This window comes from Sphingomonas lacusdianchii (genome assembly GCF_022664395.1).
GTDB lineage: Bacteria > Pseudomonadota > Alphaproteobacteria > Sphingomonadales > Sphingomonadaceae > Sphingomonas > Sphingomonas lacusdianchii.
Genome location: NZ_JAKRET010000014.1, coordinates 1 through 57,671, shown reverse-complemented (window position 1 = coordinate 57,671; position 57,671 = coordinate 1). Strand labels below are relative to the sequence as shown.

Genomic DNA, 57,671 nt, shown 5'->3' with positions numbered 1-57,671 from the left:
GATCGTGCTGGCCAGCTTCGGCGGCGGCAGCGAGGTCGCGGTCAGGGCGATCGTCGGCGGCGGCGCGTTCGCGGCGTTCATGATCCTGCTGGGGCCAAGGGTGCTCGCGCCGCTGACCCGCTGGGCCGATCGCGAGGGGCGGGTGACGCAGCCGATGCTGGCGGTCGTCGTGATGCTGTTCGGCCTCAGCGCTTGGGCGATGGACGCGGCGGGGATGCATTCGGTGTTCGGCGGCTTCCTGCTCGGCTGCGTCATGCCGCGCGGGGTGCTGACGCGCGAGGTGCGCAAGCAGGTCGAACCGTTCACGACAGCTTTGCTGGTGCCGATGTTCTTCGCCTATTCGGGGCTGAACACCCAACTGACCATGGTCAACAGCGTCGACCTGATCGCGGTCGCGTCCGTGATCCTGATCGGATCGGTCGCGGCGAAGGGCGTGGCGTGCTGGGCGGCGGCGCGCGCGACCGGACAGGACAATGCGACGGCGATGGCGGTCGGCACGCTGATGAACGCGCGTGGGCTGATGGAACTCATCATCATCAACATCGGCCTGCAAAAGGGCATTATCGGCCCGGCGCTGTTCTCGATGCTGGTCGTCATGGCGATCGTGACGACGCTGATGGCCTCTCCGCTGTTCGAGATCGTCTATGGCCGCAAGGCGCGGGCGGCAGGCGCGCTGGGCCAACTGAACGAGGAGGAAGCGACGGAAGGCGCCGCGCGACCGTCGCCGGTCTGACGGGCGGCGCCTCCAGGTCGTTACGGCTTCCGAAGTTGCGGGGAGCGCTGAACCGGTCGGCATCATGGCGCGTTGGCGCGACATTCCTCTGATGCAGGCGAACCGGCATGCTCCACGCTAACGCTGTCGACCCGACCATGACGATCCCGCCGATCCCGACGGTGCGGGTCGTCGCGGCACTGACGCACGCCGATCTGGCGACCGGCAACGTCCACGACCATGCGTCGCGTGCGATGCTGCTGACCCGGATCGCCGCGCTGCTCGACATCGCGGTGGGCGATCCGGTCGAGGGCGCGACGCTGCACGTGCCGGGCGACGCGATCGAGGTGCCGGCGGCGGCGGCGGCGGGGATTCGCCACGCCGACCAGATTTTGGGCGGCGTCGTCCCGGCCGCCTTCGTCGCGACCAAGGCGATTACCCACGGCCTGCTCCATGCCGATGCGCAATGTCCGCCTTCATGGTCGCCGGCGATGGCCGGGTTGATGGGCGATGCCGCGCTGACCGGCTATACCGCGTTCAACCGCGAGGATGCGCTGGCGGCCGGGCAGCGGTTGCTGGCGCGCGGACCGGTGCGGATCAAGGACGTCTGTGCCAAGGCCGGGCTGGGCCAGATCGTCGTCCATGACGCCGCCGCGCTCGCCTATGCCCTGTCGCGCGAGGACGACGCGACGCTCGCCCGCCACGGTATCGTGCTGGAGGAAAATCTTACCGACGTCGTCACCTATAGCGTAGGCATAATTGAGTTAAGCGGCCGAACGATCAGCTATTGGGGCAGCCAGAATCTGACCCGCGATCATCTGGGCCGCGACGTCTATGGCGGGTCGGACCTGTATGTCGTGCGCGGCGGGATCGACGCGCTTGCCGCCGAGCCGCTGCCGCCGGCGATCGCGCGCGCGGTGGCGTGCGCGGGGACGTTCGACCGTGCGGCGCGGCTCGCCTATCCCGATCTGCTGCTGACCCGGCGCAATTACGACGTGATCGAGGGGACCGATGCGGCGGGCGATCGGCGGATCGGCGTGCTCGAACAATCATGGCGCGTCGGCGGGGCGAGCGGCGCGGAGATTGCCGCGTTCGAGGCGCTGCGCGACGAACCCGATACCCATGCCGTGCGCTGCTCGACCGTCGAGGTCTATGGCGAGATCGATCCGCCGACCGGCGCGACGCTCTATTACCGCGGCGTCGATCCTAAGGTGGGGGCGATGACCAAATATGCGGTGAGGCTGGCGTGAGCGATCCGACGACACTCGACGAAGGGCGCGTGACGCTTAGCGTCGATGGGCAGAAGCTGACCGGTACGTTGATCGAACCCGAGGCGCCGGTGCCGGGGTTCCTGTTCGTCCATGGCTGGGGCGGTGACCAGGCCGAGGATTTCGGGCAGGCGGAAGAGCTGGCGCGGCTCGGCTGCGTCTGCTTCACCTTCGACCTGCGCGGCCATGCCGGCAGCGACGCCGACCGGAACGAGGTGACGCGGCAGAACAGCCTCGACGATGTCGTTGCCGCCTACGACTATCTGGCGGCGCATCCGCTGATCGACGCGAAGGCGATCGGCGTGATCGGGACCAGCTATGGTGGCTATCTGTCGGCGCTGCTGACCGCCGAACGGCCGATCCGCTGGATGGCGCTGCGCGTGCCCGCCCTCTACCCCGACGAGCATTGGGATACGCCCAAGGCGCTGCTCGACAAGGAGGTGGTGCGTGCCTATCGCCAGCAACCGCAGGACGAGCGGCACGATCGGGCGCTCGCCGCCTGTGCCGGGTTTCGCGGCGACGTGCTGATCGTCGAATCCGAAAAGGACGAACAGATCCCGCGCGAAGCGATGCTGTCCTACCAGTCGGCCTTCCGCAACGCCAACTCGCTCAGCCACCGCATCCTGCACGGCGCAAGCCATGCGATGCGCGACCCGCGGCACCAGCGGACCTATACGACATTATTGCTGCACTGGATCGATGAAATGGTCCGTGCGAGCCGCAGGACCGATCGATGATTGCCAAATGCAAGGCAATCGTAATAGGCGGTGCCGGATAGGCCGGCCGAATCCTGTCGAATCGAATCAACCTGGGACGTCGTACATCATGCAGATCATCGTTCGCGATAACAATGTCGATCAGGCGCTGCGCGCGCTCAAGAAGAAGCTTCAGCGCGAAGGCGTGTATCGCGAAATGAAGCTGCGCCGCCATTACGAGAAGCCGTCGGAAAAGCGCGCCCGCGAACGCGCCGCCGCGATCAGCCGCGCCCGCAAGGCCGACCGCAAGCGCGCCGAACGCGACCGCTGAGCCGGGCGGCGATGCCGACGATCGGCACCCGGATCGACGAAAGCGGAACGCTGATTCGCGAAGGCGGTGCCTTTTACCTGCGGCGCGATCTGGGCGGGCGGTATCAGCTCGAACTGCATCGCACGCCGGTCGATGAGGTCGAAAAGCGCGTCCGACTGGTCGGCACGCTGGTCGGCGCCGATCTGGTCAACGCCGACAGCGTCACGCTCGCGTGACCTTGCCGGGGCCGGCGCGATGCCGGCCCCGGTGGTCGCTCACCAATACAGGTCGCTGCCCGCCAGCGTCCCCGTCACCGACAGCACGAAGTCGGCAACACCGTCGCCATTCTGGTCGAGGGACAGCAACGCCGTGCCGTTGCTGTTGCTGATCACTGCCTGTCCCGCGCGGCCGGTGAACTGCGAGACCTGCGTGAACGCCTGATCGCCCGACACCGACAGATCGGCATCGATCGCCGACAGGTCGACCTTGTCCACACCGGTGGCGAAGTCGGTGATCCGGTCGCGGACGTTCGACGTCGAATCGCCGATCGCGGTGAAGACGAACACATCCGCCCCGCTGCCCCCGGTCAGCACATCGGCACCACCACCGCCGATCAGCACATCGTTGCCGGCATTGCCGAACAGCTGGTTGGCGACCTCGTTGCCGATGATGCGGTCGGCGCCCGATCCGCCGCGCGCATTCTCGATCGTCGCACCCTGCGCGATGGCGACATTGCCCTTCAGCCCGCCGACGTCGGAGAAATTGCCGTCGTTCAGGTCGATGACCTACGCGCTGCTATAGCCCGAAAAGTCGAACGTGTCGTTGCCGCCGGCATCCCATGCGGCAAAGATCAGCGCCGAGCTGCCCGATGCCGCCGTGTAATAGTCACGGCCGGTATTGGAATTGAAGCCATAGACGGTGTCCCCGGTGCGCGTCGCGTTGTTGGCACCGTAGAGCCGCTGGATCGCGGCGATATCGTCGAGCAGCGGTGCCGCGGCATAATAGCCGCCATTGTCGCCGCCGGTATTGGTTTCGGACCAATAGCTCATCACCGAATATTGCCGGGTATCCTCGTAATAGGAGGCGCTGTTGGCATAGGTCGGCGATCCGTTGCCGGCGTTGTAATCGCCTGGGTGGCCCAGTCCCAGCGCATGGCCGATCTCGTGGATCAGCACCTGCCCGCCATAGTTGAGATTGTCGGGCGCACGATTGTAGCTGAGCGTGCTATTGTACCAGCTGTCGCCGCCGACGCCGCTGCCGGGATAATAAGCGAAGGCCGCCGCCCCCGAAGCGCCGCTCGAATAATTGGCGAGCAGCATCTGCGCATTGTTGCTGTAGCCATTGCCGCTGTCGACCCGGCGAAAGGTGACGCGTGCGACATCGGCCCATGCCTGGAACGCGATCTGCGCCTGTTCGATCTGCGCGTCGTTGAAGCGCGAAAAGCCCGACGTGCCGTTGGGCATCGACGTCGGCGCGCTGGCGCGGAAGGCATAGGTGACTTCCGCCGCCTGTCCCAGCGTCGATCCGTTCCACGTCTGGTTGGCGCGGCCGATCTGCGCGGCGGCTTCGCTGATCGTCAGCGACTGCTTGCCGTTCGGACCGGACTCGCCGCGCTGTTCGCCATTCAGCGCCGCCTGCGGCCCCGAACCCGTCCCCTGATCGGGCGTGCCGCCATTCATGCAGCCCCAGCACTGGCAACCCTCGGCCGCTGCCGCAGTCTGCGACGACGCGTGCGACTGCCATACGTCCCAACCGAAGCCGAACGAGGCACCGGTGGCGGGCATCGGCAGTACCGCCGACAGGGTCGGCGCCGCCATAATAGCGGGCAAGTCGACGCCGACATTCGCGGCGTTGCCATCGTTCATCAGCCGATGCAATATCGATGTCGCATCGGGGCCTGTCGGACCGTCGAAATATTGGTCGGAAAGCTTTTCGAATAAGGGAGTTGTGGGATGCGCTACTGCCACAGATATTCTCCACGCAATCGCCCCCCGATCGCATGGATCGGACGCGTATTTCGGTACCTTCGGGGAATGACTGTCGTCACGGCCCCGTTAGTATTCTTTATCAATACAGCTGGCTGCGCAACGCTTGGTACGAAGGAAGACATTCAAATGGCCAAAACGCACGACGAACCGGCGCAATCGAGCGGCAGCTTGAGGCTGGAAGAGCCCGAAACCCTCGCCGGACGCTGGTCGATCGCGACCGCTAAAGGGGAATGCGCGGTCGTCTTCACCAACAGGCGGATCGATTCCGCCAATGCGTGGGCGATAGACGACGCGTCCGGCTGTCTGGCCGGACTGGTGCCCGGGGTGGTCGGATGGCGGCCCGTGCCCGACGGGATCGCGCTGGCGTCGGCCTATCGTCGTACCGTGGCGCTGTTCGCGACCGGTGCCGATGGATGGACCGCGACGCTGCCGAACGGACCGGCGCGGCTGCGGCGGGGCTGAGGTCGTCGCCTCCAAGCATGGGCCCAGCCTGAACCGAGATATAAAGATATCTTTATATCAGCATTGACAGCTCTGCCCGGATGGTGTTCAACGCCCCCGTCGAGGTTCCCCATCCCAGGCATGGCGATGGGGCTAAGACGGGAAGCCGGTGATGTCCGTCAGGGCAGAGTCCGGCGCTGCCCCCGCAACTGTAAGCGGCGAGCGGCGGCTCCATTTCGTGTCACTGGGTGCCCGCAAGGCAGCTGGGAAGGCCGGAGCCACCGCGTTGACCCGTAAGCCAGGAGACCTGCCTTTCGACGCCATAACGTTCCTCGGACGGGGGTTCCTCCGGTGGATCGCGCTTGATGCGACGGTCCGTGGCTCGATGCCTTCCGGCGCCGTCCGTCCCTTGCGCGCTTTCGCCTGACCTTCCGCCCGCAAAGCCTGGGTGAGTCATGACGAATAGCGGGTTCACATTCACGATCAGCAGCGTGCCCTTCGACGAGGAATATCGTCCGGCCGACGGCACCCGCGTCACCACGAACTTCGCCAATCTGGCGCGGGGGGAGCGTCGCCGCGAAAATCTGCGCAATACGCTGGTAATGATCGACCGTCGTTTCAACGCGCTGATGCACTGGGACAATCCGACCGGCGATCGCTACACGCTGGCGTTGCAGATCGTGTCGGCCGCGCTGACGCTGGGGGAGGGCGCACGGGACGAAGCCTTTCCGCTGATCGAGATCCTGCACACGACCGTCACCGACCGGGTCAGCGGCACGGTGAGCGACGGCATGGTCGGCAATAATTTCTCCTCCTATGTCCGCGATTACGACTTCAGCGTCGTCCTGCCCGGTCACGTCAACGCCGGAGGCGATGGCGCGCCGGCGGGCTTTGGCGATCTCCACGGCAATCTCTTCAAGCATTTCCTCGGCTCGAGCGCCTATCGCGACAATTTCCGCAAACCCCCGGTCATCTGTCTGAGCGTATCGAGCAGGGCGGCCTATCGCCGGACCGCCAATGTCCATCCGATCCTCGGGGTCGAGTATCGCAACGACGACGTCTCGCCGACCGACCGGTATTTCGCGAAGATGGGGCTGAAGGTGCGCTATTTCATGCCGCCGCACGGCGTCGCGCCGCTCGCTTTCTATCATATCGGCGATCTGGTCGGCGACTATACCAACCTAGAACTTGCCAGCTCGGTCGCGACGATGGAGACGTTCCAGAAAATCTACCGTCCGGAAATCTACAATGCCAATTCCGTCGCGGCCGAGCAGTATCGGCCGAGCCTGACCTATCAGGATTATTCGCTGACCCGCATCGTCTACGATCGCGAGGAGCGCAGCCGTCTTGCCGTCGAGCAGGGCAGGTTCGTCGAAGAGCATCTCATCAAGCCGTACGGCGCCGCCCTTCGTCGCTGGTGTGCGACCTGCGGTCTTTGATCCTCCCTTATCGCAAAGGTATTTTCAGCATGACGACATTGCTGCCGACAACGACCGCGGGCAGCCTGCCCAAGCCTCTATGGCTGGCCGCGCCCAACACCTTGTGGTCGCCATGGAAGCTGGACGGCGACGAGCTGGTCGCGGGCAAGCGCGACGCGGTGCGCCTCGCGGTCGACGATCAACGTCGGGCCGGGATCGATATCGTCGGAGACGGGGAGCAGACGCGCCAGCACTTCGTCACGACCTTCATCGAGCATCTGGACGGTGTCGACTTCACGAAGCGGGAGACGGTGCGCATCCGCAACCGCTACGACGCTAGCGTGCCGACCGTCGTCGGGGCCGTGTCGCGACCGACATCGGTCTTTGTCGAGGATGCGCGGTTCCTGCGCGCGCAGACCGATCGGCGGATCAAATGGACGCTGCCGGGGCCGATGACGATGATCGACACCCTGTACGACGCGCATTACCGCAGCCGCGAGAAGCTGGCATGGGAGTTCGCCTGCATCCTCAACGAGGAAGCCCGCGAACTGGCGGCGGCGGGGGTCGACATCATCCAGTTCGACGAACCCGCGTTCAACGTCTTCTTCGACGAGGCCAATGACCGGGGCATCGCGGCGCTGGAGCGTGCGGCCGAAGGGCTGACCGCCGAAACCGCCGTCCACATCTGCTATGGCTATGGCATCAAGGCCAATACCGACTGGAAGACGACGCTGGGTTCCGAATGGCGCCAATATGAGCAAACCTTCCCCAACCTCCGCAAATCGACGATCGATATCATCTCGCTCGAATGCCAGAATGCGCGGGTGCCGATGGACCTGATCGAACTGATCCGCGGCAAGAAGGTCATGGTCGGCGCGATCGACGTCGCGACCGATGCGATCGAGACACCCGAACAGGTCGCCGCCACGTTGCGCAATGCGCTTCGCTTCGTCGATGCCGACAAGCTGCTGCCGGCGACGAATTGCGGCATGGCCCCGCTGTCGCGCGATGTCGCGCAGGGCAAGCTGCGGGCGCTGGTCGCCGGCGCGGACATCGTTCGTGGCGAAATCCTCGCGCATAGCCCGCCCGTGACGGCTTGCGTTTGAAAGCGGACGGTATGTGGCGACGAATTCCGTATTCTGCGCAATACCGGTGCGAAAGGTGACGCGAATTCCGCAAGATACCCCGGATCGTGGCCATCGGCCGTTACACCCATATTTAATCGATGCGCCATAGCATCGCCCTGTCGGATCAGTGTCCAATCGGGGGATAACGACCTATGATCGCATGGTTTTCGTAGAACGCTCCCATCCGGGTCAAATTCCGGGTGCTGGCAGTCCTCTACCTGATCCTGTCGGGCGGAATCGCCGCGCTGGCGATCGGATCGGCAGCGGGCGCCCCGCTGGCGCCGGCCATGGTCGTCGGCGGCGCATTGGCTGGAGTCGCGGCGATCGTCGGCGTGACCTTTGGCGCGTCGCGGTTGATCTGTACCCCCTATGTGCAGACGGTTGTGCGGATGGAGGGGCTTGCCGCCGGCGATCTCGACAGCCCGGTCGCCTATACCACCAATCGCGACTGTGTAGGCCGTATCACCAAGGCGATGGCGGCGTTTCGCCAAAGCGCGCTGGCGGCCCGCGAAGCCGATACCCAGCGCCAGATGGCGTTGGTGATGGGCGAGGGGTTGGGGAAGCTCGCCGCCGGCGACCTGACGGTCCATATCGGTGTCGACCTGCAGGAGCCGTTCCTGACGCTGCGCAACGACTTCAACGCAGCGGTCGCGGCACTGCTGGCGACGATGCGATCGGTCGCGAGCACCGCCAGCGATATCCGTAAAGGTGCCGGCGAGATCAGCACCGCTTCCGACGACCTGTCACAGCGGACCGAGCAGCAGGCTGCCAGCCTCGAACAGACCGCCGCCGCGATGGAGCAGATCACGGCCACGATGCGCGAGACCGCGAACAGCGCCGAGCGCGCCAACCGGGTCGTGAGCATGGCGCGCAGCGAAGCGGTCGAATCGGGCGAGATCGTGTGCCGCGCCGTCGAGGCGATGGCGCGGATCGAGGGGCATTCGGCCGAGATTTCGGACATTATTTCGGTCATCGACGGCATTGCCTTCCAGACCAATTTGCTGGCGCTCAATGCCGGCGTGGAAGCGGCGCGCGCCGGCGACGCCGGCCGGGGATTCGCAGTCGTCGCGTCCGAAGTCCGCGCGCTGGCGCAGCGGTCCGCCGAAGCGGCCAAGGACGTGAAACAGCGCGTCACCGCCTCGACCGCGACCGTCGATGCCGGCGTCGCGCTGGTCGCGGAGACCGGCCGCTCGCTCGAACGCATCATCGCCCGCATCGGTGAGATCAGCGTCATCGTCTCCGACATATCGAGCGCGGCGGAACAACAGTCGCAGGGGTTGTCGCAGGTCAATGCCGCCGTCGGCGAAATGGACGGGGTGACTCAGCGCAACGCCGCGATGGTCGAACAGAGCACCGCCGCCGCCCATGGCCTGGCAAACGAAGCCGACGCGCTGTCGGCCCAGATCGCACGCTTCACCCTCGGACTGCCCGGTGTGCGGGAAGTGCCCGCCATTCCCCGTCCTGCCTTGGTCCGCGCGGTACCGGTCGCCCGGCGCACCGGCAACGGGACGATAAAGCTGGTCGAGCCCGACTGGTCGGACTTTTGACGCGAGACTGGCGAAGGCGGCGCGCACGGTCTAGGGCCGATCGACATTCAGGGGCGATCGTGAATTGTCGTCATTCCCGCGCAGGCGGGAATCCATAATCGCTGACGGTTCGGTTGAATCCGCGACGCTGGCGCACAGGGACTCCCGCCTTTGCGGGAGTGACGATAAAGATAGAGCAGTCGTCCCGCGTCCAGCGAACCGAATGTCGATCGGCCATGGCGGACGAACGGCCGGTTCGAGGCAATGCACGACGCTCCGGAGCCCGTCCGCGTACCGGCCCGGGAGCGACGTCGATCGCTCCGACAGGTTGCGCCGCGCCTTCCGATTTGATCGTCGGGCGTAGGAGGCAGCGCGGCCACCGGTGCGATTGTTTCTAGCCATTACCTTATACGAATTTTGCCGGCATGCTGTTGACACCACCCGTTATTGTCTGACTATAACGCCCCAACGCTCATCGAAGAATGAGCATGTGGAGGAGGATTCAGGATGCTTCGCAATCTGTTGCGGACGTCGACGGCAGTCGTCGCCCTTTTTGTGCCATGCCGGCCTATGCGCAAACCGATGCTGCCGGGAGCGCGGTGGCACAGTCTGGCGAGACCAGCGACAGTCCGCAGCCGGCGGAGCAAGACCAGAGCGAACCCGCAGCCGTTGCCGGCGGCCAAAGCCGACCCAATGCTGCCGCAACTGCCGGCCAGTCGACCCAAGGCGACGATATCGTCGTTACCGGATACCGGGCAAGCCTTGGCACGGCGCAGCAGATCAAGCGCAATTCGGACGCGATCCTCGACGCCATCGTCGCGCAGGACATCGGAAAATTGCCGGACAATACCGCGGCCGAATCGCTGGCGCGCGTGACCGGCGTGCAGGTAACGCGTGGCAGCGACGAGGTTACCGGCGTGCTGGTTCGCGGCCTGCCGAACGTCGCGACGACGTTCAACGGCCGCGACATCTTCACCGCCGAATTGCGCCGTTCGCAGCTTCAGGATTTTCCGGCGGGCGTTCTGGCCGGGCTGGAGGTCTATAAATCTGGCACTGCCGACCTGCTCGAACCGGGGCTGGCGGGCCTCGTCAACGTCCGGTCGAATCGGCCGTTCGACTTCACCGACAAGGTCACGATCGCCGGGGGCATTCGCGGAACCTATAACGACCAGAGCGGCAAGTACGACCCGCTGGGCAACATCCTGTTCAGCACGCGCGGCCAGACCGCGCTGGGCGAGATCGGCGTGCTGGTGAACGCATCCTATGCGCAGGCGCAATATCGCAACGCCGTTCGCTGGGCGAGCGGGTTCGTACCGACCGAACTGCCCGCCGGCGTCACCGTCAGCCCCGCCTCGGTGGGCCGCGCCTTCCGCATCCCGGAACGCGTCGGCGTGTACAACGACAGCGGCAAACGCTGGCGCCCGGCGGTGAACGCCACCGTCCAGTGGAAGCCCGCCGACAATCTCGAAATCTATTACGACTTCCTGTTCCAGGGCTTTCGCGGGCGATTGGCGAACGATCTGTACGAAACGTCGCTGATCAACAACAACGCGCAGCTTTCCGACGTCGTGCTGCGCGACGGCATTCCCGATCAGGTCCAGACGCTGACCAAGACCGGCGGCGAGCGCGGACAGGCGTTCCGCAGCACCGTCAACAACAACACCAACACCTACCAGACCGCCGGCGGCGTGAAGTGGAATGTCGGTCGCGCCCGCCTGTCGACCGACCTCGCCTATACCCGCAGCCAATATGACGCGAGCGAGTACAGCTTCGACATGTCGCAGAGCGGACCGGCGCGCGTCGACGTGAACTTCTTCGTCGATGGCGGCACCGCGTTCGACCTGCCGGGCTATGACCGCGAAAATCCCGCCAATTACCGGTGGCGCGGCTATTTCGAAAGCCTGTACATCGCCAAGGGCGACGGATGGCAGTGGCGCGGCGACCTCGAACTCGACACCGATGTGTCGCTGTTCCCCCGCCTGCAATTCGGGGCGCGCTGGACCGATCGCAACGCGTCGCTCGAACGCGGCAATCGCTACGCCTATACCGAAACGCTCAATATCGGCCTTGCCGATACGCCGGCGGGCGGGCTGGGGCTGACCCCCAATGCGTTCCGGGGCGACGTGCAGGGCTGGACGAGCTGGCTGATGCCGAGCCGCGAGGGGATCGAGGGCAATGCCGCCGCGCTGCGCGAATTCTCGCGACAGGCGCTGGTCCGGATCGTCGCCGCCAACCCGAACGATGGCGGCTATCGCGACGCGCTGACCCGGTTCTCGACTCCCGAGGTACAGCTCGATCCGTTCCAGGCGTTCTTCGCGCAGGAACAGACCTATGCCTTTTACGGACAGGCCAAATATGAATTCGATATCGGCCAGGTCCGGTTCGACGGCCTGATCGGCACACGCGTCGTCAACACCGTCGGGCAATATCGGGGACGCGGCACGCTGCCGCTGGTGATCGACGGCGTCGTCCAGAACGACGCGAACGGCATTCCGATCACCGCGCCGCAGGACGTCCGGGTCCGCCAGAATTTCATCGACGTCCTGCCCAATGTCAGCCTGCGCATCCGCCCGACCGACAAGTTGCAGGTCCGTCTGGGCTTTACCAAGACGCGGACCGTTCCCGATTTCGCGCAGCTCAACCCGGCATTTTCGGTGACCCCCAACCAGTCGCCGCGCCCGGGAACCGTCATCACCAACCCCGACGGCAGCACGACGGTGGTGACCGAGCCGGCCAACGATCCGCGCTTCTCGGCCAGCCTGCAGGGTCGCCCCGATTATTTCGGCGGTGGCGGCAATCCCAACCTGTCGCCGCTGACGTCGAAGAATTTCGACGCGACGGTCGAATATTATTTCTCGAAGAACACGTCGGTCACCGCGGCGTTCTTCTATCGGGACCTGTTCGGGTTCTTCAACAACTACGTCCAGCGCTTCCGCGATCCGGTGTTCGGGCTGGTCGAGGTCAATCGCCCGCTCAACGCCGGGGCCGGACGGATCCGGGGCGTCGAAGTCGGCGGACAGACGTTCCTCGACTTCCTGCCGGGCTGGCTGAGCGGCTTCGGCGTGCAGGCGAACGCGACCTATCTCGACGGGCGCCAGCGTTTTCCGGTCGACCTGATCGCCGCCGACGAACTTCCCCCGTTCGTCGCCATCCCCAGCCTGTCCAAATGGAGCTACAACGCCGCGCTGTTCTATGAAAAGGACAAGATCTCGACGCGTCTGTCCTATAACGGCCGGTCGCGCTTCCTGAACGGCAACCTGATCGTCGATGGCGTCTATTCGGGCGAAGGTACCGAAAACATCACCCGCCTCGACTTCTCCTTCAACTATACGCCGATCAAGCAGTTGACGCTGACCTTCGATGCGGCGAACATCCTGGCGCAGCCGTTCCGCAACTATGCGCAATATGCGGTGAACGGCGAAAGCCGCGACTATCCTCGCGACGTTCGGGACGAAGGCCGTTATTACGGCATCGGGGCGCGATACCGGTTCTGACGGTCGATCGGGGGTCGGGCGGGACCGCCGGGACGCCGTATGCACAAATGCGCGAAGGGGGAAGGATGCCGACAGCGATCCGCACATTGACGACCGCCGCCTTATGGCTGGGGTTGGTCGCGGTCGGCATGATTACCCCTTCGACCGGAGCGCAGCGGCGTGCCGGTGAAGCATCGGCGCGGCCCGCGGCGAGCAAGGCGCCGCACCGCGATCCGCACGAAGCCTATCTGTTCGTCTATTTCACCGGCGACAGCATCGATGGCGAAAAGATCCGCTTCGCCGTGTCGGAGGGGAATGATGCCCTGCACTGGCAGGCGTTGAACGCCGGTCGTCCGGTGCTCGAATCCGCGTTCGGCACGCGGGGGTTGCGCGATCCGTTCATCCTTCGCTCGGCGCGCGGGGACCGCTTCTTCCTGCTGGCGACGGATTTGTCGGTCGGACGTACCGGTTGGGACCATGCGACCGATCGCGGCAGCCAGTATTTGGAAATCTGGGAATCGACCGATCTCGTCCATTGGGGACGGCAACGGCATGTCCGCGTCAATCTGCCCAATGCGGGCATGACCTGGGCGCCGGAGGCGCATTGGGACCCGACGATCGGCGCCTATGTCGTCTACTGGACCTCGACGCTGTTCGGCGATGCGGCACGCACGCAGGGCGATGGCGAGGGGCCGCGCATCCTCAAATCGACGACGACCGACTTCCGCAGTTTCACCAAGCCCGAGCCATGGCTGAAGGCCGCCGACGTGCCGGGCATGGTCCGCGACAAAGGGCTGATCGACACGACGGTGCTCGCCGATCAGGGCTATTATTATCGTTTCACCAAGGGGACCGACGCGGCCGGCTGCGCGTCGCCCGATATCTTCGTGCAACGATCGCGGACGTTGCGGGCGATGCCAGACACCGGCGCATGGTCGCTGATCGACCGTTGCATCGGGCGCCGGGCCGGTACGCCCGAAGTGGAGGGACCGAGCGCGTTCCGGGCGAATCCCGGCGATATCAGCGGCTTTCGCTATTATCTGTGGGTCGATCACTATGGTGGCGTCGGCTATATTCCCCTGGGCACCAATTCGCTGACCCCGCCGATCCGCTGGACCTATCCCGACCGGTTCCGCCTGCCGAAGTCGCCGCGCCACGGGGCGGTCCTGCCCATTACCAAGCGCGAACGCGCGGCGCTGGTGGCGCGCTGGGGCGTGACCCCGCCGCCCGAGCCGGCACCCGCACCGGTCGGCAAGGCGCCGGTGACGCCGCCAATCGCCGGCGGGGTCCGGCTGACCAGCTATGCCCGCGCGCCGACCGATGCGCACGATGCCAACCAGCCCGTGATCGCGCGCAGCGTCCATCTGGCGCTGGGTCCGGACGGGCGGACGACCCCGCTCAACGACGATTATGGCGTGGCCTTCGCGCGCGGCGACTATGTCGGCGTCGACCGGGTGGCACTGCGCGGCGTGGCCGACCCGTCGCCCTTTCATTTCGCCGATGGCAGCCTCGGCATCATCGCGACGCGGGTCGATATGGCGGGCAAGGCCGAACGCGGCGTGGCGCTGGTGTTCAAGGCCGCCACTGCCGATGCGGTCGAGTTGCGCGAACTGGGCACGATCGACCTGCATGGCGACAAGCCGGTATCCGCCCCGCGCGCGGTCTGGGACCCGGCGGCCCGGCGATACCGGGTCGCGTGGCGGGACGGCGGCGGCGCCCCCTATTGGACGACGGTCACCGATCTCGCGCGCACCGAACTGGTCGGCGGGCCGTTCGAACCGGGCCGGGGGGCGCTGCGATCGCGGATCGTGTCGCAGGGCAATGTCGCGCCGGTGCGATCGGGCGGGATTCCGATCGAGAGCGCGATCATGATATCGGACGCGATGGCGACGGCGCTGCGCAACCGCTATGGCCGGATCGTCAACACCGGCGTCGACGTCTCGCCGCTGACCATCGCCGCCGGTGCGACCGGCGACCTGACGCGCGCCCGCGCGACCTTGCGCTATTCGGACGGATCGGTCGCGTCGCGCGCCATCGACTGGAACGTGGAGGACGTCCGGCGACTCGCGACCGCGCGCACGGGCAGCCATGTGATCCGCGGCACGGTGCGGCAGCGTTCCTATCCGCGCATCTTCGCCTATAACCGTGCCGACCCGAACATCTATCGCTACGAACGCGATGGACGGGTGCGCTATCTGTTCGTCGCGACCGACGATAGCGACAACGACAATGTCGGTTCGCAGCACCTGCCGATCCGCATCGCCGACACGATCGCGGGGCTGGCCGACGCCGATGGCGGACGCGCGCGGGAAATCGACCTGCTGAACCGCCGGCAGCGCCGCGACCGGACCGCCGACGGGCGCACCATCGCCGGCTGCTACTGGGCGCCCGAACTGCACGAGATCGGCGGACGGCTGTCGATCCTGTTCGCACCCTGTTTCAATCCGCGGGACGATCGTTCGAACGAGGGTGGCGACTGGTCGACGGTGCAGGCGCATATCATGCAGCTGCGCGACGGCGGCGACCCCGCCGATCCCGATGCATGGTCGCGACCGGTCGCGATCCGCAAGGCGGACGGATCGCCGCTCGGCAGGCGCGAATTCGATCGCAACATCAGCCTCGACCTGTCGTTCTTCACGGCCGGCGGACAATCCTATTATCTGTGGTCGCAGCGCTATCTGCTCGCGCAACAGCCGCCCGGCGATCCGTTGACCTGGATCGCGAAGGTCGATCCGATGCGGCCGGACCGACTGGCATCCGAACCTCGGCCAATGATCGCGCCGACGCTGTCGTTCGAGGAAAATCTGGCGGAAGGGGCCTATGCCATCGTCCGCGATGGCGTTGTCCATGTGACCTATTCGGGGTCCGGGGTCAGCCCGACCTATGTCGTGGGCGGGGTGCGCGCGGCGCAGGACGCCGACCTGACCGACATTGCCAGCTGGCGCAAATATCCGCTGCCGCTGCAGAAAAGCGTGCCGATGCCCGCCGGGGTGACCGATTATCTGCGATATGAACAGGGGCCGGGGCATGGCGCCTTCACCACCGACGAAGACGGCAACGCGCTCTATGTCTATCACAGCTGGGGTGACGGTGTCGGCGGCAACGGACGCGACACGCGGGTGCGCCGGCTGCACTGGGCTGCGGACGGGCGGCCGATCCTCGACATGACCGCCGACGAAGAGGTGGCACCGGCCCATCGTCAGGTGCGGGCCGTCGTCACGGTGATGCCGTGACGGACGGTCGCGACGTGCAACGATCGAACGGGTGAAAGGGATATGGCGATGAAACGGATCGGATCGGGCACGGCGTTCGGCGCCTTGGCATGGGCATTGGCCGCTCCCGTCGGCCTGACCGTGCCGACGGTTGCCGCGGCGCAAATCGCCGCGCCGACCGGGCTGGACGCCAATGGGCATCCGCAGGCGGTCGCCGGCCTGCCCGCCACCGGCTTTGCCTATGTCCGGCTGCGCAGCGGCGTGCAGTTCCGGGTTGGCGCCGTGGTCAAGACGATCCTGTTCTACGGCCCGGCGACGGTGCGGGTGAACAGCAATGACGGCCGCAACCACTGGACCGCCAAGAGCATCGTCGTCACCGCCCCGCCGGTCGATACCGCCTTTACCGTGACCGACGCCGCCGGCACGCTGACCATCGCCACCGCCAGGCTGAAACTGTCGGTCGACAAGCGCAGCGGCGCGGTCCGCTTCTTCGATGCCGCCGGCAAGCTCTACACCGCCGAGGATGCCGCCCGCCCGCAAAGCGTGACGCCGGTGACGATCTCGGACGCGCCGAGCTATGCGGTCGAGAACCGCTTCACCCTGCGGCCCGACGAGGCGATCTACGGCTTCGGCTTTACCGACGATGCGACCATCAACCGTCGCGGTGCCAAGCTGGACCTGATCCAGACCAATATCGGCATCATCATCCCGGTGATGGTGTCGAACCGCCGCTATGGCGTGCTGTGGGACACCTATTCGCACATGCGCTTTGCCGACGATGCGGACGGGGCGCGGCTGTGGGCGGAAAGCGCGCCGGGCGGGGTCGATTACTATTTCATGGGCGCCGACACGATGGACGGCGTGATCGGCGCCTATCGCGCGCTGACCGGCGCCGCGCCGATGATCCCGAAACAGGCGTTCGGCCTGTTCATGAGCAAGGAACGCTATCCGACGCAGGACCGGCTGCTGGAAGTCGCGCGGACGTTCCGCCGCGAACGCTTCCCGCTCGATTACATCGTGCAGGACTGGCAATATTGGGGCGGCAATGACGGTAGCTGGAGCGGGATGACATGGGACAAGACCCGCTTCCCCGATCCCGAACGCACCATCGCCGGCATCCACGACCTGCATCTGAAACTGATGGTGTCGATCTGGCCATCGGTCGGCAACGATACCGCGCTGGCCAGGGAACTGGACCGGCACGGGCTGCGCTTCGCGCCGCTCCACTGGATTTCGAAACAGGCGCGGATCTACGACGCGTTCAGCCCGCTCGGGCGGCAAATCTATTTCAAACATGCCAAGGCCGGGCTGCTCGACAAGGGCGTCGATGCGCTGTGGATGGACGGGACCGAGGTCGAGGTCAGCACCGCGATGCACGACGCCAAGGCGGCGGTCGACGACATCAAGTCGCTGGGCCGCAATGCGCTCGGCGATTTCTCGCGCTATCTCAACGCCTATACGCTGATGACGACGCAGGGCACCTATGACGGGCAGCGCGCGACCAGCGACAAGCGCGCGCTGACGCTGACCCGTTCGGCATGGGCGGGGGCGCAGCGGACCGCCGCCGTATCATGGTCGGGCGATACCCAGGCGAGCTGGGAGACGCTGCGCCACCAGATTGCGGGCGGGGTCAACGTCACGGTCACCGGCAATCCCTATTGGACGCAGGATACCGGCGGCTTCTTCGTCAGCGGCTTCAGCGGCGGTGAAAAGAACCCGGCCTATCGCGAACTGTTCGCGCGCTGGTTCCAATATGCGACGTTCAATCCGCTGATGCGCGTCCACGGCACCAACATCGAACGCGAACCCTATATCTTCAAGACGCTCGATCCGCAGGTATATGGGTCGCTGCTCAATGCAGTGAACCTGCGCTACCGCCTGCTGCCCTATATCTATTCGACCGCATGGCAGGTGACGTCGGCGGGCTATACGATGATGCGGCCGCTGGCGATGGACTTTCCCGACGACGCACGCGTCCATGCGATCGACGACAGCTTCATGTTCGGTGGCGCGCTGCTGGCCCATCCCGTCACCCGCGCCATGTATCATGTCGAGCCGGAGCCTGCCGCGACCGTCCCCGCAACGGCGCTGACCACGCCCGACGGCAGGCCGGGACTGGCGGGGCAATATTTCGAAGGCCGCAATTTCGACCGGCCGGCCGGCCGCGTGGTCGACGCGATCCTCGACAAACGCTGGCCCGAACCGCCGCTGCAACCGATGCCGCCGGGGTTGACCCGTCTCAACGATTTCTCCGCCCGTTGGGAAGGGATGCTCGAAGCGCCCGAGGACGGCGAATATGAGCTGGGGCTGCAGGGCGATGACGGCGTGCGTCTGTTCGTCGACGGCAGGAAGCTGGTCGAGAACTGGGCCAGCGGGGCGTCGCGCTATACCGGCGGCAAGGTGACGTTGCGCAAGGGGCAGCGGGTGCCGATCCGCATCGAATATTATCAGGGGGACGGCGAACGCGACCTGCGCTTCGCATGGCGGCGGCCGGGCGAGTTGCGCGCCGTCGCGGCGAGAGCGGGGGAGGCGCCCAAGCTGGCGGTCCGCACCTATCTGCCGGCGGGTGGATGGTATGATTTCTGGACCGGCGAACGCCTGGCCGGCGGGCGCGAGGTGACGCGCGACGTGCCGCTCGACATCACGCCGCTCTATGTCCGCGCGGGCGCGATCCTGCCGCTCGGGCCTTTGCAGCAATATGCGACCGAAAAGCCCGACGCCCCGTATGAGATCCGCGTCTATCCCGGCGCGAACGGCCGTTTCACCGTCTATGAGGACGATAACGAGACCTATGCCTATGAACGCGGTGCGCGCGCGACCTACGACCTGACGTGGAACGACGCCCGCCGCACGCTGACGATCGGCGCCCGGCAGGGCAGTTTCCCGGGGATGATCGCGACGCGCCAGTTGAACATCGTCATCCCAACCCAAACCCGCACCATCCGCTATGACGGCAAACCGAAGACGGTTCGGTTCTAGGCCGGATCGACATTCAGAAAAGCCCTTCCTCCCCTCGCCCCTCGTAGAGGGGAGAGGGTTGCGCAGACTTGGTCTTTGCGTAGCAAAGGCTTAGTCGGAGCTGGGTGAGGGGTGAAGCGCTCGCGCAAGCGAGCGCGCGAGCCTTTGGCTCGCTCGACCCCTCTCCCAAGCTGCGCTAGCCAGCAGGCTGGAAAGCTCCGCTAACCCTCTCCCCTGCCCAGGGGAGAGGGAAGAATGGCGAACCTTGAGTGTCGATCGGCCCTGAAGTGGCAATCATCGCCTGACGAATATCGGCCGGTCGGCCTGCGCACGATGCGGATCGATGGCTCGATATCGCCCGCAACCGCGATGCGGGCCGGCGGCGTGACCGCCGGCCCGATGCGTCACGCGAGGGTACGGACCTTCGGTTCGCGGTCCCAATAGCGCTGCTTGGCGGCGTCGACGAAGCCGGCGAGGTCGGTGACCCCTTCGTCGGGTTCGACCCCGGCCTTGTCGAGCAGCGGCCTGGCGGCGGCATTATGGCCGATCGCCTTCAGATGGCCGAATGCGTCCATCACCCACTGGATGGCGGCGCCTTCCTTGGTCAGCTTCTGCGCGGCCTCGTCCGACAGGATCACCGCACAGGCGTCGACGGTGACCGAGGGCTGGCCGAAGAGTTGGGCATCGGCGGCGATGGTCGAACCATCAGACAGCGGTACCTTGCCGACTTTCGGTGCGATCGTCATCGCATGGCCGCCAGCGGCCTTCACCGCGTCCTTCAGCGTCTTCAGGTCGCCGGCATCGGTACCGTCGGCGATCAGGATGCCGACGGTGCGCCCCTCGAGCGTATGTTTTTCGAGCGGCCCGCGAATGATGCGCAGCGCCGGCGACGGGTCCATGTCCTGTACCGGGGCGGCGGTCGGCGACGCTTCGGGCAGGTCCATCGCCAGCCCGTCGGCGACGCGGCTCGCCAGTCCTTCATCGACGTTGCGCAGATTGGCGAGCATCGCCGTGCGGATATGTTCGAGGCTGACTTTCGACAGTTCGAACACGAGCGCGGAGGCGATGTGCGCCTGTTCGGCCGGGTCCATCGACCGGAAGAACAGCCGTGCCTGGCTGTAATGGTCGGCGAAGCTTTCGGGGCGGATGCGCAGCTTCTGGCCGTGTTCCTCGGACGGGAAGGTCTTGTAGCCCTTTTCGGCATCCTCGCGTGCGCCCGCTTCCTCGCCGGCCTTGGCGAGGCTGTTCGGTTCGTAATTGGCGCGGCCCTTGGGCACGGCCATCTGCATATGACCGTCGCGCTGCTGGTTCATGAACGGGCAGCCCGCCGCGGCGGCGCGGCCCTTGGCGCTGTTGATCGGCAACTGGTGGAAATTGACCGAACCCAGACGCGACAATTGCGTGTCGGTATAGCTGAACAGGCGGCCCTGCAGCAGCGGGTCGTTCGAGAAACCGATGCCGGGGACGACATGGCTCGGCACGAACGCGGCCTGTTCGGTTTCGGCGAAGAAATTGTCCGGATAGCGGTCGAGCACCATCCGCCCAACGATGCGGACCGGCAGCACTTCCTCCGGGATGATCTTGGTCGCGTCGAGGACGTCATAGGGCAGGCTGTTCGCAAACTCCTCGTCGAACAGCTGTACGCCCAGTTCCCATTCCGGGAAATCGCCGCGGTCGATCCGTTCGAACAGGTCGCGGCGCTGGAAATCGGGGTCGGCGCCGGCGATCTTGACCGTCTCGTCCCAGATCGTCGAGGCGAGCCCCGCCTTGGGCTTCCAGTGGAACTTGACGAAGGTCGACTTGCCTTCCTTGTTGATGAAGCGGAAGGTGTGGACGCCGAACCCCTCCATGTTCGCGAAGGTGCGCGGTAGCGTCCGGTCGGACATCGCCCACATGATCATATGGGTCGCTTCGGGCATCAGCGAGATGAAGTCCCAGAAGGTGTCGTGCGCGGTCGCCGCCTGCGGATAGCCGCGATCCGCCTCCATCTTGGCGGCGTGGATCAGGTCGGGGAACTTGATCGCATCCTGGATGAAGAAGACGGGAATGTTGTTGCCGACCAGATCCCAATTGCCTTCGCGCGTGTAGAATTTCACCGCGAAGCCGCGCACGTCGCGCGGGGTGTCGACCGATCCCGATCCGCCCGCGACCGTCGAGAAGCGGACGAACACGTCGGTGCGCTGCCCCTTTTTCTGGAACAGGTCAGCGACGGTGATGTCGGCCAGGCTGTCGGTGCATTCGAAATAGCCATGCGCCGCGCTGCCCCGGGCATGGACGATGCGTTCGGGAATGCGTTCGTGATCGAAATGGTTCATCTTCTCGCGGAAGACTTCGTCCTCGATCAGCACGGGGCCGCGCGCGCCTGCCTTCAACTGGTTCTGGTTGTCAGAAATCGGGGTTCCGTGGTTGGTGGTCAGCACCGGGTGATCGGCATCGGTCGTCTGATGCGTTTCGCCGCCGTTGCCGGGATTGCGCGTCGATAGGTCGGTCATGGCATTCCTCATCGTTCGGAACGCCAACGGATCGCGACCGGGCAAGTTGCGGTAGATCCGGCGCTTTGTTCGAATTCGCCCAAAAGCCCGTCGTGTCGGCGTGGGGTCGGCTCGATCGGCGTCGGTGTGTCGGCAAGCGTGACGACGGGACGCGCGGCGGCTATGCGGCGGCGATGGCTCGCAAGAAGCGTATCCTGACCGCGACGATGGCCGATGGCTGTGTCAAGACGATCGGCCCGACCGGCGCGCCGTTCACCCATTTCTGGCGGATCGTCGCGACGCTGGAAAACGGCAGGACCGAGGTGTTCTGGGGCCATGCCGCGTCGCTGAAGGAAGCCAATGGCAAGCGGATCGCGACGCAGGACGCCGCCCGGCAACGCGGTTGGCGGGATTATGCGTTCGAGGTCGTGCCGCTGGTCGAGGAATAGGGTGTCGCCGCCGGTGCGATGCCCGGCGGCGACACCGGTCGGTCAGCGGCCGGCGAGTGCCGCGTCGAGATCGACGCCGGCGGCCTGCCAGTCGGTGCGGGTCTTGCACATGCGCGGCGCGATGTGCGAGCCGGTGCGTTCGACGCGGAAGCAGTAGCGGGCATTGGGTGCCGCCTTGTAGGCGACAGCGGCGGGGCCGGCGGCGAGCGTGACGGTCAGCGGCAGGGCCGACATGCTGGCGGCGACGGGGCTGGATGCCGGGGCGGCATTGGGTTCGGCGGCCTGCGCGGCGGTGGCGGCGACGAGGCCGAGGACGATCGAAGTGGCGAAACGGATGGCGGTCATGATGCTGTCTCCCTGTACAATCCGGTGCGTTCCGGGGTTGCCAGCTACTTTGCAGCGACCGTGCCAGTTCTGAAAAACGGCGGAATTGCGTGGGTTTGCGGTTTGCGGCAGGAGTAGTTCGTGTGATTTGCCACTAAAGAGCGGTGAAAACTCCCATACTTTGGGAACGTCTATCCGCTGCGGACCATATTGGCGAATTGTGCGCGGAGAAAATCGAGCTTGGGGTCGATATAGCGGCGGCAGAAGGGGCGGTTCGGGTCGGTCCGGTAGTAATCCTGGTAGCGATCCTCCGACGGGGTGAAGTCGCGAAAGGGCAGGATGAGCGTCGGTGCCGCCTCGCCGCGTTCGGCGGCGACGCGGGTGATGACCGCCTGCGCCACGTCCGCCTGGCCGGCTTCGCAGACATGGACGGCGCTGCGATAGCGGCCATTCGGCGAATAGCCCCCGCCACCCGAATGGGTGCGCAGATGGATCTCGATCAGCGTGTCGAGCGGCAGAATGGCGGGGTCGAAGATCGCGACCACCCCTTCTGCCCATGCGTCCGACGGCGGATCGGCGCGGAGGAACCCCTGCTCGACCGTCTCGACACCGCGCAGCGCCTGCACGACGCCCTCGGTACACCAATGGCAGCCCCCGCCCAGACCGATCCGCATCATTCGTGGCGAAGCGCGTCGATGGGGTTGAGCGAGGCGGCGCGGCGGGCGGGGAAATAGCCGAACACGACCCCGATCAGCGCCGACACGCCGAACGCCAGCGCATTGACCTGCGGCACGAACAGGAAGGGCAGGTCGCTGGCGATCGACAAGCCGGCGACGGCGGCCTGCGCGATCAGCAGCCCGATCAGTCCCCCGAGACAGGACAGGGCCACCGCCTCGACCAGAAACTGCATCAGCACTTCGGACGCGACCGCGCCGATGGCGAGGCGGATGCCGATCTCGCGGGTGCGTTCGGTCACCGACACCAGCATGATGTTCATGATCCCGATCCCACCAACCAACAGGCTGATCGCCGCCACCGCCGACACGATCGTGGTCAGCAGCGTCGTGGTGCTGGTGATGGTGGCGGAGATTTGCGCGGTGTCGAAGATGTTGAAATCATCCTCTTTCCCGCCGGAGATGTTGCGGCGTTCGCGCAAGAGCTGGGTCAGCGATTGCTGGACCTGCGCGCCGTCATAGGCGGGATTGACCCCGACCAGCATCAGGCGGATGTCGCGCGTCCCGGTGAAGCGGCGCTGCACCGTCTTGATCGGCATGATGACGACATCGTCCTGATCGCCGCCGAACCCCGCCTGTCCGCGCGTGCTGAGCGTGCCGATCACGTCGCAACTGACATTGCCGATGCGGAAGCGCGATCCGACCGCCTCGCCGCCGCCGAACAAATTGGTGCGCACGGTATTGCCGATGATGCACACCGCCTTGCCCGCCGCTTCCTCTTCGGGCGAGAAGGTGCGGCCCGACACCAACGGCCATGGCTGGACGGTGAAATAGGCGTTGGTGGTGCCGTTGATCGTCGTCGACCAGTTGGCGCCGTTATAGATGGCGGTGGCGGTCGATTGCGCCTGCGGGGCGACGGCGGTGACGCCGGCGATCTGGTCGCGGATCGCCTCGACATCGGCTTCGTCGAAATCGGGCGGGCGTGGTCCCCCGCCGCCGCGACCGAAGCCCTGTCCCGGGCGGACCTGCAGGATGTTGCTACCGAGGCTGGCGATGTTCGACTGGACCGCGCTGGTCGTCGCCTGCCCCAGCGTCGAGATGGTGACGACTGCCGCGACGCCGATGATGATGCCGAGCGTGGTCAGGAACGAACGCAGCTTGTGGCGCAGGATCGAGCGGATCGCGAGGAGGAAGGTGGTGCCTAGCATCCGGTTATCCTTCCCTTATCCCGGACATATCCGTTTGGTTCGAGCAGCGATCGAGCTTGTCGAAAGCGCGTGTCGAGAACGGGGTTCCGCTGGGGCGACCCATGTAGGTTACGTCCGGGGCGGGGCGTTCTCGACGGACGCTTCTCGACAGGCTCGAAGCTGCTCGAACCAAACGGGTTTGTAAGGTAAAGGTTAGTCATTCCACCACCTCCCCCTGCGCGTGGTTCGCCTCGATCCGCTCGACCAGCCCGTCCTTGAAATGCACCACCGTCCGGGCGAACGCGGCCATGTCGGGTTCGTGTGTCACCATCAGCACGGTGATGCCGCTGGTGCGGTTGAGGTCGGTCAGCAGATGCATGATCTCGACCGAACGTTCGGAATCGAGGTTGCCGGTCGGCTCGTCGGCGAGCAGCACGTCGGGGTTGGTGACGATCGCACGGGCGATGGCGACGCGTTGCTGCTGCCCGCCCGACAGTTCGGCGGGGGTGTGGTCCCACCATTTGTCGAGCCCGACCTTCTCCAGCGCCGCCATCGATGCGCGCCGCCGCTCCGCCTTGGCGTCGCCGCGATAGAGCAGCGGCAGTTCGACATTTTCGAGTGCGGTGGTGCGGCTGAGCAGATTGAACCCCTGAAACACGAAGCCGAGATAGTTGCGGCGGAGCAGTGCGCGTTGGTCGCGGTTCAGCCGTTCGACGTGATGGCCGCGGAACAGGAAGGTGCCGTCGGTCGGCACGTCGAGGCAGCCGAGAATGTTCATCGTCGTCGACTTGCCCGACCCCGACGGCCCCATCACCGCGACGAAATCGCCGGCGATGATGTCGAGGTCGACGCCCTTCAACGCTTGGAACTGCGTCGCGCCCTCGCCATAGCTTTTGGTGACGCCGCGCAGGCGGATCAGGGGGGCGTCAGTTGCCACGCGGACCCCCGCCGCCCTTCGATGCGCCGCCCTTGCTGCTCCTGCCGCTCGGGTCGGCCAGTTGCGCGGTGATGACCTTCATGCCGGCGCGCAAGCCGCCGCCGGTGACTTCGGTCATCGCGCCGTTGCTGTTGCCGGTGGTGATCTGGACGGCCTGCGGCTTGCCGTCGTCGCCGAGGATATAGACGGTCTGTTGCGACCCGCGCCCGATCGTCGCCGCCTTGCCCGCGCCGCCGTCGCGCCGCCTGCGCGGCGGGCCGAACGCGCCGGCAAGGCCGCCGCCACCGGCCGAGGCGTCGCTGTCCTGCGGGCGGAAGCGCAGCGCCGCGTCGGGGATCAGCAGCGCGCGCGGCCGTTCCAGCGTCACGATCTCTGCGGTCGCGGTCATACCGGGGCGCAGCTTCAGGTCCGGATTGGCCACCGACAGCGTCGCGGCATAGGACACGACCTGTCCGGTGGTGCTCGCCGCGCTGGTCGTGCTGGTCGTCGACGACGATTGCGACGACAGGTTGGAGCCGAGATCGACACGGGTGATCTTCGCGGGGAAAGTTTCCCCGGGGAAAGCATCGACGGTGAAGTCGGCGCGCTGGCCGTCCTTGACCTGTCCGACATCCGCTTCGTCGATCGCGACCTCGAGCTTCATCTGGCTCAGATCCTCGGCGATGACGAACAATGTCGGGGTATTGAACGATGCTGCGACGGTCTGGCCGGGTTCGACCTGCCGCGCCAGCACCACCCCGTTGACCGGCGAGCGGATGATCGCGCGATAGCGCTGTGTTTGGCTGGAATTGAGCTGCGCGCGGGCGGCGACGACGTTCGACTGCGCCTGTCGCACGCCCGCTTCGGCGCGCTGCACCGCCGCCTGTTGCGTCTGGAGTTCGGTTGCGGACGGGACGCGCCCACCCGACAGGCGACGGACTTCTTCCAGTCGCTGCAACTGGGCGCGGGCTTCGGACAAGGTCGCCTGTGCAGTCGCGACCTGTGCCTGATTGGCGCTGACCTGCGCCTGCCCCTGCCGGATCGCGTCGTCGAGCTGTTCGGGATCGATCAGCGCCAGCGGCTGCCCGGCACGGACGCGATCGTTGACGTCGGCGACGACCTGCGTGACGAGGCCCGACAGCTGCGATCCGACCTCGACCTGATTGGTCGGGGCCAGCTTGCCGGTGGCGGAGACGGTGACGGTCAGCGGCGCCTGTGCGATCACGCTCGTCGCATATTTCGGCGCGTCGTCGCCCTTCACGCAGCTGCGCACCGCAAGGCCGATCAGCACCACGCCCAGCGCGATCAGCGCCCATTTCAGCCATTTGCGCCAGCGCGGTTGCGCTTTCACACGCAGGAACTGGTCAAGATCGGGGTCGGTCGGATCGGCCATCAGCGGTCCTTGCTATATACGGCGCGGTCGGGGGTCGGGGCGGTGACGGGGTCGGGGATGGCGGCGTCGCTCCATCCGCCGCCCATCGCGGTCATCAATTGCACCAGCGCGGTCGCGCGATCGGCCCGCGCCTGCACTAGCCCGTTCTGCGCCGACAACAGCGACGATTCCGCTTGGTTGAGCGTGGTGAAGTCGGTCAGGCCCGATCGATATTGCAGCCGGGAGAGCAGCGCGAAATTGCGCGCGGCGTCGGCGGCGACGGTGAATTCCCGCTCGCGCGCGGTGGCGCTGTCGAGCGAGACGATCGCATTCTCGACGTCCTCCAGCGCGGTCAGCACCGTCTGCTTATACGCGGCGAAGGCGGCATCGGCGGCGGCGCGCTGTCCGCGTACCTGCGCGCGCAGCCGCCCTCCGTCGAAGATGGTCTGCGCGATCGACGCGAACAGGCGGCCGTTGATGATGTCGGTCAGCGCGCCGAACGACGTCGCATTGGTATCGACCGTCCCGCCCAGACTGAGCGCGGGATAGAGTTGCGCGGTCGCCACGCCGATCTGCGCGACGGCGGCGGCGAGGTTGCGCTCGGCGGCCAGCACGTCGGGGCGCAGCCGCAGCGTGTCGGCGGGAATGCCGGTGCCGATCCGCGCATCGGCGGTCGGGATCGCCGCAGCCCGCGCCATCGCGGTCCGCAGCGCGCCGGGTGCCTGCCCGGTCAGCACGCCCAGACGCGCGACGGCGGCGGCATAGCTCGCCTCGATCTGCGGCAATTGCGCGGCGGTCTGCGCGCGGGCGGTGCGGGCTTGTTCGACGTCGAGCGACGAGACGAGACCGGCCTGCACCCGGAAACCGGCAATCTCCAGATTATCGTCCTGCAACGCGATCGACGCCCGGGCATTGGCAAGCTGCGCCTGCGCAAGCCGTGCGGTCAAATAGTTGCGCGCGATCTCCGACTGGACCGACAGCAAAACGGTCGCATAGTCGTAGCGGGTGGCATCGAACTGCGCCCGGCTCGCGGCGATGCCGCTGCGGACGCCGCCGAAGAGGTCGGCGGTATAGCGCGCATCGCCGCCGACCGAGAAACTGTCCGATGCGCCGATATTGCGCTGGACGATGGTGCCGTCGGGCAGGGTCGTGGTGCCGCCGCCGCCGCGCAGCACTTCGAGGCGCGAATAGCTGCCCGAGGCGGAAAGTTGCGGGAAGAGCGACGCCCGGCTCTGCACCAGCTGCTCGCGCGCCTGTCGCAGCCGTGCGACGGCCTGCACGACATCCAGATTGTCGGCGGCGGCACGGTCAACCAGTTGCCCGAGCAACGGATCGTCGAACCGCGCCCACCAGCGCGTCAGGTCCTCGCGGGGGGCCTGCGTCCGCGCCACCGAGAAGGTGGACGGCACGCCCAGCGCGGCATCGACCGGCGCGCGATAGGCGGGTCCGGTGGTACAGGCACTCGCCAGCAACGCGAGGCCAGGTAAGGCGGTTCGGCGCAACATCGATAAACGATATGCCTGAACGGGACCATCGTCCAGCACGAAACTGTCGCAGTTTGTCGCGACGATTTGGGGTAGTTTGGGGGCGAAGTCCTCGCCGCCGCGCAACGCTCCGCGGAAAGAAGGGGGCGCCGGAACGATCCGAAACGGAGCCAACACCGCGCAAATCCCGCAATATGGTAGTCCGCCGTTAACGCCATTGCGCTAGGCTTCTGCGCGATCGGTAGCAGTGGCGAATGGGCATGGCAGATAGTATCGGCGCACGGGCGCTGCGGTTTCTCGATGCGCAAAAGCTGGATCATAGTCCCGAACATTATGCGTTCGCCTATCGTTATCTGGCGGGGGTCGACCGGGAATTTTCCGATGCGGTCGATCGTGAGATCGAGGGCGGGGTGCGGCTGCGCACCGAAGCGGTACGGGCATTGATGCCCGAAATCGTGTCGCCCCTCACCGACGGCACGTTCGACCGGTTGACAATCCAGTTGCTCGAACTGCTCACCCGCGTCGCGATGGCGACCGGCGGACTGAACCAGGACCTGACCCGCACCGCTGCCGAACTGGTGTCGGCCGAACCGCAACAGATCCAGCGACTGGTCGTGTTCATGATCGAACGCACCGCCGAGGCGGAAAGCTCGCTGTCCGCCGCGCTGCAACAGGCGCAGGTGCTGCGCGACACGCTGAACGGTGTGCGCGACGAAATGGGACGCGATCCGCTGACCGGCCTGCCGGGGTGGGAGGCGATGGCGCAGCGGCTCGACGCGTGCATCCGCGCGATCGGGCATTGTTCGGTGGCGGTCGTCGATATCGACCAGCTCGACGAATTCGTCGCGCTGCATGGCGAGGCGATGGGCGACCGGGTGCTTAAGGCGGCGGCAATGACGCTGAAGGACGCCTGTGCGCCCTATCAGGTCGGACGCTGGGGCGACGCGTCGTTCCTGACCGTCATCGACGAGCCCGATCTGGCGACCGGCATCGCCCGACTGGAAAGCGCCTGCGCCGAAATGGCGTCACGCCACCTGAAGGTGCGCGAGACCGACGAACCGCTCGGACAGGTCACGCTGTCGGCCGGCGTCGCGAGCAGTCGCGGGCGGCTGCCGCGCGACGTGACCAAGGCGGCGGTGCGCCTGTCGCGCAAGGCGCGCAAGCAGGGCGGCAATCGCGTCGTGGCCGAAGCGCGGCTGATCGAGATCGGCTGACCTTCGCGCGGCCAAGTCGTCGTATAGTGGCAGTGACCAGATTTACTTGCGAGGCCCATGTCGCCGAACGCGACGACGTGCCCCGGACGACCGCCGCCGCGATCGGGTCGCCGACGGTCAACGACGAACCGTCGCGGACCGCCTTGCAGCGCAGCAAACGCACCCTCTCGCGCCAGATTTATGTGACATTATAACCTGTTGCGAATCATGGTAAACGCGGCGGCAAAACAGGCGGTGCCGCTTGCCGGCAAGCCGGCAAATCGCTGCCGATCGCGATAGTTTGCGTACGACGAAACGGTGCAATGCGTCGACGAATAGCTTCTATCGATTTCGGTTCCATTGACTGTGCCAATTTGGCGCGAATCTTGAACGTCTCATCGCCGGACTATCGACGGTACGGGAGGCTTCGCTTAGCGCCACAATAACGGCAACGAAAATCGGGGTCGTGCCGATCGCGAGGTGAATAACGCGGCCGGCGGTGCCTGTCTGTATCGTTGTAACAAGTATTTCCAAAAGTCCTACTATGGCGCGGTGGAAAGCGGCCCGACTGTCTTCGGACAGGGCGCTGTCGCATGTTTGGCATTAATCTGGATCGATGCAGTTCGAGCGGGGATTTTGATGACTATTTCTAGCACGGTTTCTAACGGTGAACTGTTCCTGCAGGGAACCTATCTCGGGATAGGGGTCAATGCATGGGGCGGGCTTGGCACGACCAAGAATGCGCCAAAGGGGTATGAAACCGACGCCGATTCCGGCTTTCTGCGGCTTGGCCTCGTCGCCGACCTCGACGGCTTCGGCAAGGGTAAGGAGACGACGCTCGACGACGCGCTGCTGCAGGGCCGCGCGATCGAGGGGTTCAATGTCGGCTACAATATCGGTTCGACCAAGGTTGTGCAGAGCAACCAGCTGCTGACCGGCTATTATCAGGTCAAGGGCACGCTGAGCGATGCGTCGGGCAAGGCCAACGGCGTCGCCAACTGGGCCGGTTCGACCAAGGACGATCTGGCGATCGTGCAGACGATCACCCTTGCCGATGACGCGAAATATATCCGCATCGACGTGACGCTGACCAACAAGTCGTCGTCGACGATGAGCGACGTCCGCTACATGCGGACCGCCGATCCCGACCAGTCGGGAATGTTCGCGACGACCAACAAGATCGAGAAGCAGGACGACGATGGCGCGCTGGTGACGGCGATGCTGCAGAAGGACACCCCCTTCTTCCTGTATTCGCAGGATTCGCGCGCCGACGCCTCCTTCTACGGCTTCGTCAACCTCGATCCCTATGCGTCGGCGGCGACGTCGCAGGCGGCGGGCTATAGCAGGACCGTCGACCAGACGCTGAACCTGACCTTCAGCCTCGGCACGCTGAAGGCGGGCCAGTCGACCAAGATCACCATGTATATGGGCGTCACCGACAATCTGAAGGCGACGATCTCGGAGATCGATTCCGGTACCGGCACCACGCCGCCGCCGCCGCCGCCGCCCGCCGAAAATCTCGCGCCCATCGTCGGTGCCGACAGCTATTCGGGCAAGGAAGACGGCAAGTTGTCGGGCAACGTCCTGTCGAACGACAGGGACCCCGAGGGCAAGGCGCTGACCGCCAGCCTGGTCGACGGCCCCAATAACGGCACCATCCAGTTCTCGGCCAACGGCTCGTTCGTCTATGTGCCCAAGGCAGGGTGGAGCGGCAGCGACAGCTTCGTCTATGCGGCGTCGGACGGCGTCAACAAGACGAACGGAACGGTGAAGCTGACCGTCGAGGCGGCACCGATCATCGTCGATCCGGTGGTCGACCCCGTGCTCGACCTGTTGCAGAACTATAACATCATCAACGGCAGCGGCAGCGCCAACGAAGTGCTCAGGGGCACGACCGGCTCCGACGCCTTCTATTTCGAAACGGCCGCAACGTCGGGCAATGATCGCATCGTGAACTTCGGTTCGGACGATCTGCTGGTGATCGACAAGAAGCTGTACGACAGCAACAACGACAACTATATCGGCCTCAGCAACAACCGCGTCACCCTCGACGCGACCGGCGACACGGTGCAGATCGAAGGCGTATCGGCGTTGCGTCTGCTCGGCAGCGATGGTGAGGGCAACTTCATCTATCGCGACGACAGCATCCGTCCGCGCGGTGCGAAGGAAGGGACGTTCGGCGACAACGTGTTCTGGGGCGACGCCGCCGACAATTCGAAGAACGTGTTCTTCTTCGACACCCGTCTCGGCGTGGACCTGGGCGACGATACGATCAACCGCTTCGGCAAGCACGACCTGATCGTCACCACGACCAAGCTGTACGACGGCAACAATGACGGCATCATCATGGGCAGCCGGGGCAATATCTCGCTTCCCGACGGTACCGGCACGATCACCATGACCGACGTCGACGGCAATGCGCTGACCAAGGTCGAATTCGACGGATCGGTCACCGAGGACGGCGTGACCTATTATGTCTACTCGCTGATCGGATCGAACGCCGGGGTCGGTGGCCTCGTCTTCGCCTGATCCTCTACCATAGACGACCGGAACGGACGTCGATGCGCTGGCGACAGTGTATCGGCGTCCGTTTTTGTTGGGGCGAGACACGAACGCGCTGGTCCACGCCCGGTCCGTTCCGCTAGACATGCGGCAACGATCGGAGGGGTCATGTCGATGAAGGTCTGGAGCCGGGCGCTCGCGTCCGCCATATTGCTCGCCACGCTGCCGGCGGTGCCCGCCGCCCATGCGCAGGTCGCCGCACCACAGGCCCGGCCGGTGCCGGGGATCTCCCCCGAACGGCTCGCGCGGCTGTCGGCGCTGCTCAAGGACTATGTCGATCAGGGCCGCATCGCCGGTGCGGTGGTGCAGATTCAGCAGGACGGCCGCACCGTCTATGCCGATGCGGTGGGCTGGCGCGACAAGGAAGCGCGCGATCCGATGCGGCAGGACGCGATCTTCCGCATCGCGTCGCAGACCAAGGCGCTGACCAGCGTCGCGATCCTGATGCTGATGGAGGAGGGCAAGCTGTTGCTGTCCGATCCGGTCGGCAAATATCTGCCCGCTTGGGGCAAGACGACGGTTGCGGTCGCCAACGACCAGGGCGGCTATGACGTGGTGCCGGCGAAACGCGCGATCACGATCCGCGACCTGCTGACCCACACCGCCGGCATCTCCTACGGCAACGGTCCGGCCGACAAGGCATGGCGCGATGCCGGCATCTATGGCTGGTATTTCGCCGATCGCAACGAACCCGTCGCGAACGTCGTGGAACGCATGGCGGCGCTGCCGATGGCCGAGCAGCCGGGCACGAAATTCGTCTATGGCTACAGCACCGACATCCTCGGCGTGCTGGTCGAGAAGGTCAGCGGAAAGACGCTCGACGCATTTCTGAACGAGCGGCTGATCGGTCCGCTGGGGATGCGCGACACGTCCTTCTATCTTCCGCCGGCCAAGGCGGGGCGGCTCGCCACCGTCTACGCCGCCGATCCGGGCGGCGTGCGCCGCAACCCCGATCCGGGCAAATGGGACGGTGGCGGCCATGTCGGACAGGGCCATTATCTGCACGGCCCTCGCGTCGCGATGTCCGGCGGGGCGGGGCTGTTGTCGACGGCGGCGGATTACAGCCGCTTCCTCGAAATGCTCCGGCGCGGCGGCGAACTGGACGGGCGGCGCTATCTGGGGCGCAAGACGGTCGAGCTGATGGTCAGCGATCAACTGGTCGACATCCCCTATGAACCGGGCGAGGGGTTCGGGCTGGGGTTCAGCCTGCGCACCGATCTGGGCAAGGCGGGCGAGCCGGGATCGGTCGGCGAATTTGGCTGGGGCGGGGCATATCACAGTACGTATTGGGTCGATCCCGCCGAACGGCTGACCGTCGTGTACATGACGCAGTTGCTGCCCGCCGGGAATATCGACGATCATGGTAAGCTGCGCGCGCTGATCTATCAGGCACTTCGATAGCAGTTAGCCCAAGATAGCGAACGATTTCATGCCCTTGCCAAGCCGTGCCCGCTCCCTATGGTAGCGGTAACGAAAAGAGTTGGGAGGGGTTATGACCGTGCGTCGCATGGGCGGGTTGGTGGCTGCGTTGCTCGCGTCGAGCGTGCCGGCATGGGGGCAAAGCGCGCCGCCGGCCGCGCCCGAGCTGCGGCTCGACCGGTCGGATTATTTCGAGGCGCCGGGTGTCAACTGGCTGGTATTTTCGAACGTCAATGAAGGGCTGTTCGCCGATGCCAAGATCAGCGGCGTCGAGTTGATCCAGCAGGGGGTGCGGACCGCCACCAACGGCGATGTCCGCCTCGCCGCCACGCCGGGACAATGGGATCCGGCCGCCGCCTTTGTCCGTCGCCGCGTCGACAAGGGCGCGGGCGTGATCGAGGCGGTGATGCGCTATCCCGATTTCGACTATACCGTCCGGGCCGAACGGCGCGGCGGCAAGGTCGTGCTGTCGGTGATCCTCGACAAGCCGCTTCCCGCCGCGATGGTCGGGAAGGCGGGCCTGAACCTAGAATTCGTGCCCTCGGCCTATTTTCACCGCAGCTATACCGCCGATGGCCGCGCGGCGCTGTTCCCGCGCTATCCAGCCGATGCGATGACGCTGACGGCGGAACGCAATCTCGCCAGCGGGCGCAGCGACGGCCCCGGTGCCGAGCCGCAGCCCTTCGCGACGGCACGCAGCCTGACGCTCGCTCCCGAAGACCCCGCGCACCGGGTCGGCATCGCCACGCGCGAGGGGACGCTCGCGCTGTTCGATGGACGTAATCAGGCGCAGAATGGCTGGTATGTCGTCCGGCAACTGTTGCCCGGTGGCCGGACCGGCACCGTCGTCGAATGGACGCTCGACGCCAACAGCGTGCCCGACTGGCTGCGGCCGCCGGTAATCGGCCATTCGCAGATCGGCTACCTTGCCGATGGCCCGAAGGTGGCGACGATCGAGCTCGACCGCGATGACAGGCGCGCGCTCAAACCCCGGCTGTTGCGGCTGAACGCGGCGGGGACGTTCGTGGCCGTTCCCGGTCCGGTGGCGAAGGAGTGGGGCAGCTATCTGCGCTACCGCTATACGCAGCTGGACTTCAGCGGCGTCACGACGCCCGGCACCTATGCCATCGATTACGGCACCACGCGCAGCGCGCCGTTTCCGATCGGGCCGGACGTGATGGCCGGCACCTGGCACCTGACCAACGACGTCTATTTCCCGATCGCGATGGACCATATGCTGGTCAACGAAGCCTATCGCGTCTGGCATGGCGACCCGCATCGCGACGATGCACGACAGGCGCCGGTCAATCACGAGCATATCGACCTGTACCGGCAGGGGCCGACCACCGACACCCGCTTCAAGCCCGGCGAGCATATTCCCGGCCTCGCGGTCGGCGGGTGGCTCGATGCCGGCGACTTCGATATCCGCACCCAGACGCAATATCAGGTCGTGCGGCAGTTGGTCGATGCGTGGGAGACGTTCGGCATCGATCGCGATACCGTCACGGTCGACTGGGCCGCGCGCAAAGTCGAGATGCACGTCCCCGATGGCGTGCCCGACATATTGCAGCAGATCCGCCATGGTAGCGTGCAGTTGCTGGCGCAGTTCGACGCGGTCGGCCATGCGATCCACGGCATCGTCGAACCGGATGTCGGCCAATATACCCATCTGGGCGATGCGGCGAGCAAGACCGACGGCCTGGTCTATGACGCGAAGCTCAAACCCTATCAGCGCGCCTATGATACCAGGGGCGGGCGCAGCGGCACGCCCGACGATCGCTGGGCGTTCACCAGCAAGGCGTCGGCGCTCAACTATGGATCGGCAGCGGCGCTGGCGGCGACCGCGCGGGCGTGGAAGGATCGCGACCCGGCCTTCGCCAAACGCTGTCTCGACCGGGCGCAGCGCGTCTGGGCCGACGAGCATGCGCACGCGCCCGACACGTTTCGCCACGGCAACACCACCGGCGGCCCGATCGAGGAGGAGGAGTTCACCGCGGCGGTCGAATTGCTGATTGCGACCGGCGACCGGCGCTATGCCGATCGCGTGCAGGCGCTGACCCCGGCGATGCTGCGCCGGTTCGACGGCACCGCGACGCTGATCGCCAAGGTCGTGCCGCACATGCCGGCAAGCTACCGCGCGACGATCGAACCCGCCGCGCGTGACTGGGCGAAGCGGGCGGCGGCGATGACCACGGCCAACCCGTTCGGCGTGCCGATCACCGCCGGGGGCTGGGCGGGGAGCGGGGCGGTGCTGGGCTTCGGGCTGAATGCCGATGCGCTGCACCGCGTGTTCCCGACCATCGTCGATACCGCGCCGGTGCTGCGTGCGCTCGACTTCATCCATGGTCATCACCCGGCATCGGCCAAGTCGTTCGTATCGGGGGTGGGCGCGGAGTCGAAGGAAGTCGCCTATGGCAGCAACCGTGCCGATTTTTCGTTCATCCCCGGCGGGGTGGTACCCGGCGTGCTGCTGCTCAAACCCGATTATCCCGAGAACCGCGACGACTGGCCGTTCTTCTGGGGCGAGAATGAATATGTCGTGCCCGAAGGCGCGATGTACCTGACCCTCGCCAACGCTGCCGCGCGGATCGGGGGCGGGAAATGAGCGTAGGTCGCTTCGTCCTGACCGCATTGCTGCTCGCCGGCCCGGCGCTGGCGCAGGACAGCAAGGAGACGGCACGGGCCATCGCCGGCACGCCTGCCACGACGCCGCAGCGGCTGACGCTGGTTGATATCCCGAAGCCCGCGGGCAAACGGATCGCGCTGTTCGACGGCAGGACCCTGAAGGATTGGGAACCGTGGCTCGGCTATGCCGACCCGGCGCTGACCTATCGCAATCCGCCGGACAAGCCGATCGGCACCGGTCGCGACACGCGCGGCGATTTCGCGGTGCGGATGGTCGACGGCGCCCCGGCAATCTGGGTCAAGGGCGAGACCTGGGGCAGCCTGGTCCACCGCGCCGACTTGCGCGACTATCATCTGCGCCTGCGCTTCAAATGGGGGACCAGGACCTATGCCCCGCGCGAGACGCAGCCGCGCAACAATGGTCTGCTCTATCACACGCACGGCGCGCCCGGCGACGTGTTCGGGACGTGGCGACCCTCGGCGGAGTTCGAGATCATGACCGGATCGACCGGCATGATCGTCGCGGTCGGTGGCAAGGTGCGCGGTCATACCGAAGTCGCCTTCGACCCGTCGCTGATCGCACCGCATCTGCGCTACCGCGCGGGCGGGCGCAGGATCGATATCGTCAACGGCACCCCGACCTGGAATGTCGAGGCGGCGACCGATGCCGAGCGGCCGGTTGGGGAGTGGAACACGCTCGACCTCTATGTCGTGGGCGACCGCGCGGTGCATGTCGTCAACGGCGTGCCGGTCGCCGAGGTCCGCGACCTCGCCACCATCGCTGCCGATGGCAGCCGCCAACCGCTGACCCATGGCCGCATCCAGTTGCAGTCGGAAGGCGCGGAGACGTGGTTCCGCGACATAACGGTCGAGCCGATCCGGACGCTGCCGCGTATCGTGGTCGGTGGGGTGAACCAGTAAATACACGAGCCGTTCGTGCTGAGTAAGGGCTGAGCGAAGTCGAAGACCTGTATCGAAGCATCCGCCGCCAACGGTCCTTCGATACGCTGTTTCGACAGGCTCAACAGCTACTCAGGACGAACGAGAGGCGCTATATTTTCAGCCATCCCGGTCCGGCAGGCGAAACCGGTCGCAGCGCACGCCGTTCGCCGCGCGATCGATCCGCGCGGCGGCGGGGCTGTCGCAGATCACCAGCAGGTCGCGTCCGCCTTCGGGCAGGTCGAGCAGCACCAGCCCCTCGGGATGATCGTCGCCGCGGCCGAAGGGCAGGTCGATGATCCGCTCGGGCCGGTGCCGCCGCACCACTTGTTCATGCTGCGGCGGGTCGCCCAGCCAGTCCTTCCATCGATAGACCGCGCACGGCCCGTCGAGCCCGGTGGTCGGGCCGGCAAGGATCAGCAGGTCGGCCCCGTCGCGCTTCAGGTCGCGGATGCCGAGACCGTCGAGTTCGAGCAGCCGGACATGCATCGGTCCCAGAATCTTGAGCCGCCCGGTCCGGGTCGGCACGACCTCCACCTCCAGCAGCACGGCATAGGTCTGGATCACGGGTCCGCGCATGCCGATGGCGATGCGGTTGCCGGCGACGGCGATCCCCTCCAGATCGACGCCGCCTTCCTTCGCGGCGATGCGGGTGAAGGGGCGCAGCAGCGGACTTTCCTGCAACATGCGCGACAGCCGGTTGCCATATTTGGTCTGGCGCAGCATCCCCGCGCGACGATCGCCGTCGCGCTGCACCGGCCGCACCGCGCCGTCCCGATCAAGATCGCGGGCCAGCGGCACCCGCGCCAACAGGCAGCGCGGACGGGTGTTCTTGAGCGCGGCGAACCGGGTCAGGTCGATGCGGTCGTCGCCCTGTTTGCCGATCTTCGGCCGGGTGCGGGCATGCGATCCGAGTACCCAGAGCCAGCCATTCTCCTCGGCCAGCCCCTCGATATCCGCCTCGCCCGACGCGTCGAGGTCGAGGATCGCGTCGAGCGGGAAGCGGCGATGCTCCGCCCAGCGCCCGTCGCCGTCCCCGATCAGCCGTTCGAGCCGGACGCCTTCGTCGCTGCCGAGGAACATCGTCCGACCATGCCGCGCCGCCGCCGACAGGTCGAGCGCCGGATCGTCGGCATCGCCGCGTTCGGCATCGAGGATCAGTCGTTCGGTGCCCGACGGGGCGGTGGTCGCGGGCCACGGGGTCGACGGGTCGGGCATCGCTGAAACCTTTCGCCGGCGAACGGCATTGTGCAGGTCCGGCAGGCTAAAGGGGATCGTCCATTTGCGGAAGTCCCGCGTTCGACCGGTCCCGATCGTCTTGCGTGACAAGATCGGCTCTTGCGGTGACCGGCCTGGCCGCGCATCAGCGGGTCGGGCCGATCCGGCGAAGCCTGTCGGCGGTCATGACGTTTTGCCGGTATGATCCCGTCCGCCTTTCCTGCATGAGTTGAACCGATGACCGACCTTTGGAACCATATCGTCGCGGACTTCGCCAATATCGGCAGTCCGTCCGCGCTCGCCGCCTTTACGCAGGTCGTGCTGATCGACGTGATGCTCGCCGCCGACAATGCGATCGTCGTCGGCGCACTCGCCGCCGGCCTGCCCGCCGATATGCGGCGCAAGGTGATCCTGATCGGCGTGGGTGCGGCGCTGCTGCTGCGCGTCGCCTTCGCGCTGGTCGTTACCCAGTTGCTGCAGGTCACCGGCCTCGTCTTCGCCGGCGGCTTGCTGCTGGTATGGGTGGCGTGGAAGATGTGGCGCGAGTTGCGCGACCATGACGACACGCCCGGCGAGGACGGGACGCTGAAGGCGGTTGCGCCGCGCAGCTTCGCCAGTGCCGCCTGGGCGGTGGCCGTCGCCGACGTGTCGATGAGCCTCGATAATGTTCTGGCCGTCGCCGGTGCCGCGCGCGATCATCCCGGCATCCTCGCCATCGGGCTGATCCTGTCGGTCGCGCTGATGGGTGTTGCCGCCAATGTGCTGGCGCGCGTGATCGAGCGCTATCGCTGGGTCGCCTATATCGGCCTTGCTGTCATCGTCTATGTTGCGTGCAAGATGATCTACGAAGGGCTGACCGACCCGTCGCGCGGGCTGATCGCCCTGTTTGGCTGATCGGTTTACGTTGAACCCGAACGCGCCCCGTTCGTTACCGAAGCGATATCAATCACTTGGAGGGCATGCTCTCCATCGCATCGGATCACCGGCGGGGACAGCGACATGGCACGACTTCAAATGACAGGACCGGTGGCTGCGCGCGGCGGATGCGGTCGTTGACCGCCCCGCCGGTCGCGATCTGCATTCCGGCGCGTGACGAGGCGGAGCGGCTGCCCGGATTGTTCGCCGCGATCGACCGGCTGACCGTGCCGGCGGGTGTCGCGGTGACCCTGTGCCTGCTGCTCGATGGGTGTAGCGATGCCAGCATGGTACCGATCGCCGCCTATCATGCGGGCGGCCGGCACCGCCTGATCGTCGAGGTCGCCGATCGCATCGCGCCCAATGCCGGGCGGGCGCGCGACCGGGCGATGCGGATCGGTCTGGCAAGCGTGGGGCAGGGGGATGCGATCCTGCTGACCACCGATGCCGACAGCCTGCCTGCGCCCGACTGGCTGGCGGTGATGGTCGCCGCGCTCGACCATGCCGATCTCGTCGTCGGCGACGTGGTCCGCAGCGGCCGGGGCGGCAATCCCGATCAGGACCGGATCGAGCATCATTATGCCAGCCTTTATGCGCTGCGCCGCCGGATCGATCCGGTCGCGTGGGAGGCGCCCGTCGTCCACCACCATGCCAGCGGCGCAAATATGGGGCTGCGCGCGGCCACCTATGTCGCGCTCGGCGGGTTCCTGCCGCTGGCGCGCGGCGAGGATGCGCGACTGGTCGACGATGCCGCGCGCGCGGGTTTCAGGGTACGGCGTGATGCGGCGAGCATCGTCCATACCTCCGACCGGCGGGTGGGACGGGTGCAGGGCGGGCTGGCGACCGGTCTGTGCGCGCTTGATCGCGACGGGCTGGGGGCGGTCAGCGTCGCGCATCCTGCCGATCAGCTATGGCAATATCGCCTGCACGCGGTCGCGCGTCGGGCCTATGGCAGCGGCGACTATCGGGGAATGAGCGGGACGATCGGACTGGATGCCGACCACCTGCTCGGCGTCGCGCGCGACTGTCCCAATGCCGAGGCGTTCGCGATGCGGGTGGTGCCGGTGCCGCCCGGCGGCATGCGCCACATCCCGTTCGTCGCCGCCGAGGCCGCGCTCGCGCTGCTCACTGCCAGTCCGGCGGCGGCAGCATGAGCGAGTTGCGCGAGCGGATCGCCACGCTGACCGGTGAACTGGGCGATCCTGGCGACCCGATCGATGCGCCCGCGCTGCTGACGCTGTTGCGGCTGCTGTACCGCGTCGGTCGCGACGACCTGCCGCTCGGGCGGTTGTTCGAGGGGCATGTCGATGCCGCGCAGATCGTGGCGCGCTATGGCGATGCCGCGCAGCGCGCCCGGCTGACCACGATCCTGCGCGACGGCGGGGCGCTGGGGGTATGGAATGCCGATCTGCCGGGCGACGGGCTTCGGCTCGACGGCGACATGCTCCACGGCGGCAAGAGCTTCGCCTCGGGTGCCGGCATCCTCAGCCATGCGCTAGTCAGCGTCGATGCGCCCGGCGGGCGGCAATTGCTGCTGCTCGACCTCGCGCGCGTGGCGCACAGCATCGACCGAACGTTCTGGCGGGTGGTCGGCATGCAGCGATCCGAAACGCATATCGTGCGCTGGGCCGATTCGCCGATCACCCCCGACGACCGGATCGGCGCGCCCGGCGACTATGTCCGCGAACCGTGGTTCAGCGGCGGCGCGTTGCGCTTCGCGGCGGTGCAGGCGGGCGGCATCGCCGGCATCGTCGACGGGGTGCGCGACCATCTGGTGACGACGGGCCGCGCCGCCGATCCGCATCAGGCGGGACGGCTCGCCCGGCTCCACGGATTGGCCGAGGCGGCGGCGGGGGCGGTGCGGACGGCGGCGGCGACGTGGTTCGCCGACGCGGCCGCGCGCCTGCCGTCGGTGTCCGCCGCCCGCGCGGGGGTCTATGCGGCGGGGGGCGAGGCGATCGCGGTCGCGCAGGAGGCGGTCGGCGTGGCGGCGTTGTTCCACGACCATCCATTGTCGGCGAAGATCACCGACCTCGCCATGTATCTGCGCCAGCCCGGCCCCGATGCGCAGCGGATGCTGGTCGGGTCGGCGGTCGCCGAGGGTACGCTGACGGTGACGCTGTGATCCGGGGAGCAAAAGCGGTGTTGATGGTCGCGCCGCATCCCGATGACGAGACGATCGGCGCCCATGCCCTGATCGCGCGGGCCCGGCGGCGCGGGGTGGCGGTCCGCGTGCTGATCGTCAGCGACGGCGCCGGATCGCATCGTGCCAGCCCGACCTGGCCCCGCGTGCGACTGGTGCGCGAACGGCGGCGCGAGACGCGGCGCGAACTGCACCGCATCGGCGTGACCGCGTGCGCTATCGACTTTCTCGACCTGCCCGATGGCGATGTCGCCGCGCATGGCGGCGACATCCGCCGCGCCCTGTCGCACGTGCTGTCGATGCTGCCGGGACCGGTGCTGGCGCTGGCTCCGTCGCCGCGCGACGACCATCCCGATCACCGCGCGGTCGCTGCCGCCGCCCGCCCACGCAGGGGAGTCAATTGGCGCGCCTATCCGGTATGGCCGGCGGGACAGCGCCTGCCCGCCGCGCGCGCGATGCCGCTGACCGCGCAGGAACGCCTCGCCAAGCGCCACGCCATCCGCCGCTACCGGACGCAGACCGGGCGGATCACCGACGATCCGCACGGCTTCGCACTGACCGCCGGACAGATCGCCGCGTTCAGCCGCCCGGCGGAGATCTTCGCGGCGATGCGGCGATGAGGCCGATCACCCTCGACGGGTTCGAGCGGACCTTCGCCGCCGATCCCGATCCGTGGCAGACGTTTCGCAACCGCGACGAGGCGGTGAAGCGCGACGCCATCCTGCACGCGATCGGGGCGGGGCCGCTGGGTCGCATCCTCGAACTGGCGGCGGGCAACGGATCGAACAGCGTCGCCATTGCGCCGCGCGCGCTCCGCCTCGATGCGACCGAGGCGACCGGGGCGGGAACGGCGCTGGTCGCCAGGGCGCTGGCGGGCGTTCCCCGTGCCCGCGCGATCCGGCTCGCGGTGCCGGCGCATCTGCCGCGCACGGCCTATGACGTCGTCGTCGTCGCCGAACTCCTCTATTATTTGACCCCGGGGGCCATGCGGCGGACCGCGCGCGACGTGGCGGCGGCGCTGCGCCCGGGCGGCACGCTGGTGCTCGCGCATCATCGCATCGACTTTCACGACTTCGCCCAGCACGCCGCGCCGCTGCATCGACAGTTCCTGCGTGCGACCGGCCGTGACTGGCGCGTCCGCTGCGTCCATCGCAACCGCCGCTGGGCCGTGCTCGCCTGCACCCTCGCCTAGCCCGAGCCGCACCCTTTCCCGACGCCATGGAACCAAGTCGGGCCGTGGGGCGGTTGCGCCGCTCGGCAATATTTGGGTGAGAGCGTAAATGGGTATAGCATCGGCACTGGGCTTTGGCGGACGCAAGGTGCGCTATGCGATCGTCGGCCTTGGCGACATCGCGCAGGAGGCACTGATGCCCGGCGTCGCGCATACCGGCAATTCGGAGATCACCGCGCTGGTATCGGGCGATCCCGAAAAGCTCGGCGCGCTCGGCGAGCGGTACGGCGTCGCCGACCGCTATGGGTACGAACAGTTTCCCGACCTGCTGCGCTCGGGCACGATCGACGCCATCTATCTCGCCACCCCGAACTGGCGCCACGCCGAATTCGCGGTCCCGGCGCTGGAGGCCGGCATCCATGTCCTGTGCGAAAAGCCGCTCGACATCTCGGCCGAACAGGCGCGCGCGATCATGGCGGCGGCGGAGCGCGGCGGGGCGAAGCTGATGACCGCCTATCGCCTGCATTTCGAACCGGCGACGCTCGATGCGATCCGGCGGATCCGGGCCGGCGAGTTGGGCGACCTGATCGCCTTCACCGCCTGCTTCACCCAGATGGTCGACCCCGCCAATCACCGCGCGACCAACGGCATCTGGGCCGGGCCGCTGTTCGACATGGGTGCCTATCCGATCAACGCCATCCGCTATCTGTTCGGTGCCGAGCCGGTCGAGGTCGTGTCGGCGATCGGCGTGCGCCATGCCGATGCGGGCTTCGGCGATCTCGACGATACGATCGCGGTGACGCTGCGCCTGCCGGGCGATCGCCTCGCCCAGTTCACGGTCGGCTATTATGCCAACAATGTCGACAGCTTCATCATCGCCGGTACCAAGGGGTCGATCGAGATGAACCCCGCCTTCGGCTTCGGTCAGGGGCTGGAGCATCACCGCCAGATCGGCGAGGATCGCACCCACAAGACGTATAAGGAAACCGACCAGTTCGGCGGCGAGCTGCGCTACTTCTCCGACTGTATCCTGCACGACCGCGATCCCGAACCCGATGGTGAGGAGGGGCTGGCCGACCTGCTGGTGATCGAGGCGATCGTCGCCGCGTTGCAATCGGGCGGGCGGGTGCCGATCGAGCCGCTGGCGCGGACCCGGCGGATCGATCCCGATGCGCAGGAACAGACGCTGCGACCGGTATCGGCCCCCGACCCCGTCAACGCCGCGTCGCCGACCGGGGCGTGACGCATACCGTGGCGTCACGCCCTGATCCCGCCACGCCGCTTGCCGGTCATGTCGCGGTCGTCACCGGCGCCAGTTCGGGCATCGGCCTCGCGGTTGCCGAGGGGCTGGCGGGTGCCGGTGCGGCGGTGGTCGTCAACTATCATTCGGACGGCGCATCGGCCGATACGCTGGTCGATCGCATCCGCAGCGATGGCGGCCGGGCGATCGCGGTCGGCGCCAATGTGTCGGAGGAGGCGGAAGTCGCGCGGCTGTTCGATGCCGCCGCCGACGCCTTTGGCCGGATCGACGTGCTGGTCGCCAATTCGGGGGTACAGAAGGACGCGTCGATCGCCGACATGACGCTCGACGACTGGAACACCGTGATCGGCGTCAACCTGACCGGCCAGTTCCTGTGCGCGCGCGAGGCGGTGCGCCGCTTCCGCGCCCAGGGCGCCGATCGCCGCCCGGCGCGCAGTGCGGGAGCGATCGTGACGATGAGTTCGGTACATGAGGTGATCCCATGGGCGGGACATATCAACTATGCCGCGTCGAAGGGCGGCAGCCGCATGTTCACCCGGTCGCTGGCGCAGGAAGTCGCCGCCGACCGCATCCGCGTCAACGCCATCGCCCCCGGCGCGATCCGCACCCCGATCAACCGCGACGCATGGGACAGCGACGAGGCGCTGGAGCGGCTGTTGCGGCTGATCCCCTATGGCCGGATCGGCGAGCCGGACGATGTCGCGCGCGCGGCGGTGTGGCTGGCATCGGACGCGGCCGACTATGTCACCGGCACGACGCTGTTCGTCGATGGCGGCATGACGCTCTATCCCGAGTTTCGCGACAATGGCTGAGCCGCTCCGCGCGATCGGCGACCATGGCATCATCGGCGATCTGGAGACGGCGGCGCTGGTCGCGCGCGACGGGACGATCGATTATCTGTGCTGGCCCTCGCTCGACAGCCCGACGATCTTCGCCGAACTGCTCGATGCCGAACGGGGCGGGGCGTTCACGCTTCAGCCCCTGCTCGACGATGCGCAGCGCCTGCAGCTCTATGTCCCCGATACCAACGTGCTGCTCACCCGCTGGATGGCGGAGGATGGCAGTGCCGAGGTCAGCGACCTGATGCCGCTGGCCGAGGCGCGGAGCCGGCCCGATCTCGCCGCGCGCTGCCTGATCCGGGTGCTGCGCGTGACGCGCGGGACGGTGCGCTTCACCGCGCGCTGTGCGCCGCGCTTCGACTATGCCCGGATCGCGCCAACCGTCACCGCCACGGGGGAGGGCATCCGCTTTACCGGCGGCGAACAGACGGTGCGCCTGTTCGCGTCGGTCCCGCTCGACGTCGACGACGATGCCGCCACCGCCGATTTCAGCCTGTCGGCGGGGCAGAGCGCGTGGTTCGTGCTCGGCGAGGACCGGCTCGAACGTCCGACCGACGCCGCGATCGACCGCGTCGCGGCGGCCACGACGGCGGCATGGCGGGATTGGACCGGGCATTCGACCTATCGCGGTCGCTGGCGCGAGGCGATGACCCGGTCGGTGCTGGCGCTCAAGCTGCTGACCTCGGCCCGGCACGGATCGATCGCGGCGGCGGCGACTTTCGGCCTGCCCGAGGCGACGGGGGCGGGGCGCAACTGGGATTATCGCGCGACCTGGATTCGCGATGCGTCGTTCACCGTCTATGCGTTTCTGCGGATGGGCTTCGTCGCGGAGGCCGAGCATTTCAACCGCTGGGCCGCCGCGCGCGTCATGGACGCAGGTCCCGATCGCCCGATCCGCATCATGTACGCGATCGACGGATCGGAAGGCGGCCGACGAGCATGAACTGCCGCATTTGGCGGGCTATGCCGGCAGCCGCCCGGTACGCATCGGCAACGCCGCGCATGCGCAGAGCCAGCTCGATATCTTCGGCGAACTGCTCGACAGCGTGTACCTGTCGAACAAATATGGCCGCGCCATCAGCCATGAAGGCTGGGAGCATGTGCGCGGCATCGTCGACCATGTCATCGCCCATTGGCAGGAAGCCGATGCGGGGATCTGGGAGATGCGCGACGAACCGCGCCATTTCCTCCATTCGCGGCTGATGTGCTGGGTCGCGCTCGACCGCGCGATCCGTCTGGCCAAGAAACGTTCGCTGCCCGCCCCGCTGGTCGAATGGGCCGCGTGCCGCGACGCGATCGTCGAGGATGTCTGGGCCAATTTCCGCCATCCCGATCATGGCTATTTCGTACAGGAACGCGGCGGGCGCGAACTCGATGCGGCGCTGCTGATGATGCCGCTGGTCCGTTTCGTCTCCTCGACCGATCCGGTCTGGCTCAAGACCCTCGACGCGATCGGCAGCGCCTTGCGCGACGACGGGCTGGTCTATCGCTATCGCAATGCCGACGGGCTGGAAGGCGGGGAGGGGGCGTTCACCACCTGCACCTTCTGGTATGCCGAATGCCTCGCGCGCGCCGGACGGATGGAGGAGGCGCAGGAGATGCTGGCGAAGGGCATGGCCTATGGCAACGGGCTCGGCCTGTTTTCAGAGGAAGTCGACCGGCGCGGCCTGCCGCTCGGCAACTTCCCGCAGGCGCTGACGCATCTCGCCTTCATCAGCGCGGCCTACTTCATCGATCGCCGGCTCGACCCGTCCTACCGCCCGCATTGGGAGCCGTGATGGGGCTTGGCGGTGCCGCATCGGGCTGATCGAACCGGGCGTCCTTTCGCTGTCGGGGTGAGGATGGTCGAAGTCGTGCGCCAAGCCTTTGGATCGTCCTCAATGGAACCAATTTTCGGAAAGATACAGGCGGGTAGATCAACACCCGCCGGTCGTCGTACATTTCGCAACATGGAAGCTGTCATTGGCTATAATCTGATCGAAGCGGTCCCCGAAGTGGCGGATTATCTACGCCTGCGGAGTATCAGCGGCCTTACACCTCGAAGCGTGGAAGCTGCGCGTGCTGGTCTGCCGGGCAGTTTTTTCGCGGTATGCGTTCGGTATCAAGGCGAGACAGTAGCGATGGGGCGGATCATTAGCGACGGGGCGCTGTTCTTCCACCTTGTCGACGTCGCGGTTGATCCAGTCCATCAGGGAAAGGGCTGGGCAAAACCATAGTCACAAGCCTCTTGGCGTACGTCCGAAAGGTCGCACCTGCCGAAGCCTATGTATCGTTGATGGCGAACGGTGAGGCGCATCGGCTGTACGCACCGTTTGGCTTCACACCCGTCATGCCCGAAGCAAGGGGCATGGCGCTTTGGTCCAATGCTGATACCGATGATGCGATGCCTCCGGCCTGACGTGGCGACCACGTTCCTAGGATGGCAATCAAGACAGCCGCCGGACTCCCGATCGGGAAGATCCTGAGAGACAAGGCGGCGCAACGGGCCGACGGCAAGGGCCACAGACGACAGGTTTCCCCAAAATCTGTTCCCGAAGAATTCCACCGCAATGGTCCGTCGGACATGAGGGAAAGGATCCACGCGGTCCGATCGGTCGCGGCGGGCCGGTTTGACGCTGGCCATGCGGTGCGTTTACGGGAATGCAACCCGATCCTGCGACAGTCGTCGGGAATCGTGCCATTATGGCCGCAGCCGGAAGTCGTATGATGCGTTCAGTCTCCCCTTCCGGCCATCGTCATCCGCTGCGCCGCGTCGCGCCGTTGTTGCTGTTCGCGCTCGTGCCCGGTTGCGGCGGCGGCACGCCGTCCGGCAGCGGGGCGGTCGTCACCCCGACCGTCACCCCCGCGCCGACGCCGACCCCTACCCCGTCTCCGACCCCCACGCCGTCGCCCGTCGCCACGGCGAACGAACCGGCGACCGGGTCCGATTTCACGACCTCGGTCGCGCAACTCTATACCGCCGCGCCCAATATCGGCGCCTGCCAGACCGGGCAGCTGAAACCGGCGGTCGGCGCGCGGGTGCTCGCCGTGCTCAACGATATCCGTGCGCGCCACGGCCTGCCTGCCGTCACCTATTCGATGGCGGAGGAAGCGGCGTCGATGCAGTCGGCGCTGATGATGGCCGCCAACGGGCAGCTCAGCCATACGCCGCCGACCGACTGGAAATGCTATACCACCGCCGGCGCGACCGCCGCCGGGCAGAGCAACATCTATCTCGGCTATGGTTCGGGCCTGCGCTATTCGCAGGATGCCGACATCATGATCGGCTATCTGACCGACGTCGACAATCTGATCGCGAACAATATCGGCCATCGCCGCTGGCTGCTTTACCCGTTCCTGTCCAGCGTCGCCTATGGTCGGGTCGCGGGTGCGGAAGCGACCCGGGGGCGGGCCGATGGATCGTCGATCAAGGTCATCAACACGACCCAGAATACCGCCGGTCCGCTGCCCGATTTCGTCGCCTATCCCTATCAGGACTATCCGGCGCGCTATTACGCGACGGGGGCGTTGCTGTCGTTCAGCGTCATCGCCGACAAGACGCGCAATTTCGGAGCGAATGCGCAGGTCCGCTTCGCCAATGCGACGATCACGGTCCGGCCGCGCGACGGCGCGGCGCTGACGGTCGGCAACATCGCCTATGACAATGACGGATACGGCCTGTCGAACAACCTGCAATGGAGCGTGGCCGGGCTGACGGCGAACACCACCTATGACGTGACGATCGGCAACGTCGTGGTGGCGGGGACGCCCAAGACCTACAGCTATTATTTCCGCCTGACGCCCTGACCTCGGCACCGCGCGGGCAGGCGGCGTCCGGCGGCGACGGCCCCTAAAAAAAACGACCAACTATATGCGCGCACTATGCGATTAGCGGGAATCGCTCTCGAATTTAAACGCGGGTCGGGCCTAATCGCGCATCCCTGAAGGCGGCCGTCACGAAACGGCCGCTCCGTACGGGGTGCAAGCATGAAATCGTATCGAACAGTCGTCGCAGCGGCGGTCCTCGCACTGCCGCTGGCCGCGCAGGCGCAGTCGGCGCCGGCCGACGCGGCGAAGGCGTCGACGCCGGAGCCGATCACCGTCAGCGGTTCGGCATCGATCGCATCGGACTATCGCTTTCGCGGCGTGTCGCAGTCCGACCGCGAAATGGCGGTACAGGGCGGCATCACCGTCGCCCATGACAGCGGCGTGTATATCGGCACTTGGGCGTCGAACCTGGCGGGCTGGGGTACGTTCGGCGGCGCCAATATGGAACTCGACCTGATCGGCGGGTTCAGGACGAAGGTGGCGGGCAACGGCACGCTCGACCTCGGCCTGACCTGGTATCTGTATCCCGGGGGGGCGGACAAGACGGACTTCGCCGAACCCTATGCCAAGCTGACCGGTACCGCCGGTCCGGCGACGCTGACCGTCGGCGTCGCCTATGCGCCGAAACAGCAGGCGATCGGCAAATGGTACGCGACCGGTGCCGATGCCGCCGCGGGGGTCTATACCGATCCGGGCGCGAAGGACGACAATCTGTACCTGTGGGGCGACGGCGCGTTCGGCATCGCCGGCACGCCGGTCACCGCCAGGGCGCATCTCGGGCATAGCTGGGGGCAGGACGGCCTCGGTCCCAACGCGACGGCGGTGTCGCCGACCGGCAGCTATTGGGACTGGTCGCTCGGCGCCGATGCGACGTGGCGTAACCTGACCGTCAATGTCAGCTATGTCGACACCGATATTTCGGACGCGCGCGCGACCTATCTCCGCCCCAGCTTCAGCAAGGGACAGGACGGCACCGGCAACATCGCCGGCGGCACCGTCGTCGTCGCGCTGACCGCCGCATTCTGAAAGGACATTCCGACATGGCCGATCTGCTCTGGATCGCGATCCTCCTCGGGCTGCTCGCGCTGACGCTCGCCTATGCGCGTCTGTGCGACCGGGCGTGAGGGGAGACGCGCGATGACGCTCGATCTCTGGCTGGCGGCGCTGACCGCGCTTGGCCTCCTCGTCTATCTGGTGGCGGTGCTGATCCGCCCCGAACGCTTCTGAAGGGAGCGGTACCATGACATTTCAGGGCTGGTTCCTGATCCTGCTGTTCGTCGGCATCCTGCTGGCGCTGACCAGGCCGGTCGGGCTGTGGCTGCATGCGCTCTACGAAGGCCGGCGGACGCCGCTGCATGTCGTGCTCGGCCCCGTCGAGCGCGGCTTCTACCGGCTGTCGGGCATCGATCCGACCGTCGAGCAGGGGTGGCGGCGCTATGCGATCCACATGCTGCTGTTCAACACGGCGTTGCTGATGCTGACCTATGCCGTGCTGCGGCTGCAGGGCGTGCTGCCGGGCAATCCGCAGGGGCTGGCCGGGCTGTCGCCCGACCTCGCCTTCAACACCGCGATCAGCTTCACGACCAACACCAACTGGCAGAGCTATGGCGGCGAGGGCACCATGTCGAACCTCAGCCAGATGCTGGGGCTGACGATCCACAATTTCCTGTCGGCCGCGACCGGCATCGCGCTGGCCTTCGCGCTGTTCCGCGGGTTCGCGCGGCGCGAGGCGAAAGCGATCGGCAATTTCTGGGCCGACGTCACCCGGATCACGCTCTACCTGCTGCTGCCGATCTGCATCGCCTATACGCTGTTCCTGATCGCGTCGGGCGTGCCGCAGACTCTGGCAGGCGCGGTCGACGTGAGCACGCTGGAGGGCGCACGCCAGTCGATCCTGCTCGGCCCCGTCGCCAGCCAGGAAGCGATCAAGATGCTCGGCACCAATGGCGGCGGCTTCTTCAACGCCAACAGCGCGCACCCGTTCGAGAATCCGAGTGCGCTCATCAATTTCGTCCAGATGCTGTCGATCTTCGCCATCGGCTTCGGCCTGACCTGGACCTTCGGCAAGGCGGTCGGCAACACCCGCCAGGGCTGGGCGATCCTCGCGGCGATGGTGATGCTGTTCCTCGCCGGGGTGACCGTGACCTATGCGCAGGAAGCGGCCGGCAACCCGATCCTGCACAGCCTCGGCGTCGCCGGCGGCAATATGGAGGGCAAGGAAGTCCGCTTCGGCATCGCGGCATCCGCGCTGTTCTCGGTCGTCACCACCGCCGCGTCGTGCGGCGCGGTCAACGCCATGCTCGACAGCTTCACCCCGCTGGGCGGCCTGATCCCGCTGTTCAACATGCAGTTGGGCGAGGTCGTGATCGGCGGCGTCGGCGCGGGCATCTACGGCTTCCTGCTGTTCGCGATCCTGGCGGTGTTCGTCGCGGGCCTCATGGTCGGCCGCACCCCCGAATATGTCGGCAAGAAGATCGAGGCGCGCGAGGTGAAGCTCGCCGTGCTGGCGATCGCGGTACTGCCGCTCGTCATCCTCGGCTTCGCCGCTCTGTCGTCGGTGGTGCAGCCGGGGCTGGCCGGCCCGCTCAACAAGGGGCCGCACGGCTTTTCCGAAATCCTCTACGCCTTCACCAGCGCGGTCGGGAACAACGGATCGGCCTTTGCCGGGCTCACCGCCAACACGCCCTATTACAACGCGCTGCTGGGCGTCGCGATGTGGTTCGGCCGCTTCTTCGTCATCGTGCCGATGCTGGCGATCGCCGGCAGCCTCGCCGCCAAGAAATACACGCCGGAAAGCGCCGGGTCCTTCCCGACCACCGGCGGCCTGTGGGTCGGGCTGCTGGTCGGGATCATCCTGATCCTCGGCGGTCTCACCTTCCTGCCGAGCCTCGCGCTCGGTCCCATCGCCGATCATCTCAGTATGATCCGCGGCCAGCTGTTCTGACGGGGGCCATCATGGCAAAAGCCCAATCCAAGAGCCTGTTCACCGCCGACCTGGTCGTGCCGGCAATCAAGGCATCGTTCCTCAAGCTCGATCCCCGCGAACTGGTCCGCAACCCGGTGATGTTCGTCACCGCCGCGGTAGCGCTGCTGATGACGATCCTGCTCGTCATCGGGCAGGACCAGCTGGCGGTCGCGTTCAAGGCGCAACTCGCCGTCTGGTTGTGGCTGACGGTGCTGTTCGGCACCTTTGCCGAGGCGCTGGCCGAGGGGCGCGGCAAGGCGCAGGCCGCATCGCTCCGCGCGACCAAGGCGGAACTGGTCGCCAAGCGGCTGAAGGGCGATGGGCGCGACCATGACGACGTCCCCGCCAGCCAACTTCGGGTCGGCGATATCGTGCTGGTCGAAACCGGTGACCTGATCCCGTCGGACGGCGATGTCGTCTCGGGCGTCGCATCGGTCAACGAGGCCGCGATCACCGGCGAGTCCGCGCCGGTGATCCGCGAGGCGGGCGGCGATCGTTCGGCGGTGACGGCGGGCACCCGCGTCATCTCCGACGAGATCCGCGTCAGGGTCACGGTCGAGCCGGGCAAGGGCTTTCTCGACCGGATGATCGCGCTGGTCGAAGGCGCCGAGCGGCAAAAGACCCCGAACGAGGTCGCGCTGACCATATTGCTGGTCGGCCTGACGATCATCTTCCTGATCGCGGTCGGCACCATTCCGGGCTTCGCATCCTATGCCGGGGGCAGCATTCCGGTCGCGATCCTCGCCGCGCTGCTTATCACGCTGATCCCGACGACCATCGCCGCGCTGCTATCGGCGATCGGCATCGCCGGCATGGACCGTCTGGTCCGCTTCAACGTGCTCGCCAAGTCGGGCCGCGCGGTCGAGGCGGCGGGCGATATCGACGTGCTGCTGCTCGACAAGACCGGCACGATCACGATCGGCGACCGGCAGGCGAGCGAGTTTCGCAGCGTCGGCGGCACCAGCGACGCCGAACTGGCCGAGGCCGCACTGCTCGCCAGCCTCGCCGACGAAACGCCGGAGGGGCGCTCGATCGTCGTGCTGGCGCGCGAACGCTACGGCCTCTACCGGGCCATGCCGGTGGATGCGGAAGTCATTCCCTTCACCGCCCAGACCCGCGTCTCCGGCCTCCGCTACGGCGAAACGCTGATCCAGAAGGGCGCCGTCGATTCGATCCTGCGCGCCAATGACGGATCGGGCACCACCGCCGCCGCGACCGAATTGCGCCGCATCACCGACGAGATCGCTCGCGCCGGCGGCACCCCGCTAGCGGTGGCGAAGGACGGGCGGCTGCTCGGCGCGATCTTTCTGAAGGATGTGGTAAAGGCCGGTATCCGCGAACGCTTCGGCGAATTGCGCACCATGGGCATCCGCACGGTGATGATCACCGGCGACAATCCGCTGACCGCCGCCGCCATCGCCGCCGAGGCCGGGGTCGACGACTTTCTCGCCCAGGCGACGCCCGAGGACAAGCTGGCGCTGATCCGCAAGGAACAAAGCGGCGGCAAGCTGGTGGCGATGTGCGGCGACGGCACCAACGACGCGCCGGCCCTCGCCCAGGCGGACGTCGGCGTCGCGATGAACACCGGCACGCAGGCGGCACGCGAGGCGGGCAACATGGTCGATCTCGACAGCGATCCGACCAAGCTGATCGAGGTCGTCGGGCTGGGCAAGCAGTTGCTGATGACGCGCGGCGCGCTGACGACCTTCTCGGTCGCCAATGACGTGGCGAAATATTTCGCGATCATCCCGGCGATGTTCGTCGCGCTCTATCCAGGCCTTGGCGTGCTCAACGTCATGGGGCTGGCGACGCCGGAATCGGCGATCCTGAGCGCGATCATCTTCAACGCCATCATCATCCCGCTGCTGGTGCCGCTGGCGCTGAAGGGGGTCGCCTACCGTCCGATGGCGGCGGGGCCGCTGCTGGCGCGCAATCTCGCCCTTTACGGCCTTGGCGGCCTGCTCGCCCCGTTCATCGGCATCAAGATCATCGACCTGGTGGTCGGCGGCCTCGGCCTCGCGTAAGGATCAGGAAAATGGGTAAGGACTTCTCTTCGGCACTGCGCCCGGCGATCGTCATGACGATCCTGTTCGCGGCCCTGCTCGGGCTCGCCTATCCGCTGGCGATGACCGGCATCGGGCAGGCGCTCTTTCCCGCCCAGGCCAATGGCAGCCTGGTGCGCGATGCGAACGGCCGGGTGATCGGATCGACCGTCGTCGGCCAGGCCTTTGTCAGCGCGCGCTATTTCCAGACGCGCCCCTCGGCTGCCGGAAAGGGTTATGACGGCCTCGCTTCGTCCGGCTCCAACCTCGGCCCCACGTCGCAGGCGCTGGCCGACCGGGTAAAGGCCGATGTCGCCGCGCGCCGGGTCGAGGGCGTGACCGGCGCGATCCCGGCCGATCTGGTCACCGCCAGCGGATCGGGGCTGGACCCCGACCTGTCGCCCGCCGCCGCACAGGCGCAGGTCGCGCGCATCGCCAGGGTGCGCGGCATTGCCGGCGAGCGGGTGAGCGCGTTGATCGCCGTGCATGTCGTCCGGCCGCTGATCGGCGATCCGCATGTCAACGTCCTCGCGCTCAATCGCGCGCTGGACGCCCTGCGCTGACGTGACCGACCAGCGCCCCGATCCCGACGCCCTGCTACGCGCTGCCGCGCAAGAGGGCAGGGGGCGGCTCAAGATCTTCCTCGGCGCTGCCCCCGGCGTCGGCAAGACCTATGAAATGCTGTCGGAAGGGGCCGCGCGCCGGCGCGATGGCGTCGATGTCGTCATCGGCGTGGTCGAAACCCATGGCCGCGCCGAAACCGAAAGGCTGATCCGCGGGCATGAGGTCGTCGACCGCCGCGACGTCCCCTATGAAGGCCGTCGCCTGCGCGAGATGGATCTCGACGCCATCCTCGCCCGCGCGCCGCGCCTCGTGCTGGTCGACGAACTGGCCCACACCAACGCGCCGGGCAGCCGCCATCCCAAACGCTATCAGGATGTCGAGGAGCTGTTGGCTGCCGGCATCGACGTCTATTCGACCGTCAACATCCAGCACGTCGAAAGCCTGAACGACGTCGTCGCCAGCTTCACCCGTGTGCGCGTACGCGAAACCGTGCCCGACCGCATCCTCGAACTGGCGGAGATCGAGGTCGTCGACATTCCGCCCGACGAACTGATCGACCGGTTGAAGGCGGGCAAGGTCTATCTTCCGGCCGAGGCGACGCGCGCGCTCGGCCATTTCTTCTCCAAATCCAACCTGTCGGCGTTGCGCGAACTGGCGCTGCGCCGCGCGGCGCAGGCGGTCGATGCGCGGATGCTCGACGATGTCCGTGCGCTGGGACTGGGCGGCACCTGGGCCGGGAGCGACCGGATCGTCGTCGCGATCAGCGAACTGCCGGGATGCGATACGCTGGTCCGTGCCGCCAAGCGCGTCGCCGATGGCCTGCGCGGCCCATGGACGGCGGTCTTCATCGAAACGCCGCGCGCCGTGCACTTCACCGACGAACAACATGCCCGCATCGCCGCGACGATGACGCTGGCGACGCAACTGGGCGGCGCGGTTGCGACGGTGCCCGGCGAAACCGTCGTTGCCGGGATCCAGTCGGTGCTGCGCGATCTGCGCGCGACGCAACTGGTGCTCGGCAAATCGAACCGCTCGCGCTGGTTCGAGCTTCGCCACGGGTCGGTCGTCGACCGTCTGGTCCGGGATACGCCTGACGTCACCGTCCACGTCCTGCCGATGCCGATGCCGACGTCCCCTTCGCCATCGCGTCGCCAGCGCGGTCCGAAGCGGCCCGGACAACGCGGCACGCCCGCCGGCTATGCGATCACCACCGCGATGGTCGCCGCCGTCACCGGTCTTGCCGGGGCGCTGTTCCAGATTCTCGATCTCGGCAACGTCGCGCTGCTCTATCTCCTGCCGGTCATGGCCGCCGCCAGCTTCTTCGGGCTGCGCACGGGGCTTTATGCCGGGATCGCCTCGACGCTTGCCTATAATTTCTTCTTCCTGCCGCCGACCGGTACGCTGACGATCAACAATCCCGAAAACCTGATCTCGGTCATCGTCCTGCTCGGCATTGCCGTCGCGACCAGCCAGTTGACCTCGCGCGTCCGGGCGCAGGCCGACCTGGCCGCCGCCAGCGCCCGCACCAACGCCACGCTGGCCGGGTTCCTGCGCCAGATCGCCGCCGTCAACGATCCCGATATCGCGGCGCAGATGATCTGCGACGATGTCCGGCGCCTGCTCGACGTGCAGGTCGTGCTGCTCGGCCGCACGGACGGCGCCGAACTCGCGATCCTTGCCGCCAGCGATCCCGCCTACCGCCTCGACACGATGGACACGGCCGCCGCTGGCTGGGCGTTCGATACCGGCAACCCGGCGGGCAGGGGATCGGGCACGCTCGCCGCATCGGAATGGCTGTTCCAACCGATGCAGGCGGGGGACCGGGTGCTGGGCGTATTGGGGGTCGCCAGCGACCGGACCGGCAGTCCGGTGCGTGCCGACCAGTTACCATTGCTCGGCAGCCTGATCGATCAGTCGGCGCTGGTCCTCGAACGTCTTCGGCTGCAGGCCGAGATGCGCGACGTCGACGTGGTCCGCACCCGCGACCGGCTGCGCGCCGCCCTGCTGTCTTCGGTGAGCCACGATCTGCGCACCCCGCTCACCGCCGTCATCGCCGCCGCCGCGCAGCTGCACCATGGCGTGACGCCCGAGCTGATCGGCACGATCGAGAGCGAGGCGCAGCGGCTCAACCGCTTCGTCGCCAACCTGCTCGACATGGCGCGGGTCGAGGCCGGTGCGCTGAAGCTGCGGATCGAGGCGACCGATCTCGGCGATGCGGTGACCGGCGCGGCGCATGATGCCCGGCGCGCGCTCGAAGGGCATGCCGTACGGCTCGACGTGCCGCCCGACCTGCCGCTGGTGCGCGTCGATCCGCAGCTGCTGCATCATTGCCTGCTCAATCTGCTCGACAATGCCGGTCGCTATGGCGAACCCGGTACCGAGATCGTGATCGAGGGGCGCAATCGCTTCGGCGAACTGCGGCTGACGGTGCTCGATCACGGTCCGGGCCTGCCGCCCGGTCGCGAGGGCGAGGTGTTCGAGACGTTCCGGCGGCTCGAAGGCTCCGACCGCGCGGTTGGCGGCACCGGCCTGGGTCTTGCCATCGTGAAAGCATTTACCGAAGCCATGAACATGACCGTCGAAGCCGCCAACCGCCCCGACCGCCGGGGTGCCGCCTTTGCGCTGGTGTTCCCGCCCGACCTGATCGTCCGCGATGGTTCGACCGAAAGTGTTGCCTGACATGTCCGCCAAGATTCTCGTCGTCGATGATGATGCCGCGATCCGCCGGCTGCTGCGCAATACCTTGCTTCGCGCCGGTTACGGCGTCGTCGAGGCGGGGGATGCGAAGGGGGCGCTGCGGCAGGCGGCGGTCGAGCATCCGGGCGCGGTGCTGCTCGATCTCGGGCTTCCCGATCGCGACGGGTTGAGCATCATCCCGCAGCTGCGCGAGCAGGGCGACCTCGTCATCCTCGTCGTCTCGGCGCGCGAGGCGGTCGACGAAAAGGTCGCCGCGCTCGACCTCGGCGCCGACGATTTTATTACCAAGCCGTTCGACTCCGAAGAACTCCTCGCCCGCCTCCGCGTCGCACTGCGGCATCGGGGATCGTCGGCGACGGCGGAGAAGGTCGTTCGGCGCGGCGATCTCAGCATCGATCTCGACCGGCGGATCGTCTGCCGCGATGGCGCCGAACTTCATCTGACCCGCAAGGAGCATGAGGTGCTGGGCCTATTGGCGCGTCACGTCGGCCGGGTGGTGACCCATGAACGCATTCTCGCCGCTTGCTGGGGGGCAGGGGAGGAGGCGCGGGTGGAATATTTGCGTATCGTCATCCGAAACCTCCGCCAAAAACTAGAAACCCCCGCGCCGGTCGGCAGCGTCATCGCCAATGAACTTGGGGTTGGGTACCGGTTGCGCTCCGACCATTGAGGAGTCGGTGGCTGATGTGGGCTGTCACATCGGCGACAAGCGAAGCTTCCAAAGGCACGCTGCGTCTCTCAAGCTGCAGTGGCGTGCATGACCTCGGGCCGAACGTTCCGCAGACACCATCTGGCGAGGGCGTATACTTTTGGAAATGTTAGCCTACGGCAGGGGCGGTCAGGACAGTTCATAGCCAGCGGCTCGTGAATTGCCCGTGGCTAGGCTCGCCGGACGCTTACTGGCGGCCTTGCAGCGGCGACGTTGCATGGCCGGAACAGCACGGAGCGCGCGCCGAGCTGCGGCGCATCCCTGCACGCGCTTGCGAATATGTATGGATACTATTCGAAGTGCTGGAAACAGCACGAAGCCCGCTAAGTCATTTGACTTGCGGGCTGTATGTATGGTTGCGGGGACAGGATTTGAACCTGTGACCTTCAGGTTATGAGCCTGACGAGCTACCGGGCTGCTCCACCCCGCGACACTTTTGGCGCTCGAGCGAGCGGAAGAGTGGAGGACGATTGTGAATGGTTATGCACCGGCTTCAATGCCTGGCGACGACCTACTCTTCCATCGCTTGAGCGATAGTACCATTGGCGCGGTTTGGTTTCACGGCCGAGTTCGGGATGGGATCGGGTGGTTCACAAA

46 protein-coding genes, 1 tRNA gene, 1 rRNA gene, 1 pseudogene and 1 riboswitch (1 of these 50 running past the window's edge) are annotated in these 57,671 nt (G+C 66.7%); of the genes and pseudogenes, 38 read left to right on the top strand and 11 right to left on the bottom strand.

Annotated features, from left to right (window positions below; translation table 11 throughout):
* From MF607_RS17270 to MF607_RS17250, 5 genes are all read left to right on the top strand, one after another.
* Positions 1-733, top strand: partial view of a cation:proton antiporter gene (locus MF607_RS17270; RefSeq protein ID WP_242121091.1) — the 3' portion only. It extends 569 nt beyond the left edge of the window; only the last 733 of its 1,302 coding nucleotides appear in the window; its start codon lies off the left edge, out of view; the stop codon is at positions 731-733.
* A gap of 107 nt (positions 734-840) precedes the next feature.
* Positions 841-1,962: a DUF3182 family protein gene (locus MF607_RS17265; RefSeq protein WP_242121090.1), complete on the top strand. Its 1,122-nt coding sequence runs from the start codon at positions 841-843 to the stop codon at positions 1,960-1,962.
* On the top strand, positions 1,959-2,717 hold the full coding sequence (locus tag MF607_RS17260) for an alpha/beta hydrolase family protein (protein WP_242121087.1): 759 nt from the start codon (positions 1,959-1,961) through the stop codon (positions 2,715-2,717). The genes MF607_RS17265 and MF607_RS17260 overlap by 4 nt, the downstream gene beginning before the upstream one ends.
* 88 nt (positions 2,718-2,805) lie before the next feature.
* Positions 2,806-3,006, top strand: coding sequence for a 30S ribosomal protein S21 (gene rpsU / locus MF607_RS17255; RefSeq protein WP_055997902.1), 201 nt, complete (start codon positions 2,806-2,808; stop codon positions 3,004-3,006).
* 11 nt (positions 3,007-3,017) lie between these two features.
* Entirely contained in the window at positions 3,018-3,221 is a 204-nt protein-coding gene (locus MF607_RS17250; protein ID WP_242121085.1) for a DUF5818 domain-containing protein, read from the top strand.
* Between the two features lie 39 nt (positions 3,222-3,260).
* On the opposite strand, the pseudogene MF607_RS17245 reads toward MF607_RS17250, so the two are convergent.
* Positions 3,261-4,448 (bottom strand): annotated as a pseudogene (locus tag MF607_RS17245) (serralysin family metalloprotease).
* A 651-nt stretch (positions 4,449-5,099) separates the two neighbouring features.
* Here MF607_RS17245 and MF607_RS17240 point away from each other — a divergent pair.
* The 7 genes from MF607_RS17240 (at position 5,100) to MF607_RS17210 (ending at position 19,149) form a co-directional block, all read left to right on the top strand.
* A complete protein-coding gene (locus tag MF607_RS17240) occupies positions 5,100-5,435 on the top strand; it encodes an AprI/Inh family metalloprotease inhibitor (RefSeq protein ID WP_242121083.1) in 336 nt (111 codons plus the stop codon).
* An 84-nt stretch (positions 5,436-5,519) separates the two neighbouring features.
* A riboswitch (cobalamin riboswitch) is annotated at positions 5,520-5,743 on the top strand.
* Positions 5,744-5,869: 126 nt separating this feature from the next.
* On the top strand, positions 5,870-6,853 hold the full coding sequence (locus tag MF607_RS17235; protein WP_242121081.1) for a putative oxygenase MesX: 984 nt from the start codon (positions 5,870-5,872) through the stop codon (positions 6,851-6,853).
* A gap of 29 nt (positions 6,854-6,882) precedes the next feature.
* Complete coding sequence (locus MF607_RS17230; RefSeq protein ID WP_242121079.1) at positions 6,883-7,938, top strand: methionine synthase; 1,056 nt, start codon at positions 6,883-6,885, stop codon at positions 7,936-7,938.
* A gap of 221 nt (positions 7,939-8,159) precedes the next feature.
* Positions 8,160-9,506, top strand: coding sequence for a methyl-accepting chemotaxis protein (locus MF607_RS17225; protein WP_242121076.1), 1,347 nt, complete (start codon positions 8,160-8,162; stop codon positions 9,504-9,506).
* A gap of 578 nt (positions 9,507-10,084) precedes the next feature.
* Entirely contained in the window at positions 10,085-12,979 is a 2,895-nt protein-coding gene (locus MF607_RS17220; RefSeq protein WP_242121073.1) for a TonB-dependent receptor, read from the top strand.
* Between the two features lie 65 nt (positions 12,980-13,044).
* Positions 13,045-16,191: a family 43 glycosylhydrolase gene (locus MF607_RS17215; protein ID WP_242121071.1), complete on the top strand. Its 3,147-nt coding sequence runs from the start codon at positions 13,045-13,047 to the stop codon at positions 16,189-16,191.
* A 48-nt stretch (positions 16,192-16,239) separates the two neighbouring features.
* Positions 16,240-19,149 (top strand): glycoside hydrolase family 31 protein, encoded by a 2,910-nt coding sequence (locus MF607_RS17210; protein ID WP_242121069.1) that lies wholly within the window; start codon positions 16,240-16,242, stop codon positions 19,147-19,149.
* Between the two features lie 383 nt (positions 19,150-19,532).
* On the opposite strand, the gene MF607_RS17205 is transcribed toward MF607_RS17210, so the two are convergent.
* On the bottom strand, positions 19,533-21,620 hold the full coding sequence (locus tag MF607_RS17205) for a catalase (RefSeq protein ID WP_242121067.1): 2,088 nt from the start codon (positions 21,618-21,620) through the stop codon (positions 19,533-19,535).
* A gap of 173 nt (positions 21,621-21,793) precedes the next feature.
* Here MF607_RS17205 and MF607_RS17200 point away from each other — a divergent pair, with 173 nt between their 5' ends.
* Complete coding sequence (locus MF607_RS17200; RefSeq protein ID WP_242121169.1) at positions 21,794-22,048, top strand: hypothetical protein; 255 nt, start codon at positions 21,794-21,796, stop codon at positions 22,046-22,048.
* A gap of 42 nt (positions 22,049-22,090) precedes the next feature.
* On the opposite strand, the gene MF607_RS17195 is transcribed toward MF607_RS17200, so the two are convergent.
* The 6 genes from MF607_RS17195 to MF607_RS17170 all read right to left on the bottom strand — a co-directional run bounded on the left by MF607_RS17195 (position 22,091) and on the right by MF607_RS17170 (position 28,026).
* The gene (locus MF607_RS17195) at positions 22,091-22,393 is read right to left on the bottom strand and encodes a hypothetical protein (RefSeq protein ID WP_242121065.1); all 303 of its coding nucleotides are present in this window, start codon (positions 22,391-22,393) and stop codon (positions 22,091-22,093) included.
* Positions 22,394-22,563: 170 nt separating this feature from the next.
* Positions 22,564-23,049, bottom strand: coding sequence for a peptide-methionine (S)-S-oxide reductase (locus tag MF607_RS17190; protein WP_242121063.1), 486 nt, complete (start codon positions 23,047-23,049; stop codon positions 22,564-22,566).
* Positions 23,046-24,254, bottom strand: coding sequence for an ABC transporter permease (locus MF607_RS17185; protein ID WP_242121061.1), 1,209 nt, complete (start codon positions 24,252-24,254; stop codon positions 23,046-23,048). Before MF607_RS17185 ends, MF607_RS17190 begins: the two co-directional genes overlap by 4 nt.
* Before the next feature lie 196 nt (positions 24,255-24,450).
* Positions 24,451-25,170: an ABC transporter ATP-binding protein gene (locus tag MF607_RS17180; RefSeq protein ID WP_242121059.1), complete on the bottom strand. Its 720-nt coding sequence runs from the start codon at positions 25,168-25,170 to the stop codon at positions 24,451-24,453.
* On the bottom strand, positions 25,160-26,542 hold the full coding sequence (locus tag MF607_RS17175; protein WP_242121057.1) for an efflux RND transporter periplasmic adaptor subunit: 1,383 nt from the start codon (positions 26,540-26,542) through the stop codon (positions 25,160-25,162). Before MF607_RS17175 ends, MF607_RS17180 begins: the two co-directional genes overlap by 11 nt.
* Entirely contained in the window at positions 26,542-28,026 is a 1,485-nt protein-coding gene (locus MF607_RS17170) for an efflux transporter outer membrane subunit (protein WP_242121055.1), read from the bottom strand. Before MF607_RS17170 ends, MF607_RS17175 begins: the two co-directional genes overlap by 1 nt.
* A 239-nt stretch (positions 28,027-28,265) precedes the next feature.
* Between MF607_RS17170 and MF607_RS17165 the strand changes: the two genes are divergently transcribed.
* From MF607_RS17165 to MF607_RS17140, 6 genes are all read left to right on the top strand, one after another.
* Complete coding sequence (locus MF607_RS17165; protein WP_242121053.1) at positions 28,266-29,219, top strand: diguanylate cyclase domain-containing protein; 954 nt, start codon at positions 28,266-28,268, stop codon at positions 29,217-29,219.
* A gap of 32 nt (positions 29,220-29,251) precedes the next feature.
* Positions 29,252-29,413 carry a hypothetical protein gene (locus MF607_RS17160; protein ID WP_242121050.1) on the top strand — a complete coding sequence of 54 codons (162 nt, stop codon included), beginning with the start codon at positions 29,252-29,254 and terminating at the stop codon, positions 29,411-29,413.
* A gap of 424 nt (positions 29,414-29,837) precedes the next feature.
* Complete coding sequence (locus MF607_RS17155) at positions 29,838-31,727, top strand: Ig-like domain-containing protein (protein ID WP_242121048.1); 1,890 nt, start codon at positions 29,838-29,840, stop codon at positions 31,725-31,727.
* 141 nt (positions 31,728-31,868) lie between these two features.
* On the top strand, positions 31,869-33,161 hold the full coding sequence (locus MF607_RS17150) for a serine hydrolase domain-containing protein (RefSeq protein WP_242121046.1): 1,293 nt from the start codon (positions 31,869-31,871) through the stop codon (positions 33,159-33,161).
* A 91-nt stretch (positions 33,162-33,252) separates the two neighbouring features.
* Positions 33,253-35,784 (top strand): glycoside hydrolase family 9 protein, encoded by a 2,532-nt coding sequence (locus tag MF607_RS17145; RefSeq protein ID WP_242121044.1) that lies wholly within the window; start codon positions 33,253-33,255, stop codon positions 35,782-35,784.
* Complete coding sequence (locus MF607_RS17140) at positions 35,781-36,725, top strand: 3-keto-disaccharide hydrolase (protein WP_242121042.1); 945 nt, start codon at positions 35,781-35,783, stop codon at positions 36,723-36,725. The genes MF607_RS17145 and MF607_RS17140 overlap by 4 nt, the downstream gene beginning before the upstream one ends.
* A 138-nt stretch (positions 36,726-36,863) precedes the next feature.
* On the opposite strand, the gene MF607_RS17135 is transcribed toward MF607_RS17140, so the two are convergent.
* Entirely contained in the window at positions 36,864-37,961 is a 1,098-nt protein-coding gene (locus tag MF607_RS17135; RefSeq protein ID WP_242121040.1) for a DUF3616 domain-containing protein, read from the bottom strand.
* 237 nt (positions 37,962-38,198) lie between these two features.
* Between MF607_RS17135 and MF607_RS17130 the strand changes: the two genes are divergently transcribed.
* From MF607_RS17130 to MF607_RS17050, 19 genes are all read left to right on the top strand, one after another.
* Positions 38,199-38,855 carry a YjbE family putative metal transport protein gene (locus MF607_RS17130; protein WP_242121037.1) on the top strand — a complete coding sequence of 219 codons (657 nt, stop codon included), beginning with the start codon at positions 38,199-38,201 and terminating at the stop codon, positions 38,853-38,855.
* A 158-nt stretch (positions 38,856-39,013) separates the two neighbouring features.
* Positions 39,014-40,030, top strand: coding sequence for a glycosyltransferase (locus MF607_RS17125; RefSeq protein WP_242121035.1), 1,017 nt, complete (start codon positions 39,014-39,016; stop codon positions 40,028-40,030).
* Positions 40,027-41,001 carry an acyl-CoA dehydrogenase gene (locus MF607_RS17120; RefSeq protein ID WP_242121033.1) on the top strand — a complete coding sequence of 325 codons (975 nt, stop codon included), beginning with the start codon at positions 40,027-40,029 and terminating at the stop codon, positions 40,999-41,001. Before MF607_RS17125 ends, MF607_RS17120 begins: the two co-directional genes overlap by 4 nt.
* A gap of 23 nt (positions 41,002-41,024) precedes the next feature.
* Complete coding sequence (locus MF607_RS17115; RefSeq protein ID WP_242121167.1) at positions 41,025-41,639, top strand: PIG-L deacetylase family protein; 615 nt, start codon at positions 41,025-41,027, stop codon at positions 41,637-41,639.
* Positions 41,636-42,211 carry a methyltransferase domain-containing protein gene (locus MF607_RS17110; RefSeq protein WP_242121031.1) on the top strand — a complete coding sequence of 192 codons (576 nt, stop codon included), beginning with the start codon at positions 41,636-41,638 and terminating at the stop codon, positions 42,209-42,211. The genes MF607_RS17115 and MF607_RS17110 overlap by 4 nt, the downstream gene beginning before the upstream one ends.
* Before the next feature lie 88 nt (positions 42,212-42,299).
* Complete coding sequence (locus tag MF607_RS17105) at positions 42,300-43,433, top strand: Gfo/Idh/MocA family protein (RefSeq protein ID WP_242121029.1); 1,134 nt, start codon at positions 42,300-42,302, stop codon at positions 43,431-43,433.
* Positions 43,430-44,263 (top strand): glucose 1-dehydrogenase, encoded by an 834-nt coding sequence (locus MF607_RS17100; RefSeq protein WP_242121027.1) that lies wholly within the window; start codon positions 43,430-43,432, stop codon positions 44,261-44,263. The genes MF607_RS17105 and MF607_RS17100 overlap by 4 nt, the downstream gene beginning before the upstream one ends.
* Positions 44,256-45,233: a glycoside hydrolase family 15 protein gene (locus MF607_RS22790; RefSeq protein ID WP_277925974.1), complete on the top strand. Its 978-nt coding sequence runs from the start codon at positions 44,256-44,258 to the stop codon at positions 45,231-45,233. The genes MF607_RS17100 and MF607_RS22790 overlap by 8 nt, the downstream gene beginning before the upstream one ends.
* Positions 45,234-45,243: 10 nt before the next feature.
* The gene (locus MF607_RS22785; RefSeq protein ID WP_277925973.1) at positions 45,244-46,068 is read left to right on the top strand and encodes a glycoside hydrolase family 15 protein; all 825 of its coding nucleotides are present in this window, start codon (positions 45,244-45,246) and stop codon (positions 46,066-46,068) included.
* Positions 46,069-46,131: 63 nt separating this feature from the next.
* The gene (locus MF607_RS17090; RefSeq protein WP_242121025.1) at positions 46,132-46,506 is read left to right on the top strand and encodes a hypothetical protein; all 375 of its coding nucleotides are present in this window, start codon (positions 46,132-46,134) and stop codon (positions 46,504-46,506) included.
* Between the two features lie 59 nt (positions 46,507-46,565).
* Positions 46,566-46,688 (top strand): hypothetical protein, encoded by a 123-nt coding sequence (locus MF607_RS22780; protein WP_277925972.1) that lies wholly within the window; start codon positions 46,566-46,568, stop codon positions 46,686-46,688.
* Positions 46,689-46,993: 305 nt separating this feature from the next.
* On the top strand, positions 46,994-48,076 hold the full coding sequence (locus MF607_RS17085; RefSeq protein WP_242121023.1) for a CAP domain-containing protein: 1,083 nt from the start codon (positions 46,994-46,996) through the stop codon (positions 48,074-48,076).
* 180 nt (positions 48,077-48,256) lie between these two features.
* Positions 48,257-49,123 carry a TorF family putative porin gene (locus MF607_RS17080; RefSeq protein WP_242121020.1) on the top strand — a complete coding sequence of 289 codons (867 nt, stop codon included), beginning with the start codon at positions 48,257-48,259 and terminating at the stop codon, positions 49,121-49,123.
* Positions 49,124-49,234: 111 nt separating this feature from the next.
* A complete protein-coding gene (kdpF, locus tag MF607_RS17075; RefSeq protein WP_037531783.1) occupies positions 49,235-49,324 on the top strand; it encodes a K(+)-transporting ATPase subunit F in 90 nt (29 codons plus the stop codon).
* A 13-nt stretch (positions 49,325-49,337) separates the two neighbouring features.
* The gene (gene kdpA / locus MF607_RS17070) at positions 49,338-51,041 is read left to right on the top strand and encodes a potassium-transporting ATPase subunit KdpA (RefSeq protein ID WP_242121018.1); all 1,704 of its coding nucleotides are present in this window, start codon (positions 49,338-49,340) and stop codon (positions 51,039-51,041) included.
* A gap of 11 nt (positions 51,042-51,052) precedes the next feature.
* Complete coding sequence (gene kdpB, locus MF607_RS17065) at positions 51,053-53,086, top strand: potassium-transporting ATPase subunit KdpB (protein ID WP_242121015.1); 2,034 nt, start codon at positions 51,053-51,055, stop codon at positions 53,084-53,086.
* Positions 53,087-53,097: 11 nt separating this feature from the next.
* Positions 53,098-53,667 carry a potassium-transporting ATPase subunit KdpC gene (gene kdpC, locus MF607_RS17060; protein WP_242121013.1) on the top strand — a complete coding sequence of 190 codons (570 nt, stop codon included), beginning with the start codon at positions 53,098-53,100 and terminating at the stop codon, positions 53,665-53,667.
* On the top strand, positions 53,621-56,347 hold the full coding sequence (locus tag MF607_RS17055) for a sensor histidine kinase (RefSeq protein ID WP_242121010.1): 2,727 nt from the start codon (positions 53,621-53,623) through the stop codon (positions 56,345-56,347). Before kdpC ends, MF607_RS17055 begins: the two co-directional genes overlap by 47 nt.
* Position 56,348: 1 nt before the next feature.
* Positions 56,349-57,035, top strand: coding sequence for a response regulator transcription factor (locus MF607_RS17050; RefSeq protein ID WP_242121008.1), 687 nt, complete (start codon positions 56,349-56,351; stop codon positions 57,033-57,035).
* A 392-nt stretch (positions 57,036-57,427) separates the two neighbouring features.
* Here MF607_RS17050 and MF607_RS17045 read toward each other — a convergent pair.
* Positions 57,428-57,504, bottom strand: a tRNA-Met gene (locus tag MF607_RS17045).
* A 68-nt stretch (positions 57,505-57,572) separates the two neighbouring features.
* Positions 57,573-57,671 (bottom strand): 5S ribosomal RNA (gene rrf / locus MF607_RS17040); the annotation flags it as partial.

Excerpts from the sequence above, each read along its gene's own strand:
- MF607_RS17265 (WP_242121090.1), top strand. The coding sequence starts at position 841 with ATGCTCCACGCTAACGCTGTCGACCCGACCATGACGATCCCGCCGATC.
- rpsU (WP_055997902.1), top strand. The coding sequence starts at position 2,806 with ATGCAGATCATCGTTCGCGATAACAATGTCGATCAGGCGCTGCGCGCG.
- MF607_RS17250 (WP_242121085.1), top strand. The coding sequence starts at position 3,018 with ATGCCGACGATCGGCACCCGGATCGACGAAAGCGGAACGCTGATTCGC.
- MF607_RS17240 (WP_242121083.1), top strand. The coding sequence starts at position 5,100 with ATGGCCAAAACGCACGACGAACCGGCGCAATCGAGCGGCAGCTTGAGG.
- MF607_RS17235 (WP_242121081.1), top strand. The coding sequence starts at position 5,870 with ATGACGAATAGCGGGTTCACATTCACGATCAGCAGCGTGCCCTTCGAC.
- MF607_RS17230 (WP_242121079.1), top strand. The coding sequence starts at position 6,883 with ATGACGACATTGCTGCCGACAACGACCGCGGGCAGCCTGCCCAAGCCT.
- MF607_RS17215 (WP_242121071.1), top strand. The coding sequence starts at position 13,045 with ATGCCGACAGCGATCCGCACATTGACGACCGCCGCCTTATGGCTGGGG.
- MF607_RS17210 (WP_242121069.1), top strand. The coding sequence starts at position 16,240 with ATGAAACGGATCGGATCGGGCACGGCGTTCGGCGCCTTGGCATGGGCA.
- MF607_RS17205 (WP_242121067.1), bottom strand. The coding sequence starts at position 21,620 with ATGACCGACCTATCGACGCGCAATCCCGGCAACGGCGGCGAAACGCAT.
- MF607_RS17200 (WP_242121169.1), top strand. The coding sequence starts at position 21,794 with ATGGCTCGCAAGAAGCGTATCCTGACCGCGACGATGGCCGATGGCTGT.
- MF607_RS17195 (WP_242121065.1), bottom strand. The coding sequence starts at position 22,393 with ATGACCGCCATCCGTTTCGCCACTTCGATCGTCCTCGGCCTCGTCGCC.
- MF607_RS17190 (WP_242121063.1), bottom strand. The coding sequence starts at position 23,049 with ATGATGCGGATCGGTCTGGGCGGGGGCTGCCATTGGTGTACCGAGGGC.
- MF607_RS17185 (WP_242121061.1), bottom strand. The coding sequence starts at position 24,254 with ATGCTAGGCACCACCTTCCTCCTCGCGATCCGCTCGATCCTGCGCCAC.
- MF607_RS17175 (WP_242121057.1), bottom strand. The coding sequence starts at position 26,542 with ATGGCCGATCCGACCGACCCCGATCTTGACCAGTTCCTGCGTGTGAAA.
- MF607_RS17170 (WP_242121055.1), bottom strand. The coding sequence starts at position 28,026 with ATGTTGCGCCGAACCGCCTTACCTGGCCTCGCGTTGCTGGCGAGTGCC.
- MF607_RS17165 (WP_242121053.1), top strand. The coding sequence starts at position 28,266 with ATGGCAGATAGTATCGGCGCACGGGCGCTGCGGTTTCTCGATGCGCAA.
- MF607_RS17155 (WP_242121048.1), top strand. The coding sequence starts at position 29,838 with ATGACTATTTCTAGCACGGTTTCTAACGGTGAACTGTTCCTGCAGGGA.
- MF607_RS17150 (WP_242121046.1), top strand. The coding sequence starts at position 31,869 with ATGTCGATGAAGGTCTGGAGCCGGGCGCTCGCGTCCGCCATATTGCTC.
- MF607_RS17145 (WP_242121044.1), top strand. The coding sequence starts at position 33,253 with ATGACCGTGCGTCGCATGGGCGGGTTGGTGGCTGCGTTGCTCGCGTCG.
- MF607_RS17140 (WP_242121042.1), top strand. The coding sequence starts at position 35,781 with ATGAGCGTAGGTCGCTTCGTCCTGACCGCATTGCTGCTCGCCGGCCCG.
- MF607_RS17135 (WP_242121040.1), bottom strand. The coding sequence starts at position 37,961 with ATGCCCGACCCGTCGACCCCGTGGCCCGCGACCACCGCCCCGTCGGGC.
- MF607_RS17130 (WP_242121037.1), top strand. The coding sequence starts at position 38,199 with ATGACCGACCTTTGGAACCATATCGTCGCGGACTTCGCCAATATCGGC.
- MF607_RS17120 (WP_242121033.1), top strand. The coding sequence starts at position 40,027 with ATGAGCGAGTTGCGCGAGCGGATCGCCACGCTGACCGGTGAACTGGGC.
- MF607_RS17115 (WP_242121167.1), top strand. The coding sequence starts at position 41,025 with ATGGTCGCGCCGCATCCCGATGACGAGACGATCGGCGCCCATGCCCTG.
- MF607_RS17110 (WP_242121031.1), top strand. The coding sequence starts at position 41,636 with ATGAGGCCGATCACCCTCGACGGGTTCGAGCGGACCTTCGCCGCCGAT.
- MF607_RS17105 (WP_242121029.1), top strand. The coding sequence starts at position 42,300 with ATGGGTATAGCATCGGCACTGGGCTTTGGCGGACGCAAGGTGCGCTAT.
- MF607_RS22790 (WP_277925974.1), top strand. The coding sequence starts at position 44,256 with ATGGCTGAGCCGCTCCGCGCGATCGGCGACCATGGCATCATCGGCGAT.
- MF607_RS17090 (WP_242121025.1), top strand. The coding sequence starts at position 46,132 with ATGGTCGAAGTCGTGCGCCAAGCCTTTGGATCGTCCTCAATGGAACCA.
- MF607_RS22780 (WP_277925972.1), top strand. The coding sequence starts at position 46,566 with ATGGCGAACGGTGAGGCGCATCGGCTGTACGCACCGTTTGGCTTCACA.
- MF607_RS17085 (WP_242121023.1), top strand. The coding sequence starts at position 46,994 with ATGATGCGTTCAGTCTCCCCTTCCGGCCATCGTCATCCGCTGCGCCGC.
- MF607_RS17080 (WP_242121020.1), top strand. The coding sequence starts at position 48,257 with ATGAAATCGTATCGAACAGTCGTCGCAGCGGCGGTCCTCGCACTGCCG.
- kdpF (WP_037531783.1), top strand. The coding sequence starts at position 49,235 with ATGACGCTCGATCTCTGGCTGGCGGCGCTGACCGCGCTTGGCCTCCTC.
- kdpA (WP_242121018.1), top strand. The coding sequence starts at position 49,338 with ATGACATTTCAGGGCTGGTTCCTGATCCTGCTGTTCGTCGGCATCCTG.
- kdpB (WP_242121015.1), top strand. The coding sequence starts at position 51,053 with ATGGCAAAAGCCCAATCCAAGAGCCTGTTCACCGCCGACCTGGTCGTG.
- kdpC (WP_242121013.1), top strand. The coding sequence starts at position 53,098 with ATGGGTAAGGACTTCTCTTCGGCACTGCGCCCGGCGATCGTCATGACG.
- MF607_RS17055 (WP_242121010.1), top strand. The coding sequence starts at position 53,621 with ATGTCAACGTCCTCGCGCTCAATCGCGCGCTGGACGCCCTGCGCTGAC.
- MF607_RS17050 (WP_242121008.1), top strand. The coding sequence starts at position 56,349 with ATGTCCGCCAAGATTCTCGTCGTCGATGATGATGCCGCGATCCGCCGG.